Annotated in this window: 51 protein-coding genes and 1 pseudogene (1 of these 52 running past the window's edge); 36 read left to right on the top strand and 16 right to left on the bottom strand. The window is 49.4% G+C overall.

Going from position 1 to position 57,671, the window contains the following annotated elements:
* Both PIL01S_RS30035 and PIL01S_RS13835 read right to left on the bottom strand, forming a co-directional pair.
* Positions 1-949, bottom strand: a pseudogene (locus tag PIL01S_RS30035) (collagen-like triple helix repeat-containing protein); the annotation flags it as partial.
* Positions 950-994: 45 nt separating this feature from the next.
* The gene (locus tag PIL01S_RS13835; RefSeq protein ID WP_127537997.1) at positions 995-1,342 is read right to left on the bottom strand and encodes a hypothetical protein; all 348 of its coding nucleotides are present in this window, start codon (positions 1,340-1,342) and stop codon (positions 995-997) included.
* A 399-nt stretch (positions 1,343-1,741) separates the two neighbouring features.
* Here PIL01S_RS13835 and PIL01S_RS13840 point away from each other — a divergent pair, with 399 nt between their 5' ends.
* From PIL01S_RS13840 to PIL01S_RS13905, 14 genes are all read left to right on the top strand, one after another.
* Positions 1,742-2,206, top strand: coding sequence for an NUDIX hydrolase (locus PIL01S_RS13840; RefSeq protein ID WP_127537998.1), 465 nt, complete (start codon positions 1,742-1,744; stop codon positions 2,204-2,206).
* Positions 2,207-2,240: 34 nt separating this feature from the next.
* Entirely contained in the window at positions 2,241-3,203 is a 963-nt protein-coding gene (locus PIL01S_RS13845; protein ID WP_127537999.1) for a helix-turn-helix transcriptional regulator, read from the top strand.
* Between the two features lie 75 nt (positions 3,204-3,278).
* Positions 3,279-3,914, top strand: a complete 636-nt coding sequence (locus PIL01S_RS13850) for a type 1 glutamine amidotransferase family protein (RefSeq protein ID WP_127538000.1) — start codon at positions 3,279-3,281, stop codon at positions 3,912-3,914.
* Positions 3,915-4,335: 421 nt separating this feature from the next.
* Positions 4,336-5,349, top strand: coding sequence for an LLM class flavin-dependent oxidoreductase (locus PIL01S_RS13855; protein WP_127538001.1), 1,014 nt, complete (start codon positions 4,336-4,338; stop codon positions 5,347-5,349).
* A 94-nt stretch (positions 5,350-5,443) separates the two neighbouring features.
* On the top strand, positions 5,444-5,893 hold the full coding sequence (locus PIL01S_RS13860; RefSeq protein ID WP_127538002.1) for a nuclear transport factor 2 family protein: 450 nt from the start codon (positions 5,444-5,446) through the stop codon (positions 5,891-5,893).
* A 144-nt stretch (positions 5,894-6,037) separates the two neighbouring features.
* A complete protein-coding gene (locus PIL01S_RS13865) occupies positions 6,038-6,499 on the top strand; it encodes a nuclear transport factor 2 family protein (protein WP_127538003.1) in 462 nt (153 codons plus the stop codon).
* Positions 6,500-6,606: 107 nt separating this feature from the next.
* On the top strand, positions 6,607-7,194 hold the full coding sequence (locus tag PIL01S_RS13870) for a TetR/AcrR family transcriptional regulator (RefSeq protein ID WP_127538004.1): 588 nt from the start codon (positions 6,607-6,609) through the stop codon (positions 7,192-7,194).
* A gap of 103 nt (positions 7,195-7,297) precedes the next feature.
* Positions 7,298-8,722, top strand: a complete 1,425-nt coding sequence (locus PIL01S_RS13875) for an MFS transporter (protein WP_127538005.1) — start codon at positions 7,298-7,300, stop codon at positions 8,720-8,722.
* 174 nt (positions 8,723-8,896) lie between these two features.
* Positions 8,897-9,127 carry a hypothetical protein gene (locus tag PIL01S_RS13880; RefSeq protein WP_127538006.1) on the top strand — a complete coding sequence of 77 codons (231 nt, stop codon included), beginning with the start codon at positions 8,897-8,899 and terminating at the stop codon, positions 9,125-9,127.
* 289 nt (positions 9,128-9,416) lie between these two features.
* Entirely contained in the window at positions 9,417-11,060 is a 1,644-nt protein-coding gene (locus tag PIL01S_RS13885; protein ID WP_127538007.1) for an ABC transporter substrate-binding protein, read from the top strand.
* A 42-nt stretch (positions 11,061-11,102) separates the two neighbouring features.
* Positions 11,103-12,098 (top strand): ABC transporter permease, encoded by a 996-nt coding sequence (locus PIL01S_RS13890; protein WP_127538008.1) that lies wholly within the window; start codon positions 11,103-11,105, stop codon positions 12,096-12,098.
* A complete protein-coding gene (locus tag PIL01S_RS13895) occupies positions 12,095-13,075 on the top strand; it encodes an ABC transporter permease (RefSeq protein ID WP_246058265.1) in 981 nt (326 codons plus the stop codon). Before PIL01S_RS13890 ends, PIL01S_RS13895 begins: the two co-directional genes overlap by 4 nt.
* A 2-nt stretch (positions 13,076-13,077) precedes the next feature.
* Positions 13,078-14,031: an ABC transporter ATP-binding protein gene (locus PIL01S_RS13900; protein WP_127538009.1), complete on the top strand. Its 954-nt coding sequence runs from the start codon at positions 13,078-13,080 to the stop codon at positions 14,029-14,031.
* Positions 14,021-14,629, top strand: coding sequence for an ABC transporter ATP-binding protein (locus tag PIL01S_RS13905; RefSeq protein ID WP_127538010.1), 609 nt, complete (start codon positions 14,021-14,023; stop codon positions 14,627-14,629). Before PIL01S_RS13900 ends, PIL01S_RS13905 begins: the two co-directional genes overlap by 11 nt.
* A gap of 59 nt (positions 14,630-14,688) precedes the next feature.
* On the opposite strand, the gene PIL01S_RS13910 is transcribed toward PIL01S_RS13905, so the two are convergent.
* Positions 14,689-15,882 carry a MalY/PatB family protein gene (locus PIL01S_RS13910; RefSeq protein WP_127538011.1) on the bottom strand — a complete coding sequence of 398 codons (1,194 nt, stop codon included), beginning with the start codon at positions 15,880-15,882 and terminating at the stop codon, positions 14,689-14,691.
* 325 nt (positions 15,883-16,207) lie between these two features.
* Positions 16,208-18,205: an alpha/beta hydrolase family protein gene (locus PIL01S_RS13915; RefSeq protein WP_127538012.1), complete on the bottom strand. Its 1,998-nt coding sequence runs from the start codon at positions 18,203-18,205 to the stop codon at positions 16,208-16,210.
* Between the two features lie 327 nt (positions 18,206-18,532).
* Here PIL01S_RS13915 and PIL01S_RS13920 point away from each other — a divergent pair, with 327 nt between their 5' ends.
* From PIL01S_RS13920 to PIL01S_RS13945, 6 genes are all read left to right on the top strand, one after another.
* Entirely contained in the window at positions 18,533-19,093 is a 561-nt protein-coding gene (locus PIL01S_RS13920) for an STM3941 family protein (protein ID WP_127538013.1), read from the top strand.
* A 35-nt stretch (positions 19,094-19,128) separates the two neighbouring features.
* Positions 19,129-19,998, top strand: coding sequence for an aldo/keto reductase (locus PIL01S_RS13925; protein ID WP_127538014.1), 870 nt, complete (start codon positions 19,129-19,131; stop codon positions 19,996-19,998).
* Positions 19,999-20,212: 214 nt separating this feature from the next.
* On the top strand, positions 20,213-20,629 hold the full coding sequence (locus PIL01S_RS13930; protein WP_127538015.1) for a GntR family transcriptional regulator: 417 nt from the start codon (positions 20,213-20,215) through the stop codon (positions 20,627-20,629).
* Positions 20,622-21,320, top strand: a complete 699-nt coding sequence (locus PIL01S_RS13935; protein WP_127538016.1) for an ABC transporter ATP-binding protein — start codon at positions 20,622-20,624, stop codon at positions 21,318-21,320. Before PIL01S_RS13930 ends, PIL01S_RS13935 begins: the two co-directional genes overlap by 8 nt.
* Positions 21,317-22,057 carry a hypothetical protein gene (locus PIL01S_RS13940; protein ID WP_127538017.1) on the top strand — a complete coding sequence of 247 codons (741 nt, stop codon included), beginning with the start codon at positions 21,317-21,319 and terminating at the stop codon, positions 22,055-22,057. The genes PIL01S_RS13935 and PIL01S_RS13940 overlap by 4 nt, the downstream gene beginning before the upstream one ends.
* A gap of 182 nt (positions 22,058-22,239) precedes the next feature.
* Positions 22,240-22,728, top strand: coding sequence for an LURP-one-related/scramblase family protein (locus PIL01S_RS13945; protein WP_127538018.1), 489 nt, complete (start codon positions 22,240-22,242; stop codon positions 22,726-22,728).
* Between the two features lie 45 nt (positions 22,729-22,773).
* On the opposite strand, the gene PIL01S_RS13950 is transcribed toward PIL01S_RS13945, so the two are convergent.
* Positions 22,774-23,622: a WYL domain-containing protein gene (locus PIL01S_RS13950; RefSeq protein WP_127538019.1), complete on the bottom strand. Its 849-nt coding sequence runs from the start codon at positions 23,620-23,622 to the stop codon at positions 22,774-22,776.
* Positions 23,570-24,925, bottom strand: a complete 1,356-nt coding sequence (locus PIL01S_RS13955; protein ID WP_127538020.1) for a helix-turn-helix transcriptional regulator — start codon at positions 24,923-24,925, stop codon at positions 23,570-23,572. The genes PIL01S_RS13950 and PIL01S_RS13955 overlap by 53 nt, the downstream gene beginning before the upstream one ends.
* 227 nt (positions 24,926-25,152) lie before the next feature.
* Here PIL01S_RS13955 and PIL01S_RS13960 point away from each other — a divergent pair, with 227 nt between their 5' ends.
* The 4 genes from PIL01S_RS13960 to PIL01S_RS13975 all read left to right on the top strand — a co-directional run bounded on the left by PIL01S_RS13960 (position 25,153) and on the right by PIL01S_RS13975 (position 30,596).
* Positions 25,153-25,956, top strand: coding sequence for a nucleotidyltransferase domain-containing protein (locus PIL01S_RS13960; protein ID WP_127538021.1), 804 nt, complete (start codon positions 25,153-25,155; stop codon positions 25,954-25,956).
* A gap of 27 nt (positions 25,957-25,983) precedes the next feature.
* Positions 25,984-27,429, top strand: a complete 1,446-nt coding sequence (locus PIL01S_RS13965) for a 3' terminal RNA ribose 2'-O-methyltransferase Hen1 (protein WP_127538022.1) — start codon at positions 25,984-25,986, stop codon at positions 27,427-27,429.
* Between the two features lie 49 nt (positions 27,430-27,478).
* Positions 27,479-30,100, top strand: coding sequence for a polynucleotide kinase-phosphatase (locus PIL01S_RS13970; RefSeq protein WP_127538284.1), 2,622 nt, complete (start codon positions 27,479-27,481; stop codon positions 30,098-30,100).
* A gap of 244 nt (positions 30,101-30,344) precedes the next feature.
* Positions 30,345-30,596, top strand: coding sequence for an RNA-binding protein (locus PIL01S_RS13975; RefSeq protein WP_095360818.1), 252 nt, complete (start codon positions 30,345-30,347; stop codon positions 30,594-30,596).
* A gap of 114 nt (positions 30,597-30,710) precedes the next feature.
* Here PIL01S_RS13975 and PIL01S_RS13980 read toward each other — a convergent pair whose 3' ends face one another.
* Positions 30,711-31,631: an AEC family transporter gene (locus PIL01S_RS13980; RefSeq protein WP_095288865.1), complete on the bottom strand. Its 921-nt coding sequence runs from the start codon at positions 31,629-31,631 to the stop codon at positions 30,711-30,713.
* A gap of 93 nt (positions 31,632-31,724) precedes the next feature.
* Between PIL01S_RS13980 and PIL01S_RS13985 the strand changes: the two genes are divergently transcribed.
* The 3 genes from PIL01S_RS13985 (at position 31,725) to PIL01S_RS13995 (ending at position 34,554) form a co-directional block, all read left to right on the top strand.
* Positions 31,725-32,231 (top strand): mismatch-specific DNA-glycosylase, encoded by a 507-nt coding sequence (locus PIL01S_RS13985; protein WP_127538023.1) that lies wholly within the window; start codon positions 31,725-31,727, stop codon positions 32,229-32,231.
* A gap of 144 nt (positions 32,232-32,375) precedes the next feature.
* Positions 32,376-32,948, top strand: coding sequence for an RNA polymerase sigma factor (locus PIL01S_RS13990; RefSeq protein WP_095288867.1), 573 nt, complete (start codon positions 32,376-32,378; stop codon positions 32,946-32,948).
* Positions 32,929-34,554: a DUF4179 domain-containing protein gene (locus PIL01S_RS13995; RefSeq protein WP_127538024.1), complete on the top strand. Its 1,626-nt coding sequence runs from the start codon at positions 32,929-32,931 to the stop codon at positions 34,552-34,554. The genes PIL01S_RS13990 and PIL01S_RS13995 overlap by 20 nt, the downstream gene beginning before the upstream one ends.
* A 129-nt stretch (positions 34,555-34,683) precedes the next feature.
* Here PIL01S_RS13995 and PIL01S_RS14000 read toward each other — a convergent pair whose 3' ends face one another.
* Positions 34,684-35,736, bottom strand: a complete 1,053-nt coding sequence (locus PIL01S_RS14000; RefSeq protein ID WP_164764230.1) for a LacI family DNA-binding transcriptional regulator — start codon at positions 35,734-35,736, stop codon at positions 34,684-34,686.
* 248 nt (positions 35,737-35,984) lie between these two features.
* Between PIL01S_RS14000 and PIL01S_RS14005 the strand changes: the two genes are divergently transcribed.
* A complete protein-coding gene (locus PIL01S_RS14005; RefSeq protein ID WP_127538026.1) occupies positions 35,985-37,304 on the top strand; it encodes a glycoside hydrolase family 125 protein in 1,320 nt (439 codons plus the stop codon).
* A 187-nt stretch (positions 37,305-37,491) separates the two neighbouring features.
* Here PIL01S_RS14005 and PIL01S_RS14010 read toward each other — a convergent pair whose 3' ends face one another.
* Positions 37,492-38,547 (bottom strand): Gfo/Idh/MocA family protein, encoded by a 1,056-nt coding sequence (locus PIL01S_RS14010; protein ID WP_127538027.1) that lies wholly within the window; start codon positions 38,545-38,547, stop codon positions 37,492-37,494.
* Positions 38,548-38,559: 12 nt separating this feature from the next.
* Positions 38,560-39,447, bottom strand: a complete 888-nt coding sequence (locus PIL01S_RS14015) for a sugar phosphate isomerase/epimerase family protein (RefSeq protein ID WP_127538028.1) — start codon at positions 39,445-39,447, stop codon at positions 38,560-38,562.
* 129 nt (positions 39,448-39,576) lie between these two features.
* On the opposite strand from PIL01S_RS14015, the gene PIL01S_RS14020 reads away from it, so the two are divergent.
* The 3 genes from PIL01S_RS14020 to PIL01S_RS14030 all read left to right on the top strand — a co-directional run bounded on the left by PIL01S_RS14020 (position 39,577) and on the right by PIL01S_RS14030 (position 42,767).
* Positions 39,577-40,473, top strand: coding sequence for an AraC family transcriptional regulator (locus PIL01S_RS14020; protein ID WP_127538029.1), 897 nt, complete (start codon positions 39,577-39,579; stop codon positions 40,471-40,473).
* Positions 40,474-40,546: 73 nt separating this feature from the next.
* A complete protein-coding gene (locus tag PIL01S_RS14025) occupies positions 40,547-41,839 on the top strand; it encodes a phytoene desaturase family protein (protein WP_127538030.1) in 1,293 nt (430 codons plus the stop codon).
* A 16-nt stretch (positions 41,840-41,855) separates the two neighbouring features.
* Positions 41,856-42,767 carry an RNA polymerase sigma-70 factor gene (locus PIL01S_RS14030; protein WP_127538031.1) on the top strand — a complete coding sequence of 304 codons (912 nt, stop codon included), beginning with the start codon at positions 41,856-41,858 and terminating at the stop codon, positions 42,765-42,767.
* A 131-nt stretch (positions 42,768-42,898) separates the two neighbouring features.
* Here PIL01S_RS14030 and PIL01S_RS14035 read toward each other — a convergent pair whose 3' ends face one another.
* Positions 42,899-43,582 carry a serine/threonine-protein kinase gene (locus tag PIL01S_RS14035; RefSeq protein WP_127538032.1) on the bottom strand — a complete coding sequence of 228 codons (684 nt, stop codon included), beginning with the start codon at positions 43,580-43,582 and terminating at the stop codon, positions 42,899-42,901.
* A gap of 258 nt (positions 43,583-43,840) precedes the next feature.
* On the opposite strand from PIL01S_RS14035, the gene PIL01S_RS14040 reads away from it, so the two are divergent.
* Complete coding sequence (locus PIL01S_RS14040) at positions 43,841-44,758, top strand: PD-(D/E)XK nuclease family protein (protein WP_127538033.1); 918 nt, start codon at positions 43,841-43,843, stop codon at positions 44,756-44,758.
* A gap of 164 nt (positions 44,759-44,922) precedes the next feature.
* Here PIL01S_RS14040 and ald read toward each other — a convergent pair whose 3' ends face one another.
* Positions 44,923-46,056 carry an alanine dehydrogenase gene (ald, locus tag PIL01S_RS14045; RefSeq protein WP_127538034.1) on the bottom strand — a complete coding sequence of 378 codons (1,134 nt, stop codon included), beginning with the start codon at positions 46,054-46,056 and terminating at the stop codon, positions 44,923-44,925.
* A 189-nt stretch (positions 46,057-46,245) separates the two neighbouring features.
* Here ald and PIL01S_RS14050 point away from each other — a divergent pair, with 189 nt between their 5' ends.
* Positions 46,246-47,916: a PucR family transcriptional regulator gene (locus tag PIL01S_RS14050; RefSeq protein WP_127538035.1), complete on the top strand. Its 1,671-nt coding sequence runs from the start codon at positions 46,246-46,248 to the stop codon at positions 47,914-47,916.
* Between the two features lie 24 nt (positions 47,917-47,940).
* On the opposite strand, the gene PIL01S_RS14055 is transcribed toward PIL01S_RS14050, so the two are convergent.
* The gene (locus PIL01S_RS14055; RefSeq protein ID WP_127538036.1) at positions 47,941-48,222 is read right to left on the bottom strand and encodes a hypothetical protein; all 282 of its coding nucleotides are present in this window, start codon (positions 48,220-48,222) and stop codon (positions 47,941-47,943) included.
* A 369-nt stretch (positions 48,223-48,591) separates the two neighbouring features.
* Between PIL01S_RS14055 and PIL01S_RS14060 the strand changes: the two genes are divergently transcribed.
* Positions 48,592-50,667: an nSTAND1 domain-containing NTPase gene (locus PIL01S_RS14060; RefSeq protein WP_127538037.1), complete on the top strand. Its 2,076-nt coding sequence runs from the start codon at positions 48,592-48,594 to the stop codon at positions 50,665-50,667.
* 33 nt (positions 50,668-50,700) lie between these two features.
* On the opposite strand, the gene PIL01S_RS14065 is transcribed toward PIL01S_RS14060, so the two are convergent.
* Both PIL01S_RS14065 and PIL01S_RS14070 read right to left on the bottom strand, forming a co-directional pair.
* Entirely contained in the window at positions 50,701-52,383 is a 1,683-nt protein-coding gene (locus tag PIL01S_RS14065) for a sigma-54 interaction domain-containing protein (protein WP_127538038.1), read from the bottom strand.
* A 490-nt stretch (positions 52,384-52,873) separates the two neighbouring features.
* A complete protein-coding gene (locus PIL01S_RS14070; protein WP_246058268.1) occupies positions 52,874-53,797 on the bottom strand; it encodes a proline dehydrogenase family protein in 924 nt (307 codons plus the stop codon).
* A 200-nt stretch (positions 53,798-53,997) separates the two neighbouring features.
* On the opposite strand from PIL01S_RS14070, the gene pruA reads away from it, so the two are divergent.
* The gene (gene pruA, locus PIL01S_RS14075; RefSeq protein ID WP_127538040.1) at positions 53,998-55,545 is read left to right on the top strand and encodes an L-glutamate gamma-semialdehyde dehydrogenase; all 1,548 of its coding nucleotides are present in this window, start codon (positions 53,998-54,000) and stop codon (positions 55,543-55,545) included.
* A 100-nt stretch (positions 55,546-55,645) separates the two neighbouring features.
* On the top strand, positions 55,646-56,950 hold the full coding sequence (gene rpoN, locus PIL01S_RS14080) for an RNA polymerase factor sigma-54 (RefSeq protein WP_127538041.1): 1,305 nt from the start codon (positions 55,646-55,648) through the stop codon (positions 56,948-56,950).
* A 143-nt stretch (positions 56,951-57,093) separates the two neighbouring features.
* Here rpoN and PIL01S_RS14085 read toward each other — a convergent pair whose 3' ends face one another.
* Positions 57,094-57,671: the end of an aspartate ammonia-lyase gene (locus PIL01S_RS14085; RefSeq protein WP_095288886.1), read on the bottom strand. 847 nt of this gene lie beyond the right edge of the window; the window shows 578 of its 1,425 coding nt (coding positions 848-1,425); its start codon lies off the right edge, out of view; its stop codon occupies positions 57,094-57,096.

Genomic DNA, 57,671 nt, shown 5'->3' on the forward strand with positions numbered 1-57,671 from the left:
AGCCTGGAGAGCCTGTTGCACCTGTTACACCGGTGGACCCCGGAGAGCCTGTTGCACCTGTTACACCGGTGGACCCCGGAGAGCCCGTCGCGCCTGTCACACCCGTAGCCCCCGGAGAGCCTGTTGCACCTGTTACACCGGTGGACCCAGTAGCCCCCGTCGCACCCGTCTCACCGGTAGCCCCCGGAGAGCCCGTCGCACCTGTGACACCGGTAGAACCTGGAGAGCCTGTCGCGCCTGTCACACCAGTAGCCCCCGGAGAACCTGTTGCACCTGTTACGCCAGTAGCCCCCGGAGAACCTGTTGCACCTGTTACGCCAGTAGCCCCCGGAGAGCCTGTTGCACCCGTTACTCCGGTAGAGCCCGGAGCCCCCGTTGCACCTGTGACACCGGTAGAGCCCGGAGTCCCCGTTGCACCTGTGACACCAGTAGAGCCCGGAGTCCCCGTTGCACCTGTTACACCAGTAGCCCCCGGAGCCCCTGTCGCGCCAGTTACTCCGGTAGCCCCCGGAGCCCCCGTTGCGCCTGTCACACCAGTAGCCCCCGGAGCTCCGGTCGCGCCGGTTGCGCCTGTGACTCCGGTGATGTCTGGAACATCACCCAGCAATTCGGAAGAGACCAAGCGATGGGCAGTTACTAAAGAGCCTGTGCTGCTCTTGCCCCAGAAGGATACCTGTATAGGATCATTAACCGTCGTGGTTGTTGTAAAGGTAAACTCGAACGCATCAAAGTTGGCAAAATAATTGTTGGTTACTACTTGATTGGGGGCGATGTTTAAAGACTCACTGACATACAAAACCCTCAATCCACCATTCATGTAGTACCCCTGTATTTGTACGGATGATGCTGTCACATCGCTGCGGTTATCGATTCTGATGGTAACTGTTTGAGTCGGTCTTACACCGTTCACAGCGTTATTTTCTATTGGCCCTGTCGATAAAAAGCTCATCGCCACATCTCCTTCTTTTGAGCAGATTTATCTGCCAGACTTTTCTTAACTGTTTTTTTCGTGATCTACTACACGATGTGCATCAACCAATTGTCCGGAGGCTTGTTTGCCCCACACTGAGATCCCTACTTGCTCTGCACCTTCCGTGCTTGTTTCAAAAACAAACTCATAAGCATCTAAATCCGCAAAATAATTCCTGGTCACTGCTTCGTTAGGGGCGATACTGATTACTTCACTCACATACAGTGTTCTTGTTGTGCTAAGCACATACCCTTGGACAGATACAGTTAGAGAGTCCGCAGCACGACTTACCAATCTAATCGTAACCTGTTGTGTCGGTCTAACCCCGGAAACGGGATTGTTTTCTATCGGCCCAGTTGATAAAATAGCCATTTTTCCCATCCCACCTTCTATGACCTCATACTCTAGCGGTAATTTTCATTAAGCTAAATACAGTAATATTCAGGCACTAAACAAGCGGTGTGGATTAAACACAGGGTCAGTTCATCCATTATCAATCTTCCTTAAGCTAATAAGCAGAATAGCTGCATTATGTGTTAGTCTAAATATTGGTAAAATTGATTTAACGGAGGTCATCAGAATTGTCCATGATCTTTCCTGACATCGTTACAGATCGGTTGAAGCTGGTTGTTCTTACCCTAGATGATGCTGATTCCGTATTTAGGCATTTTTCAAGTGAGGATGTTACCAGATTTAGCGAGGGAATATTGGGGATCGGTAGGTAAGTTCGATGATGGTAGATTGATTTTCTAATTATGGAGGTTTTTCAGCGTGACTCAAAACGGGATTGTCTTGGTTGTAAGTGTTTCGATAATACATGAAGATAAGCTGCTTATGATTAAGGAAAACAAAGCAACGGTTAGGAATACGTGGAACTTCCCGTCAGGGAGAATCGAATATCATGAAGATATTCTAGAGGCGGCACGTCGAGAAGCAAAGGAAGAAACCGGGTACGATGTTAGACTTACAGCCACTACAGGCATTTACAATTTCATGAGTAGTACCAATCATCAGGTTATTTTATTTCATTTTATTGGTGAAATCATCGGTGGTTCTCTTCAGTTAGATAAAGCGGAGATCATTGATTCGAAATGGATAGCACCTGCGGATTTGTTGATCCCAGATTTTCTGGAGCTTCGCGATCAAGAGGTCATACAACGGATCACCCAAAATTTGATCTCTCAAAAGGAATACTCGTTAACCTTATTCAACAGCTCTCTGGAGAACATGGTTTAAACTAACAAGAGAATTTATATAGAGGTGGAATTAAGTGCCTAAAATAGACAACATGCTAGCCATTCTATGGATGCTTCGATCAGGTGAAAAGATTACAGCAAAACAAATCTCAGAAAAGTTAGAGATGAACATAAGGACTGTGTATCGTTATATCGATACAATTTCAACAAGTGGCGTACCTATCATTTCAGAACCAGGACATAACGGTGGATACACTTTAATGAACAATTTTATTGAGGCACCTCTTTTTTTTGATTTTGAGGAGCAAACTTCACTATTACATGCAGCAGTTTTTGCAGAAGAAGCCGGATATTATGGAGGTGAAGCATTAAATAGGGCCATTTCAAAACTAAGTAAATACTCAAATCAAGAGCAGGAAACCAAGATAAACCAACATTTAACTAGTCTTGAAGTTATAAGTCGATTAAGTTCACTCTCTATGCAGCCTTTTTTGAAGGAGTTGGAGCAGGCCGTAGCTGGCGGGTATTCAGTAAAAATTCTCCACTATAAAAGTGGCGGAAAGCAAATAAAGGATAGATTGGTTGATCCGTACAGACTTATCTATTGGAATAATAAATGGTATGTGATTGGATTTTGTCATCTTAGGAGTGATATCCGTAGTTTTAGAGTAGATCGAATTGAAGATCTAATGCTAACCGAAAATAAGTTTGACCAGCCAGAACATTTTTCAGCACGTGCCTTTTTTATGAAAAATTTTCTTCCAACTATAGAAGATAAGGAAGAGATTATTTCTTTGGTTATTCATGGGGATAAGAGTGTATTAGCTGATATTTGCCAACATTGGTTTTTAGGACATTATTTACAAGAGCGGACTTCAAATCAAGCCGTATTTCATTTTGAGAAAGAGTTGATACATACATATGTACCTTATTTCCTTTTATCGTACGGTAAATCTATTCGAATTGTTGAGCCAATCAGCCTTAAGAAAAGAATGATTGAAGTTTTGTCTGAATTAATACATTTTCATCAAAACTGATGACTTCCCTGACGCTAGTTGTCAGTGAAGTCATGTTACAGTGGGCTATATCAATTGGGATTGGAGTGTTATTGGATGCAAACCAAAAAAGTTTTTCTATATGTATTTAATACGATGTCGGACTGGGAATATGGATATTTAGTTGCTGAACTAAACACGGGAAGATATTTCAAAAAAGATGTAGTACCTTTAAAAGTAATTACAGTAGGAGCTAATAAAGAAATGATTACTACAATGGGAGGACTGAGCATAAAACCAGAGATATCCCTTGAAGAATGTACTCTTGAGAGTGGAGATCTTTTAATTTTGCCAGGAGGGACTATCTGGAATGAAGAAATTCATCAACCTATCTTGGAAAGAATTGGCCAAGCTTTAGAGCTTGGCACTATTGTTGCTGCAATTTGTGGTGCAACTGAGGCCCTTGCGAATAGGGGATACTTAGACACTAGAAAGCATACAAGTAATAATTTGGAATACACTAAAATGGTATGTCCTAATTATAAAGGAGAAAAGTTCTATGAGATGGGATCTGCGGCGGTATCTGATACGAATCTAGTTACTGCATCAGGAATAGCTCCTCTGGAATTTGCGATGGAAGTACTGAAAAAATTAGATGTATTTGCACCAGATACATTACATTCATGGTATAACCTAAATAAGACTCATAAACCTGAATACTTCTTCCAGTTAATGAACTCAATAAATAGCTGAGCTAAAAAATCAACTTAGCAGTTTTATATTCGTTCAAATAAAAACAATGAAGTTCTACCGTAGATTACTCACACTGCATCGTTACTCCTTTATTACCACTGTGGAAAGAGAGAGTTAAGATCAGGGAAAACGTTAGTTCAATGTTATACAAAAGCAGCTGATCAATGTGAATCGGCTGCTTTTATTCAGCTAATGGGCAGGGAAGTAAAAAACATTTCTACGAATTTGATTCTTTGAGAATATCGAGAACAAGTTAAAAATAATTATTGACCGTTTGTTCTGGAATTGGTATACTCAATTCACAAAGAGGGCATCAATACATGATTAATGAGAGCATCATAACACCAAAGATACGTGTAATCATTTATTTTTTTGTTCTTTTCAGACTGAATGGTCAAATTATAATGGAGGTTGAATTGAAATGTCTAAATTTATACCTAAACTTTCTGTGCTAGATCTGGCTCCGATATTGGCTGGAGGATCAGCCCAGGATGCTTACGGACGAACGTTGGATCTCGCTCGTCACGCTGAGAAGCTGGGCTACCATCGGTTCTGGCTCGCTGAGCACCATAACATGCCGGGAATTGCGAGTTCGGCTACTTCGCTCCTTATTGGGCATGTCGCAAACGGTACCGAGAAGATCCGAGTGGGGTCCGGCGGGGTAATGCTGCCCAATCACGCGCCGCTTGTCGTAGCGGAACAGTTCGGAACATTGGAATCTTTGTTCCCGGGACGCATTGATTTGGGCTTAGGTAGAGCCTCTGGCACGGATATGCGGACAACTCAAGCGCTGCGGAGAACATTAGGAGCTAACGGAGCGGAATTTCCGGAGCTGCTGGACGAGTTGCGTACTTATCTGGATGCCGCATACCATCCGAATCATTCAGGTGTACGTGCAGTTCCTGGTGAAGGGCTGAACATTCCGATATGGCTGCTGGGTTCAAGCGATGTCAGCGCACAGTTGGCAGGACGCCTCGGCTTGCCGTTCGCATTCGCAAGCCATTTTGCCCCAGATGGATTGCATAAAGCGCTGAATGCGTATCGTAATTCCTTCATTCCATCAAAAACATTGGCAGATCCCTATGTCATGATAGGATTGACCGTCATGGCAGCTGACAACGTAGATGAAGCACGCTACCTTGCTACTTCAGAAGCGCAGCAGGTCTTAAGCCTACTGCGCGGTCGACCGGATAAACTCCAGCCACCGGTAGAAAATATGGATGCATTATGGCAACCCCATGAGAAGGCGCTTATTTCCAAACAACTGGACTTCGGTATTATTGGTAATCAGACGACCATTCGAGAGAAGCTGCCTGCTATTTATGAAGCAACAGAAGCGGACGAATTCATTATCACGAGCCACATTTACGATCATCAGGCTCGTATGCGATCATTTGAGATAGTGGCTGAAACAGTGAAGGAAATCTGGTCATAAAAAAGAACGAAAATAATTATTGACCAATCGTTCCGGTAATGATATGATAATTCTAGATCAAATGGTCAACAATGAAAGGAGGTCGTAATCGAAGATGATTCGAGAAGCAAGTTTGACGCAGGAAGGTATTCGGGAAAGAGCGCAAGACACATTTCGCAACTATCTGAAGCATATCGCTAGCGGCAATATAAAGGCTTGGGTAGAGTTGTGGCAGGAAGATGGCATTTTCGAATTTCCTTACGGTCCAGAAAGATCTCAGGAAAAGAAGATCGGCAAATCTGAGTTGTATGACTACATGAAGGATTTCCCGAAGCGATTTGACGTGAATTTTACTGAGCTGGTTTTTCATCCGATGACTGATCCGGAGCTTGTGATTGCGGAGTTCAAGGCAGTTGGATGGCATAGGGAGACAGGCAGTCCACATAACCAGACGTACATTAGCGTCGTGGAGACCAAAGACGGCTTCATTAAGCACTATCGGGATTTTTGGTTCAACTTTAGTTCACCGCTCCTAAAGCCTGCGATTCGCCTTAGAGAAGTTTAAGAAAATGAATAGGTAACCAATCGTTTTAAATGATTTTATCTAGAGTCGGATGTGCTGAAGCTTTAGAGTAGTAGAGACTATTTTTTTAAAGATTTTGGACTGAACGATCTATTTTTAAAACCAATTAACTGGAGGAATATAACCATGACAAACCAAATGATGACGCAAGAAGTAGAAATTGTACGTGAAAGAGCACAGCAAGCCTTCCGCAACCACCTGAAGCACCTGTCCGGTGGAGACATTAAGGCATGGGTTGATCTGTGGGAAGAGAACGGCGTGCTGGAGTTCCCGTATGGACCTGCCGGATTCCCGGATCGCAAGGAAGGCAAAGCGGAGCTGTACGACTACATGCAGAACTTCCCGAAACATTTTGAGGTCGAATTTACGGATCTTCAGTTCCATTTGACGATTGATCCCGAGCTGGTCGTCGCAGAATTTAAGTCGTCCGGCAAGCACCGGGAAACAGGCAACCCGTACAACCAGACCTATATCAGCGTCGTAGAGACCAAAAATGGGCTGATTACGCGCTACCGGGATTTCTGGAATCCGCTTGTGGCCATTGAGTCGGTCGGCAGCGTGAATGATGCCGTACGTTTTTCGGAGTAACCTAAGGCAGGGCGGCAGGAGGTCTTTCCTGGAAACCACCATTTGCCTCATCTTGACTGAACGATCTAATATCGTTAGCATAGAGGAGGAGAAAGGAGGCTTTCCATTTGGCTAGAAGCAAAGAATTTGATACGAATCTCGTGCTGCATAAGGCAATGGAGGTGTTTGGACATTATGGTTATGAAGGCACCTCCATGCACCTTCTGCTTGATGGGCTAGGTATTGCACGTCAAAGCTTGTACGATACGTATGGTACGAAGCGGGATCTGTTTTTGAAGGCAACGAAACATTACGTGGACGAGAAGTCCTCTGCAGTTGTCGCATATTTGGCAGAGACGACACCAGTGAAGCAAGCGATCACGGATATATTCAACGTCATTGGAGACACATTAAGAGATGAGCAGCGCCGCAAGGAGTGCTTTATTCTCTATAGTGCGATTGACCAAGTGCCGCATGATCCAGAGATTGCTGAACTTTTCGAACAGGACAAAATTCGACTGGAAGAGGCTTTGTACGACGCGTTGATACGCGGCCAGCAGCAGGGAGAGTTCAGTCCGAATCAGGATATGCGTGCCATGGCACGGTACTTGTACCATTCACGATATGGGCTAACGCAAGTCGCAAAATTAACTGACGATCCGCTCGTCATTGAGCAGATCACAACCATTACACTTTCGGTATTGGAACAAGGATGAAGCGTCATACGGTGCTTCATTCCTTTTTCCTCAAAATAGATCAAATGGTCAAAAATTATTATAGGTTGCAGACCGTTGTCTGCAAGTGAAAGGAATTAAGAAGATGAATTCAACGCGATTTAAAGGTTTAGCCTTATTCATTCTAGCCATTTCACAGTTGGTTTTGGCACTGGATTACACGATTATATTTGTAGCCATGCCGTCCTTAGGTAATGAGCTTGGCTTCTCTGCCAATCACCTCCAGTGGGTGGTTAGTGCATATTCACTCGCATTCGGTGGTTTTTTACTCATCGGAGGAAGACTGTCGGACCTGATGGGCAGAAGACGCATGTTTATGATTGCTATCGGACTTTTCGGAGTAGGATCGCTGCTTGGCGGACTGGCAGAGTCCCAACTGATGTTGATCGTAGCCAGAGCCCTGCAAGGTTTGGGTGGAGCATTACTTTCGCCGGCAACGTTATCGCTAATCATGTCTAATTTCGAGGAAGGACCTGAACGAAACCGTGCCATGGGAATCTGGGCCGCGATGGGCGGAGTGGGGATGTCGCTCGGTTTGCTGCTAGGAGGGGTTCTGACAAGTTATATCGGATGGGAAGCGACCTTCCTGGTGAATGTGCCGATCGCACTTCTCGTCGTTATTCTTGCACCTTTTGTTTTGAAAGAAAGCAAGGTGTCCACTACCACTAAACACTATGATGCAGCCGGAACGATATCCGTTACTGCAGGTCTGCTACTTGTTGTCTATTATTTAATCCAAGCACCCGTTGAAGGCTGGGTAAGTGCTTCCACATTTCCAGTTGCCTTGATTGGGGTGCTGATGTTACTAGCTTTTGTCTTGATCGAGAAACGTACAAAAGAACCGCTGATCTCCTTCCGGATGTTTAGAAATCGTAATCTGACGGGAGCTGCACTTATCGCATTTCTCTTCTCGGCTTCATTTGGTTCATTATATTATTTCATGACTTTGTATACCCAAGGTGTGCTTGAATTTTCAGCCATTCAATCCGGATTTAGCTTCTTGCCTTTGACGCTTAGTGCATTTGTTGGGGCTAAGCTGATTAATGGGATGTTAAGCAAGGTGGGTGTAGCCGGTACCATTGCAACGGGGATGGGACTAGGTATGATCGGATTCCTAATGCTGACGGGGCTATCGGAAACCGGCTCGGCATGGGGAATCATCCCAGGTACAGTCGTTATTGGTATTGGTCAGGCTTTGGTGTTTACGACGATGTTTATCGCAGGCAGTGCAGGAATTGAGCCGAAAGAGCAGGGCGTTGCTTCGGCATTAATCTCAACGGGTCAGCAAATTGGTGGAGCGATCGGACTTGCGGTGATTATGGCTATTATTTCAGCGAGTCTAGGAACAGGTGCGACATTGGAACACATGCTTCCAACTGATTTAAATCATGCCATCCACACGGCGTTCTTTATCGCCGCTACCACAACTTTACTAGGCATCGTAGTTGCCTTCCTAGCTTTGAAACAAGCTAAACCGTCGGCCGACAACCAAGTGAAAGTAGCTCACTGATGAACAACACCTCAAGCTATATGGATTTGGAAAAAGTAAAAGACAGAGAATCGTTTCTCGGGGTCTTTTGCTTTTTTATTTGTAAGTAAGTACTGACATGATTTACCATTCATTAACTTCATGATATGGTAATGGAGGTTTTCCTATAAAAAGGATGTAAGGGAGTGCAGGCACATGGCTGAAGAACCGTTTATCTTTCTAGCGGGTATAATATGTTTTTTCGCTCCAATCTACTTCAGAAGATCAATGATGTCTATTCAAATGATTGCAGGAGTTATTCTATTCTTCTGTATCCTAATTTTTCACGAAGATACCCAAGTTAAACTGATTTATCTACTAGCCTTTGTTTGGGTATTTGGTTCAATTAGTGCATTAAGTGTATCCGCAGAGAAAATAACAAAGTAGTTATTCAGTTAGACTGCTGGTTCATCACCAACAGTCTTTTTTTGTTGTCACTTATTCTTACTTGATGATTTGAGAAACTCAATAATTCCAGACGGATTCTTCTGAACAACTTTATTAATGAAAAAATATGGATTATGAAGTTAACTTTATTGACACGCAATTTTACTATTGTGCTACAATTGCTAAAAATAGTAACACGAATATGAACTGGAACGAATCTGGTTGGGAGAATTGCTGCACCTTCTAGAGGAGAGCAAGGGGTCAATTTCAAAAGGGGGAAAAGGGAAACATGCACGGGATTTCATGGAAAAAACGTTCAAGTCAGGCAGGGCTTAGTCTTTTACTATTGTGTGCAGTTGGACTCGCAGGATGTACGCAAGGTGCTTCATCGGTTCAAGAGAGCCAGGCACTTGCTGCTTCTCACCCAAGGGATGAGCTGGTGCTTGCGGTAGGGACAGAGCCGGAAGGCGGGTTTGATCCGACAACAGGCTGGGGGCAGTACGGTTCGCCGCTTTTCCAGAGTACTCTGCTGAAAAGAGATGCCAAGCTGCATCTGGTCAATGACCTGGCAACAGACCATTCCGTAAGTGAAGATGGCCTCACTTGGACCGTTTCGCTGCGGGATGACGTGAAGTTCTCGGATGGTGAACCGCTGACGGCGGAAGATGTTAAGTTCACATTTGAAACAGCGGCCAGCAGCGGATCGGTTATCGATTTGACGAATATGGCCGAAGTGCAGGCTCCTGATTCAACAACGGTCGTGTTTACATTGAAGTCTCCGCAGTCCACGTTTATCAGTATCCTGACTACACTTGGAATTGTGCCTGAACATGCCTATGGCTCCGATTATGCTGAACATCCTGTCGGCTCCGGTCCGTACAAGCTGGTGCAGTGGGATAAGGGACAACAGGCCATTGTGGAAGCAAACGAGCAATACTACGGTCAAAAGTCTGCATTCCGCAAACTGACATTTCTCTATCTGGACGAGGATGCAGCCTTCGCGGCAGCCCAAGCGGGTTCAGTCGACATTGCAGCCATTCCCGCCGCATTCAGCAAGCAGGAGGTGAGCGGCATGACGCTGGAATCGGTCAAAACCGTGGATAACCGGGGAATCATGTTCCCGATGCAGCCTGCGGGGGGGACTTCCGCTGATGGTTTCCCTGCTGGGAACGATGTGACGTCTGACCTGGCCATCCGCCAAGCGGTAAACGTAGCCATTGACCGTAATGCATTGGTTGAAGGTGTGCTGGAGGGCCATGGTCGTCCTGCCTATTCGGTCAGTGATGACCTTCCATGGGGCAATCCGGACGCTGTATTCGCAGATTCGGATGTTCAAGAAGCCAAGCGGATACTGACGGCTGGCGGATGGACAGATACAGACGGTGATGGCGTGGTGGAGAAAAACGGCATGGATGCCGAGTTCAACCTGCTCTATTTTGCAGGAGATCTGACCAGACAATCCATTGCCCTTGCTGCTGCGGATATGGCGGCCCAGGCTGGCATCAAAATCAATGTGGAAGGCAAGAGCCGTGAAGAGACGAAAAAGCAGGCTTACGCCAATGCCGTGTTATTCGGATGGGGAAGTCATGACCCGCTGGAAACCTACAATCTGTACAGCAGCACGCACAAGGGGGAGGGATATTACAATGTGGGGCTGTATTCCAACCCGGCGGTGGATAGCTGGATGCAGCAGGCCCTCCAAGCTACGAGTGAAGAGGAAGCCCTTCCGTTCTGGCAGAAGGCAGAGTGGGACGGGACGACAGGATTCAGTTATCAGGGCGACGCACCTTGGGCATGGCTGGTCAATATTGATCACCTGTATCTGGTCAAGGATGGCTTGAACATTGGTGAACAACAGATTCACCCACATGGTCATGGCTGGCCGGTGACATCCAATCTGGAAGAATGGTCCTGGGATGACAACTCGAAGTAGGCAATATAGTGCGAGTTCTGACCGAAATTGAGGAGAGATGGTATGACAGGCATTCTTGGATGGGGAAGGTTTATTGGGGTTAAGCTGCTGCGACTCCTATCGCTGCTGGCAGGAGTCAGCGTGGTAGCTTTTATATTGATGCAGTTCTCGCCTGTGGACCCGATCGAGGCCTACATCGGGGGAGACATGATCCGAGTGAGTGCCGAGCAGCGAAGTCTTATTGAAGAACGGTGGGGATTGAATGACCCGCCTGCCCAGCGTCTGTTCACCTGGGGACAGGCACTGCTCCAGGGTGATCTGGGAACGTCGATGATCTACAGACAGCCGGTTGCGGATATCATTCAGGAACGATTCCTGAATTCTGTTGCGCTTATGGCGGTGGCATGGATTTTATCCGGTCTGATTGGTTTCAGCTTGGGTGTAGTCGCAGCGATGAAACGGGAATCCATGCTGGATCGCTTGATCTGTTGGTATTGCTATACGCTGGCTTCCACTCCGGTATTTTGGATGGCCTTGCTGCTGCTTATGGTGTTCGGCGTGTGGCTGGGCTGGCTTCCGGTTGGCCTGGGAGTTCCCGCAGGGATGGCAGCCGATCAGGTCACATGGACAGATCGTGCCGTTCATATGGTTCTTCCTGCATTAACCCTGAGTCTGACCGGTGTGGCAGCCATTGCTCTGCATACCCGCCAGAAGCTGCTGGACGTGCTGGACTCGGACTATATACTCTTCGCCAGAGCAAGGGGTGAACGGGGCATGCAGCTGTTTCGCAGGCATGGATTCAGACATGTTGTGCTGCCCGCATTAACGCTGCAGTTTGCCTCGTTCAGTGAGTTGTTTGGAGGAGCTGTTCTTGCAGAACAGGTATTTTCTTATCCGGGCCTGGGGCAGGCCACCGTTCAGGCTGGACTGCGAGGGGATGTGCCGCTGCTGCTCGGACTTGTACTGTGCAGCACGATCTTTGTTTTTACCGGCAATCTGCTGGCAGACATACTCTATCGATTTATTGATCCGCGGATGAAGGAGGAACTGTTAACATGAAGCAGGAAATGGAGCAGTCCTCCAGACCCATTCGTGCTGTGCCGCGGCTGCGGTCAGGCGGATCTGAGGAAACCGCGAAGCGGAATCACGGTAAACGGTGGAGGCATCAAGCTGGATTGTCTCCATGGGTGTCTGGCTTCGAGAAGCAGCGGCGCTATGCCAACCCGCGCAAACGAGCCTTGATCTGGGGGAGTTTGGCACTCGGCTGGATTGTTATCGTATGGCTGGCTGGGTTCGTGCTTCCCGCAGAATCCACGTTAACTTCGTTGAAAGACCGGAATTTGGCCCCGGTATGGGCACATCCCTTCGGCACGGACTGGTTGGGACGGGACATGTTCATGCGTACGCTGAAGGGATTGACGACCAGCATTCAGGTTGGTTTGTTTGCCGCGTGCGGAGGAGGGATCGTGGCGCTAGTGCTGGGATTGATCGCTGCTTCAGGCAAGCTTGCCGACAGGGTGGTTTCATGGCTAATCGATCTGTTCCTGAGTGTGCCTCATCTGGTGTCGCTCGTGATGCTGGCCTTTGTCTTCGGTGGAGGCCTGCCTGGTGTGGCGGCTGCCATCGCCCTGACTCACTGGCCGAATCTGGCCCGGATTGTTCGTGCGGAGATGATTCAGCTGAAATCGGCAGATTATATTCATATTTCCCGCAGGTTAGGCCAATCCCGGTTCCGGATTGCCGTACAGCATATGCTTCCTCACTTGGTTCCACAGTTGTTCGTGGGTACATTGCTGATCTTCCCTCATGCCATTCTGCATGAGGCCGCAATTACGTTTCTGGGGCTCGGGCTGTCGCCGCAGCAGCCGGCCATTGGGATTATCTTGTCAGAATCGATGAGATATCTGTCCGCAGGCATGTGGTGGCTTGCCTTTTTCCCGGGGCTGGCACTGTTATTGGTCGTTCGTGCCTTTGATGTGCTCGGAGGCAGCTTGAAGGTGTTAACAGGTACAGGTAGTTCAAGGGAGGGAGGATAACCATGGCTCTTCTTGAAGTAAAAGGGGTCTCCGTTTCATTCAGACGAGCTCGTGGCTGGTTTGCACATGAGGAGAGCGAGGTCATTCAGGATCTGGATCTGACCGTGAACGAAGGCGAGATTGTAGCTGTTGTAGGTGCAAGCGGATCGGGCAAAAGCGTACTGGCACAAGCGATCATGGGCATTCTTCCTGCCAGTGCTAGGCTTGAGGGACAGATCTGTTATGCTGGGGAGCCGCTGACGAGAGAGCGGCAGCTTCGTCTGCGCGGAGATGAACTGGTGTACATCCCCCAATCCGTTACTCACCTGGACCCGCTGCTCAAGGTAGGTAAGCAGGTTCAGCCAGTTCACCGGAAGCCGGGTGAGCGCCGGGTATCCTCCAGGTTGCAGATGCATAAGGCAGAGAGGGAACTTACGGATCGCTATCAATTGCCCAAGGGAACCAGCAAGAAGTATCCATATGAGCTCTCCGGAGGCATGGCTCGGCGGGTACTCATGGCAACGGCGACTTCCGGTGAGCCCAAGCTGATTATTGCCGATGAGCCAACACCGGGAATCCATCCCGAAGTGCTGGCAGACACAATGAAGCAATTTCGGGAAATGGCTGACCGGGGGGCAGGCATCCTGTGGATCACCCACGACATTGCCTCGGCGCTGACCGCAGCAGATCGTATCGCTGTATTCTATGCTGGTTCCTGTGTGGAGATCGCGCAGGTCATTGATTTTACGGGCACAGGAGATGGATTGAGACATCCTTATACACGTGCACTGTGGAATGCTTTGCCGCAAAATGGTTTCCAGCCCATCCCGGGCTCTCAGCCACTGGCGAATCAGCGGAAGGGACGTGGTTGCTCGTTTGCACCCCGCTGTACTGCTGCGACCCCTGCGTGTACAGATCAACATCCTGAATTGCGGAAGCTGCGAAACGGAGAAGTGAGGTGTATTCATGCCACTTGAAGCACGGAATGTCGACTATGGATACGACAAAAACCATTGGATATTTCGGGAGTTGAACCTGAAGCTGGAGCAGGGAGAAGTTGTGGGATTGTGGGGACCCAGTGGATCTGGCAAAACGAGCCTGGGACGCATCCTGGCAGGATATGCAGAATCTATGGCAGGAGAAGTGCTGATGGACGGGCAGCCGCTTCCCCGAGCTGGAGTCTGTCCGGTTCAACTTGTCTTTCAGCACCCGGAAAAAGCAGTCAACCCACGCTGGCGAATGCGACGTGTGTTACATGAAGCCGAGATGGCGGAGCATCCCATTCTGAATGCTCTCGGCATTCAGCCTGAGTGGCTGGATCGCAGACCGGATGAATTGTCTGGTGGAGAGCTGCAGCGCTTCTGCGTAGCCCGCGCACTGGGCAAGGAAACGCGTTACCTGATTGCGGATGAGATGACAACGATGCTGGATGCCATCACGCAGGCCCAGATCTGGCATACCGTAATGGCAACGGCGCGAGAGCGTAATTTGGGGCTGCTTGTGATCAGTCATGACCTGGACCTGCTGAACAGACTCTGTGACCGAATCATTCCCATGCCTGCATCCGAGCTGTAATGATAAGAAAAGCCATCTTCCTTCGACTTTATCGAGGAAGAGGGCTTATTTTATAGGCATTAGTTTGGTTTGTTCAATTGATTCACCATCAGGGATAATCTGCGCATGGCTTCTTCAACCGTGGACCGTGGACAGGCGACATTCATCCGCATGTATCCCGTGCCTTCCGGTCCGAAGACGGTACCGTCGTTAAAGGCGAGACCTGCTTCGTTCAGGAGCAGCCGTACAAGTTCTTCCTGGGGAACACCCAGCTTGCTGAAGTCCATCCAGAGCAGATAAGTCGCTTCCGGCAAGTCAATGCCTACATCAGGCATGTGCTTCGCCGCATACTCCTGAACGTATTCCATGTTTCCCCGAATATAGGCAAGGCAGTCGTCCAGCCATTGTTCAGCTCCGTTGTAAGCAGCCTCGGCTGCAATGGCGCCCAGTGTGCTGATGCTGGCGAGGCCCATCGTTCTGACGCCCTGGGCAAAGGATGCACGCAAGGAGGCGTTCGGAATGATGATATTGGAGGTGCATAGGCCGGGAATATTGAATGTTTTGCTTGGTGCCGTGCAGATGATGCTCAGGTCAGCGATGGCCTCCGAGATCTGGGACAGTGGAGTATGCGTGCCGCGTTGGTGCACAAGATCGGCATGGATTTCATCCGACACCACAAGTACATTATATTGCACGCACAGGGCAGCAAGGCCTTCAAGTTCCTCGCGAGACCATACACGTCCAACAGGATTATGAGGGCTGCAGAGGATCAGCATCTTCACCCGGCCTGTCTGCAGGCAGGATTCCAGATGATCCAGATCCATGGTATAGCGTCCGTCTTCGAGACGGAGGGGATTGGTCATCAATTCTCTGCCTTGGCCACGTACCACCTCATAGAAGGGGGCGTAGACCGGAGTTTGAATCACAACAGCATCACCCGGTACCGTAAAACGTTGAACGGCAATGCTTAACGCAGGGACAATCCCTGGTGTAAATACAACCCAATCATCGTTGATTTTCCAGTTGTGGCGTCGTTCCATCCATCCTCTCAGTGCTTCGTGATATGCATCCGTACGCACGGTATAACCGAATATGCCATGTTCCATCCGTGCCTGCAATGCCTCAATAACAGATGGTGGTGCGGCAAAGTCCATATCAGCGACCCACATAGGCAGCGCATCGGCCACGCCAAAGATTTCCTCAAGTGCATCCCATTTTTCCGAACCGGTAGAGAGACGATTAATCGGCTCATCAAATGTGTTTTTTTTCATCATTAGGTTCCCCCTTCTAATCCGTTCATTCGACCACAATCGACAGATAATTATCTAATAAATTCATTATTTTCGCAACTTTTTGACCTGCTTCTAAACTCCCTACGGTATGGTCCAAATTTCTCGGGTTTATTCACCTGAGCATTTATTCAATGCTGACCTATGTAGTCTTTTGATCTCTTTCAACTCTAACGGTTGTACAGAAGCTGCTGTTCGGCTAAAAGGTTTGGTTCACACAAATAAAAAAACCATCGCAGCGCCATCTTCCCGATGACTATCTTCCTGCGATGGTTGTATCTCTACTCGGCTTGCACCATGGGAAAAATAATTATAAGTGCTCGTTGAACCATCCGGCAATGTGCTCAAGACGTCTCACTCTCAGATGCGGGTGACCGCCTCTGGAAAGTTCATGATTAGCTCCAGGGAAACGAACGAGGCGGGTCGTTTGTCTGCGGCGCTTCAGGGCAGTATACAATTGCTCTGCTTGTTCAATCGGACAACGAAGATCCTGTTCGCCATGCAGGATCAGCAGGGGCGTTTTTACATTCCCGACATAAGCCAGAGGGGAGTGTTTCCATAACAGTTCCGTATCCTCCCACGCATTGCCGCCAATCTGATCTTCGGTGAAAAAATATCCGATGTCGCTAACACCATAAAAAGAGAGCCAGTTGGAGATGGACCGCTGCGTGACGGCTGCCTTGAACCGGTCTGTATGTCCAACAATCCAGTTGGTCATGAAGCCTCCATAGCTGCCTCCGGTGACGCCCAAGCGGGTTTCATCAATAAACTCATAGGTGGATAAGGCATAATCAACGGTCTCCATAAGGTCGCGGTAATCGCCACCGCCGTAGTCACCACGACAGGCATTCACAAATTGTTGTCCATAACCCAAACCACCACGCGGATTGGTATATACGACGGCGTAGCCCTGGGCAGCAAGCATCTGGAATTCATGCATAAAGGTAAAGCCATACATCATGTGTGGACCGCCATGAATCTCAAGAATGGTTGGGATTTTGACGCCTTCTACCATGCCGATTGGTTTCATGATCCATCCCTGCAGCTGAAGCCCATCCGTGGTATCAAACCAGAATGTTTCCGGTACGCTGAGCCGGATCTCTCCTTCCAGCTGGGGATTGCTGCGAGTCAGCTGAATGGACTCGGCTCCGTGATCATCCGGATGGGGATACCAGAAGAGATCTCCTGGGCTTTGCGTGTCGGCAGCGGCGGCTACAATGTCACCATTCTCCAGTTCTGCAAACTGATAAAACTCTTTCTCCGCAGGTAATACATACTCCGCTTGACTGCCATCCAGTGCAACACGTGCGATTCGAACGCTGCCATGAACGGTAGCCAGACAGAGAATGGAAGAGCCATCACGAGTGAATAATGGCCCCGTTGTTGTCAGGTGGGCACGCATATCTCCAACGATACTATGATTCATCTGTACGTCCCAGTCTCTGGTCAGGCACAGAGGTTGACCGCCCGAGATTGGGAGTGTATAGAGCTTCACCAGAGTGGCATTTCCGTAAGAGCGGTCACTGGCAAGCAGGGCGAGGGATTGTCCATCCGGTGCATAAGCCAATCGGCTAAAGGTGAACCCTTCCGGAGTCAGTTGCTGTATGTCAGACCCATCTGGTTTGGCGCGGTACACATGATTGGTCAGTGCATAATCGTTATGCTCCTCGCCTGCTTCCGGCAGCTGGGCAATCCAGGCAATGGACGCTCCGTCAGGTGACCATGCATAATCACCGACGTCGAAATGACCCGAGGTAACTGGAGTGGCTTCACCGCCGTCAACCGAGATGCGGAAGAGGTGAGAGCGTCTGCCATTCCACAATCCTCCGCCGTCCGATTTCATGCGAATTCGGTCAACAACAATTTCTTGTGGCAGTTTGTTGTCTGAATTGGATTCGTCTTCTGCTTCACTGTGCATATCCACAGGGGACTTCACAAGTAACGCCTGGCCATCCGGAGACCAGATGAGGGAACTTGCTCCGTGCTTCAACTGGCTGACTTGTCGTGCTTCTCCGCCATCTGCGGCAATGATCCAGACTTGTGTTTTTCCCTCATGCTCCCGTAAAAAGGCAAGCTGTGACCCGTGCGGCGACCAGGAGGGCGAGTGATCCTTGTCACCGGAGGTAAATCCTCTGTCCTTCTGACTCTTCAGATGCAGGAGTCTCAGGTGAGAAGAGTAACCGTCCCGGTTGTCATTCGTCTTCCGACTTACATATACCAGCTGTTCGCCTCCAGGAGACGGGGTTGGATCATTCACCCATGTAATCTGATAAAGATCTTCCGATGTGATGCCACGCAGACTGTTCATTGATTATCCTCCCACCTTGTTTTCCAAATCTAATTTCCTAACCTTTCCATTTATATTAAAGGAAAGCAGGGGGGAGGACAACATGCTTCTGCACGAATGGAGATTGCTGCTCTGCTGATATCGTACCCAGGAGGAATTGCAGAACGTATGGCGAATCCTATTGGTTGAATTGTCATGAACGCGATGGATCAGGGCCAAGATTGTCCTGTTTGAAGTTGGTTTGTTTTGGTTAATAACCTATGTGTTTTTTGTCTGTTAACGTTTCTAATCTGATATAGAAGATATAAGCATCGCCTATTTCGGTCAAATTAAAGGAGGAGCACGAGATTGTCGACATCCTATGAACAACAGCATGTGGAATATCCGAGCCGTAAACGGATGGGATGGCTTGCGGCCGGAGCTGCACTTTTTGTGGCAGCCGGATTTTTTTTGATGTTCAGTGATTCTTCCGATACAGGGGATACTGTAATTTCAGCGGTTGTAGGCCTGGTTTCCGTCCTGTTTTTTGGACTCTGTCTTGGATACAGCTTGGTGAAGATCATCAAGAAGGAGCCTTCCTTTGTCGTCAATGAGCAAGGATTCGTGGACTCCTCCTCGTATACGTCGGGAGGCTTCATCCCTTGGAAAGATGTAGAGAACATTTTCATGTATGAGTTGATGGGGCAGTCCATGATCGGAGTTAAACTCAAGGATGAGCAAGCCTTCCTGGATCGTCAGACCGGAGTGAAGCGTAAGCTGATGACCGTGAATACACAGATGGTGGATGCTACGGTGAGTATAGCCCAGAGCAGTCTGTCGTTGCCGCTGGAACAGCTGTATATCATGATGGTGGGACGATGGAAGCGTGCGAGTGAAGTATACAAGCCGGGCCAGCAAGACAAGCTATGATTTCGAAATATTCATAGGAATAGGAGGAATGCAAAATGGCAACTCATGGAGAGAAGAAGCGTACAGTTCTGCTTCCTGACGGTACATCCCTGCCTGCCATAGGACAAGGTACATGGTACATGGGAGAAGACCGTTCAGCCCGTGCACAGGAGGTAAGAGCATTGCGTAACGGGATTGAACTTGGCATGACAGTGATTGATACGGCAGAGATGTATGCTGAGGGCGGGGCGGAAGAAGTCACCGGAGAAGCGATAGCGGGCTGCCGGGATGATGTTTTTCTGGTCTCCAAGGTTTATCCGCATCATGCAGATCGCAAACAGATGGTTATAGCCTGTGAGAACAGTCTCCGGCGTCTGGGTACAGACCGGTTGGATCTATACTTGCTGCATTGGCGGGGAAGCGTCCCGCTGGAAGAGACGGTTCAAGCATTGGAAGAGCTGAAACAAGACGGGAAAATCTTGCGATGGGGCGTGTCCAATCTGGACACGGAGGACATGCAGGAGCTATGGGATATTCCGGCTGGCCAGCATTGTGCCGTGAATCAGGTATTGTATCATGCGGCATCGCGCGGCATTGAAAGGGATCTCCTGCCCTGGCTCCGGGAAAGGCACGTTCCCGTAATGGCGTACTGCCCGCTCGCTCAGGGAGGCAGGCTGCGCACCGAGCTGCTGGAGCATCCGGTCATGCGCAGCATTGCTGCTGAACGTGGAGTGACCACATCACAGATTGCATTGTCCTGGGTTATCCGGGATGGGGATGTGCTTGCGATTCCCAAAGCAGTACAGCTGTCCCATGTGGCAGAGAATGCCGCAGCCATGGATATTGTTTTAACAAACGAAGAAGTGGGACGGTTAAATGAAGCCTTCCCGGCACCAACAGGTAAAGTTCCTCTGGACATTGTATAAATGGGCGTAGTGGTGTACCAGGCTAATTCACTGATTAGCTTGGTTGAAGAGAGAGCAGATCGTATATGATCTGCTCTTTTTTTATTTTGGCCCATAGTCATTGGACATCCTTGTGGGATTTCCGCATAAGGTTAGAAATAAATAGGCTTTACAACAACATAGCACTAGTGTACTATTTAACTAACACACCGGTACAGAGAGGAGCGAGTGCTTTGTGGCTATGGAATTCGATAACAACTTACCTATATACCTGCAGATTATGCAGTACATCAAGAAGCAGATTGTGACAGGAACACTGAAGGCAGGCGATAAGATTCCTTCGGTCCGGGAATTGGCGGCTGAGCTGCAGATTAATCCCAACACGGTACAGCGGACATTTCAGGAATTGGAACGGGAAGAAGTGGTCGAAACGAGACGGGGGCTGGGCAGATATGTTACAAGTGAGGAGTCGAAAATAATGACGATCAAAAAAGAAATGGCGGGAGAACTGCTGGAGCGTTTTTTGACAGGCATGCAGGAACTCGGGATTGAAGAGCAGGATATTGTTACCATTGTTGCGGACGCGGTCGCTGGAGGTCAGTCATCACAGCACAATCATGAACAGGGGAAGGGAGGGGCAGGGCATGAGTAACGTCCTTGAATTGAATCACATTAGTAAAATGTACGGCGGCAAGCGGGCACTAAGCGATGTCACGCTTACGGTTGCGCCAGGCAGGATTGTCGGGCTGCTTGGCAGCAATGGCAGCGGCAAGAGTACCCTGATGAAGCTTGCTGCCGGATTGCTTCATCCTTCAAGTGGGACCATTCAGATCACGGGTAAACCGGTTGGGCTTGAGACCAAGTCGCTCGTTTCCTTCATGCCGGATCGCCCCTTGACCGAGAAATGGATGAAGGTTCGTGATGCCATTGCATACTACCGGGACTTCTATGCTGATTTTGATGAGGAAAAGGCCAGGGAAATGCTTGATTTCATGAAGCTCGCCGAGGGTGACAAGGTTAGGCATTTATCCAAAGGCATGAATGAAAGACTTCAACTAACACTGGCTCTTTCCCGCAAGGCTCGTCTCTATTTGCTGGATGAACCGATCGGCGGTGTTGACCCCGTTGCCCGCGGCAAAATTCTGGATGCCATCGTAAAATTCTATGACGAAGACAGCAGTCTAATGATCTCGACACATCTGGTGACCGATATTGAACGGATTTTTGATGAAGTCATTTTCATTCGTGAGGGCGAGAAAGTGATGCAGGAAGAGGTTGAGACGCTTCGTCTGAAGTACGGTAAGAGCGTGGATGAGATGTTCAAGGAGGTCTATGCGGAATGATGACATTGTTGAAATTTGATTTTAGAAGAAACTGGAATACCTTGTTGGCAGGGCTGGTTGTTTTGATCATCGTTCAGATCGGGCTGGCATTGTTCATGTCTGAGGTGACAGGGCTAATTATTGGTATTATTGCTTATGCGGGGGCAGGTGTAGCCATCTATGTGAGAATGATTAAGACGTACTGGTCCAACATCCGTGCGTACAATCGTCGTCTCGTACCCGTAACAGGACTGTCTCACCTATTGTCTCCGCTAATATTTGGTACACTGTGTGGGCTGGGGCTAACAGGTGTTTCCATCATTCATTACTTCCTCTATGTTGCCACGAATGCAAGAATGCACTTTCTCAGCTACATCCATATTTCGAGAATCCCTCTTTCGGATTGGCTTACTCTGCTGTTGTTTATTTGGTGGGTCGCCATCTTTATGACCATCATCATTTTTCTATCCATATCGATTGGAGGCAGCTTCAGGTGGAAAACAGGCCCGTGGATTAGTATCGTCTCATTCTTCGTGCTGACCAATCTAATCAGTTGGTTGGAGAATGTCATTCTTGCTGGTCGTTTCAACCCGAACGAGTTGTTCCAGTTTACTGAGGAGAGTACAGGGATCACACTTACAGCGAATGGAGTTTTGTGGTCAGATGGAAGGTGGGGGAGTCTCATATTTGAGATTATTGTGGCTGTAATTATGGTTGGAGCTGCTGTATATCTGAATAATAAAAAGGTAGAAGTTTAGCAGCATACTTCGGGGCGTATGAATCACACGGGCGATCATAATCGTCCGTTTTTTTTATAGCTGGAATACTAAGAATTCAACAAGTTATGAAGCCATTTCCAATTCGCATACGTAAATACATATATAGTATGGACTTTACCGGTCAGGTTTAATTTCAGCTAAAGGGGAGGATGTTATGGAATATGGAACTATACTTCAGAGATAACTTTTTCAACGCAGGATACACCGAAATTATGGACGAGAATCAGGAGCAGGCAGGACATTTGGATCTGAAAAGTCTATTTGGTTCATCACTAGATGTGTTCGGTCCAGCAGGGCTGATCTGCAGTGGTCGATTCGGGATGTTAAGCAATCGCTGGGAGGTCACTTCAGTGGATGGAAGGCAACTTGGGGTCTTCCGAGCCAGAATGAGCTTTTTTAGTAAGCGATACGAATACGATGCTGGACCACGAGGAATCTATGAAGTATCTGCACCGGCATTTTCTCAGGAATATGATGTCACGGGAATGGGCGGCAGAATTGTAGCTAGCTTCAGGCGCACGAGCGGCTGGTTCAGTTCAGGAGCTTTTGTATTGAGTAACCAGTCCGAGCAGCTGGATACCTATGAGTTGATTGCTGTCGTTATGGGTGTGCATGCCATCAACAAAAGACGGAACTCCGCTGCCACATAGCGCACAGATAGACAACCCAAACCACATGGTTCGGGTTGTTGTTTGTTATGTGGACACCTTGGTCTCGGAAGGCAGACCCGCCTCCCTTTGAGGTTCCGGATCTGCGTAGCGTGCAAGCACCTTGGCTGCTGTCTCGGACATGCGATTGCGCAGCACAACGTTGTCTACAATCCGCACCCGTTTGCCAAGAAAACGCATTTTGGACAACACATAATCCATCTCACTCCGGGGAATTGTCAGCTCAATCCGGTAGGTATGCTGAGCTTCCACATACTTTACCTGTTTCTCGAAGCAGGAGAAGGCATATAGAATTCGTGACAATTCCTGATTGAACTCCGGCAGTACTTCAATCGTGATGGTTGTCTTACGTTTCTCGGTCAAATAGCGGATTTGCTCCGTATAACGCGAGACGTTTTCCGGTTCAAGCTGCTCCGACTCCGCAGTGATAATACTGCGCAGCTTGGTTGACATCAATTTCCCGAAACGAGGGGCGTACCAGAGCACATACCACTCTTTTTTGACCATGGAATATTCGAGCTTGTACGGAAATCCGAATTGATCCTGAATGATCCTCCCATTGCGGACATACCCCGTTAGTCGAAAAGCTTGTTGGTTCATTATGATTTTGCGCAGTGGATTGAGCAGGGGGTGGGAGACGCTGTGTTCTTCGCTTTTGGCTTTTTCGGTCAAGTACTCCTGCAGGTTCATGTCCGGCTCCGCATCCAGCATATCTTGCAGTTTATGGTACGTGGAAGGAGTTAATGCTTCCTGGGCGGCAGTGTGATTCAGCATCATCCGGAGCCAGGCCCGTTCCTGGGAAGTCCAGGTGAACAGTCCAGTCTCATTCAATCTCGTCATGATCTGATAGTTGAACATCTTCTCGAACAGATTCATAATAATGCGAAATCTCCTTCCATTCCTTAATCATCTCCTGGCGAAGCCTGTGAGGTGCAATGACCTCGCAGCTGGAGCCAAAGCTCCGAAGCCATGGTTTAATCTCCGTCGTACCGTTAACCCGGATCTCATACAGAAAGGTATGCTCGGTTTCGGGCGTAATCGTGCCCCACTGGCCCTGCAGACGTACCCGATCCAGAATGAAGTTGCGCTGACCACTCTCGGGATGGAAAAAACGGGCTTGAACCGTAATCGTCTTCGCCGTATCCACCAGCCAGCTGAACCGGCTGACTTCTGCCCATTGCTGTTTGAGATCGTGCATATATTCTGCGCTTACCGCATCCAGTTCCTCCATCTGGGTGATGCCCTCCATTCGAAACTTCACGAACCCTCGGCGTCCCTGATATCCAATGACATACCACCGGCCATACTGGTGATCGTAAACGACTTCGAGCGGCAGGATCTGATTGGAGTGTCCGCCGGCTTCGCGTTCGAATCGCGGATTCGTATTCTGCGAACTGTAGCTGGATGGTTTTTTGGGTGAAAAATAGACAAACTGGACTCGCTTGCACTGGCGAATGGCACTAAGCAGGGTGTACAGATGCGCCTCATCCAGAATGCGGGAATAATAATGGTACTTGTATATAAAAGGTTCGGTTACTTCCTGCTCGGGATAGCTTGCGGCTATTGCCTTCTTCAGGCTGTCTCTTAGCAGATACCCCTGTACCGAGGGAACTTGGGTATTGGCCATGATGTCCACAAAATCATATAACTCCAGCTGTTCCTGAGCCGTTAGTTTGGTGAGGACGTCCTGCTGCAGAATATAGCGATAAGGCCTGCCGCTCGGTTCCTTCCGGATTACACCGACTTCTTCCAGATACTTCAGATCGGTGCGGATCGTTTTTTCGTCAGGCAATGCGAGTTCCTCTGGCAGATCGGCACAGCAGGCGTCCAGCAGTTCCATTGCGGTCAGCGCGCTGCCCTGCAGTGTATGTAAAATGACGGAAAGCCGCTGAACCTCTGTTTCTTTCATCGATTTGGCCCGAAAAAGGAAAAGCAGCAGGGGTTCCGCAGATTCCCCATATTGGAAACGGACGAGGTCCGTCATCTCTTTGCTCTGCTCTGAACCGTGGCGCTGGTCCGCCACAGATTGCATAATTTCTTTTAACCTGCGCGTCGTTTTATCAAAGGTATGTACGGAGATGCCGAGTCGTTCGGCATATTGTTTGCGATTGTATGCACCGCTTGTCAGAGACAGCATGCGAAGAAACTGAATTTCTTTGTCAAAGCTTTCTTTGGCCATGAATCATCACTCCTTGGTGGCCTGGAGTCAGGCAAATATGGATTAAGCCATATGCAGCTCCCCACTTCTCGTATCCCTTCATTGTAACAGGAAGCGTGCATGGTTTCATTTTAAACTTACAAAGGTCGCCATACTTTCGCCATGTTCTAGTATGGATGAGTTAGGCATAATGAGGGTACGAAGAGGTACGTGGCAAGCAGCAGAAGAGATAAAGGAGGCAGGTAGACATGACTCACGTTGATGAAGAAATGAGAGAATCGATCCGGCAGCAGCTTGCACAGATTGAACAGGAGGAAGAGATTCGTATTATCTATGCGTGCGAGTCGGGCAGCCGGGCTTGGGGATTTCCTTCACAGGATAGTGATTATGATGTGCGTTTTCTGTACGTGAGACCGCTGGATTGGTACTTGTCGATTGAAGATAAACGGGATGTGATTGAACGCCCGATCAGTGATCAGCTGGACATCAATGGCTGGGATCTGCAAAAGGCGCTGAAGTTATTTCGAAAATCAAATCCACCGCTGCTGGAGTGGCTGCAATCGCCCATTCGCTACGATGAGAGATACAGTGTGGCAGAGCGCATTCGTGCATGGTCTCCGCTTACGTTCTCGCCCAAGTCCTGCATGTACCATTATCTGAATATGGCCAAAGGGAACTTCCGGGATTATCTGCAAGGCGAGCAGGTGAAAATCAAAAAATATTTCTATGTGCTCCGTCCGCTGCTCGCCTGCGGTTGGATTGAACGATATGAGACCATGCCGCCCATGGAGTTTGATGAGTTAGTCAAGGACATTATACCTGCGGGGACGCCGCTGTATGTGGAAATTCAAGATCTTTTGAGAAGGAAGAGAGCTGGAGAAGAACTGGATCTGGAGCCGAAGCTGCCAGCTATTCATTCCTATTTGGCAGAGAACATCGAGCATTTTGGACACATAGCTGTGGATATGACGAATGAGCAGGTTGTAGGGTACGAAGAATTGAATCGAATTTTCCGATCTGCGCTGGATGAAGCATGGGCGGATGAAGAGTAGGAGCATAGAAAGAAGGAGGAGTAATCCATGCATTTGGTATTGAAAGCAACTGGAGAGGGAGCAGGCAATGTATCGCATTTGCTCTCGAAGAATCCGAATAATGTGTATGACCGAATGGATAAGGGTGTGCGAGTAAGAATGGTATATACGACAGCTACAGAACGTGAAACCGAAGTACTGATGCACGCCGAGCCTGATCCCGTTGATCTGGTTAGAGGCACACCGGATGGTTATGATATTACGCAGTATATTAATGACCGTGAATTTGTGACCAGCAGCTTGTTCTGCTCTTACATACGCTCAGCGCTGGGGACTGCGCTTAATGGCAAACCGAAGGAAGCCTATGTAGAGTGGGTAGGTCATCCGTTCGATATGGAGCTCACGTTTGGACCGGTGGCATCGGATCTGCCCGATCGAGCCATTGAGGAGTTGTTCTCGCCGCTTGGTTACGCTGTGACGCTGGAGAGAGACGAGCTAGTCTATACGTTTGATCTGAAAAAGAAGAGCACTGTCCGCCGCATCATTCTTCACGGTCAAGTCACCGTGCAAAATTCACTGCGCCAGTTATTTTTGCTCATTCCCGTGCTTGATAACTATAAACATTATTTCATCAGTGAGGATGAAATCGATAAAATCAAGCGTTACGGCGAAGGTTGGCTGGACAGCCATCCCCTGAAGGAAATGATCATCAAGCGTACGCTGCGGTTCGCCGAATTGATTCGGCAGTATGAGCGTCAGGAGGGTGTTCTATCTGCGCCTGTGGAGGCAGTGGATGCTGGGGGCGATAACGTTAGTGCCTATGAAAAAGGCGATGGACCTGACATTCCGTCTCTGCAGGAGGAACCACCGATCCGGTTAAACGAACTTCGTTATCGTGCAATTACAGATGTGGTCGCAGGTCTTCCGCTTAAGCGCCGCATTGTGGATATGGGTGCCGGAGAGGGCAAGTTATCTGCGAAACTGGCTTATATCCCAGGTGTGGAGTCCATATTGGCTGTGGAGCCTTCGGGACAGTCCCGGCTGCGGGCCATGGAACGCTTCGCCAAGCTGGAAGGACGAAGCGGGCTCGCGGCTATGCCAGAGTCAGTCATTGGCTCACTGTTTTATTTTGATGAGCAGTTACTGCATCAGGACGTCATGATCCTGTGCGAGGTCATCGAGCACATCGAAGCTTATCGGCTGAACGGCATCATGGATACGATCATGAACGAATACCAGCCGGAAGTCCTGCTCGTGACCACTCCTAATAAGGAATACAACCAAGTATATGAAATGGAACAAGAGAGCCTCCGCCATCACGACCATCGCTTCGAATGGACCAGGGCGGAACTGGTAGCCCAGTGCGAGACGTGGACGAAGCAGGGGGAGTACAGCTTTGAGATCAGCGGGATAGGCGAGCATGCAGAAGGCTTCGGTCAGCCAACCCAGCTGGTGATTTTCAGGAAGGAAAGGAGAGATCAACATGAGGGATAACCGGGGAGCAGCAGAAGGAACGGACACAGGCAGAACGACTCATGATCCGATGGAAGGAAGGGATCACAAAAGACGCCGCAAAATACACCTGCCTCATGCAGGGATCGTCGTGCTTGTTGGTCCGTCGGGTAGCGGCAAAAGCACATTGCTGGAACGACTCGTGGACGAAGGAGTCATTAAGCGAACAGAAGCCGTCTCGTCGGATCAGTTCCGCATGCTGGTTGGAGATGACGAATATGTGGACTGGAAAAATCGCCCGCGAAGCGAAGCGGATGTGATCTATGCCGAATACCAGCAGGTATCGGCCAAGGCTTTTGAAGCCATGGAAGCGATGCTGGCCACACGCTGCAGGTTGAACAAGCTGACTTGGGTCGATGCGACCCATCTGTACACGGAAGATCGCCAGCGTCTTATTCATCTCGCCAGAAAAGCCCATGTACCTGTCATTGCGATCGTACTTGATGTTCCGGAGAAGGAGCTGCTGGAGCGGGACGCTCATCGTGATTATCCACGCGGCCGTCAGCGGGTGAAGCAGCAGGTGCAGCAGTTCAAACGCACGCTGCGTGCCATCCGTGAAGATGGCTTCGATGCCAATTACGTGCTGAAGCAGCCGGATGAACTTGAATTTGTGCGCACGGCCAATCCACTAATGGTCGACATGGGTGTAGGGATTGATATCATTGGCGATATTCACGGCTGTTATGATGAAATGATCGAGTTAATCATTCGTTTGGGATATGTGGTAGAGGAAGAGAGTGGGTTGTACCGTCACCCTGAGGGAAGAAAGCTGGTCTCGGTTGGGGACGTATCCAGCCGCGGACCTGCATCGCTTTCAAGTCTGCTGTTCTGGCAGCAGCATTGTGCCGCAGGGTTAGCCTACATGGTTGACAGCAACCATGGATGGAAAATTGCCCGTTATCTGGACGGTCGCGACGTTACCCTTAGTCATGGAGATGAGTTTGTTGAGCAGGAGCTGAGCGAACTGGAACAGGAACATGGCATAGAGACAGCGCAGCGAGTACGCACAGATCTACGAGAGTTTCTGCTGAACGCTCCTTCCCATCTGGTATTCTCCCGGAACGGGGTACGTCAGGTGGTGGTGGCACACGCGGGTATTCGGGATCATTTTATCGGAAAACAATCCAAACGCATTCAGGATTACTGCCGCTATGGAGATGTGGATGGAACAGATGAGCATGGACGCCCAGTTCGGAAGGACTGGTACGTGGATCATACTTCAGGCGAATGTATCGTCTGGGGACATGACCCTCGTCCATATCCTACGATCGTTAATGATACGGTAAATATCGATCAGGGTGTTGTATTTGGAGGTATGCTGACGGCCTGGCGAATGCCGGAAAGGGAGTCCGTCAGCGTTGCGGCACTGCAGGATTATGCAGGAGATCCGGATAGCCCGCTCAAACGCTGGGAACAGCGCCGGTTTGCACCGCCCAACCTTCGGAAATTCAAGGAAGGATTTACGGTGCAGACCGGATCCAGACTGGACGTATCCATCCAGGGTGAGGTAGCCCGGACGGCCATTGATACATTTTCCCACTTTACGGTACCGCTCGAAGAATTGGTCTATATCCCGCCTACGATGAGCCCGCCGCCAGCAACTTCTTCGGTTGAAGGCTATCTGGAGCATCCGCGGGATGCATTCCACTATTACCGGTCACAGGGGGTTACGCGCATGGTGGCTGAGAAGAAACATATGGGCAGTAGAGCCATTTTGCTCCTCTTCCGCGATCAAGAAGCTGCGAAGCAGCGAGTGGGAAGACCGATGCTGGGGAACATCGTGACCCGGACAGGACGATCTTTTTTTGACCCCACAACAGAACAGATTGTACTGACCAGGTTGCATGCGGACCTGACTGCAGACGGATATTTTGAACGCCATCAGACGGAGTTTGTATTGCTGGATGCCGAGATTGTCCCCTGGAACCTGAAGGCCCGGGAGCTAATTGCTTCACAATATGCACATGTGGCCGAGGCTTCCCTCATGGATCGCGGAACGGTGCTGGACAAATTGCGGGAAGCGGAAGCCGCCGGACGAGATGTGGGGGAGTGGCTGCGGGAGACCGAATTCAAACTGGCGAATGCGACTACATTCCGTGACGTATTTCAGAACTACTGCTGGGATGTGAAGGAACTCGGGGATATCCGTATAGCACCGTTCCACACCCTGGCTCACAGCACGGGAACGTTCTGGGATCAGACACATGAATGGCATATGGAGCAGAACCGCGAGTTTGCCCGGATGTCCAGCTTCATGATGGAGACGGAATATCGGGTGATTACGAGTGAGGCGGATGAAGTGGAAGTTATTCGCTGGTGGGAGGAGATGACGGCAGCAGGACATGAGGGCATTGTTATCAAGCCAGAAACCTTCCGCACGTGGAATGGGAACAAAATGATCCAACCTGCGATTAAAGTACGAGGGCGTGCATATTTGCACATCATCTATGGGATGGATTACCTGGCACCCGAGAATTTGTCCCGGCTCAACAAACGCAAAACATCCAAGAAGGAACGCCATGCTCTGATGGAAAGCGCTCTGGGCATGGAGGGAGTTGAGCGTTTTGTACGCAGGGAGCCTGTGGAGCGGGTTCATGAATGTGTGCTGGCAACGTTAGCCCTGGAGTCTGAGAAGGTCGATCCACGATTGTGATGGTCCATAAAATAGAGGAAAACACCTTGCATTAGACTGAGATGAAGGCAGGCTTGGACGAGATCCAGGCCTTTTTTTCATTTTATTGTAAAAACTTTACATTTAAGAACATTTGAATTAGGAGTCTTAACTTCAATATAAACGAACCAAAGCCCTATATCCTTCCATGGTTATCTGGGTAATAATGTTATATATAGCAAGTAGTCATTGGAATCTCATAACGTAACGATAGGGGGTAACCTGCATGGCATCCATGATTCTGCTGGTAAAACAGACGGAGGACGATGAAAAGGTTATTTATCGATTCGGACCCAATGAGCGGAAGATGGGACTGATTGAAATGAACAAGATCAAGGAAAGTGTGAAGGAACTGGAACCTGTTCAGGTCGAAGGGGTCAATCCCAGCTTTTACTTCAATCGGGCGGCGCAGCGGCTGGTCCGATGTTTATTCAGGGAAGGCGGCAAGTTTCCGGAACGGACGACGTTTGAATCCTAGTTTTTCTTTTTGGCTGTGCAAAAGTAGGGGTTACTCGCACAGATCGCATATGTCTTAATCAAAAAAAGTCCAAGCTCATCCGACTTGCGGAGCGCATGGACTTTTTTAGTTGCATCAAAACGTTTTGGCAAAAGAAATGAGTGCAGTAATCGTAATAATGTTCAAGAGTGTTGAGATAAGCACCGTTTGGGCGGCAAAGTCAGGTTCGTTATCATATTCTTCGGCCAGAATGGACGCATTCACCCCGGTAGGCATTCCTGAAGCGATGATCAGTGCCTGTGCGGCAATCCCTTCCAGACCCAGAAGCAGTACAATGGAGATCCCAATGGCCGGGCCAATCAGGAGACGCAGAAATGTGCTAATATACACATCAAGACGGTACAGCCGGATCGGATATTTGACAATTTGCGCGCCGAGGGTCAGCAGCGCCACAGCAACCATACTTTGCTGCGCATACGTCAGCGGCATGGACAGAAACGTTGGCAGCGGCACCTTCCACATATGGAACAGAATCCCCAGTAAGAGCGCATAAGGTACCGGCATTTTGAGAAATCCGATGATGACTGCACGGTAGTTTCCTTTCAGCTTCGCACCCTGGATGGATAATACGCCGTACGTGAAGGTCAGCAACGACTGTAGGGACATCACGAGAGCCTGAATGGAAGATGCGAGCGGGTCTCCTCGAAATACGAGCGCATTGATCGGCAGGCCATAGTTGCCTGCGTTGTCCAGCATGACACTGTTGTTAAAGGCGGCCTTCATGCCTTTGTTCAATCGAAGTGTTCGTGCGAACACGGATCCTACGATATACAGAATAATGACATATATGGCGTAGAAGAGAGTGACCGTCCCGAGTAGTTCACCCGACATATCGGAATGGTACATGCTCATAAAGACGGCTGCGGGGGTAATACAATAGAAATTGATTTTGGCGAGGGTGTACAAGTCCAGCTTGAACACCTTTTGCATCCAGGACCCGACTCCGATTAGGAGAAAGACGGGCAGGACGACTTCAAGCATGATGTCTGCTATCATTGGTTCAGCTTCCTTTTTCATGAAAATTTCAGTCCGATTTCGTAAACACTTCAACCATTATATCATTATATACACTAGGGAGGTCATGTGAATATGATTCCAGATCATCTGGATGTTGGGTTATCGATTCTGTTTATCGGATTCAATCCCAGCATCACATCAGGCGAGACCGGCCATCATTATGCCTACAAAGGCAATCGCTTCTGGCGCATTCTTGAACGTTCCGGCTTAACTCCTCGTTTATATCATCCGGAAGAAGATCAGGATCTGCTCAAATTGGGGTATGGATTTACCAACATAGTAGCCCGGCCTACGAGAGGCGTGGAAGATATAACGCGTGAAGAGTATGCGGAGGGACGTCAGATTCTTCGGCAAAAGCTGGAACAGTACCGACCGGACGTCGCCTGTTTTGTCGGGAAAGGGGTATACACCCAGTACAGCAAGCGTACCAAAGTGGAATGGGGATTTCAGGACGATCCGGTTGTCCCGGAAATTCAGGAATTCGTTGCACCTTCTTCGAGCGGACTGGTGCGCATGTCGATGGATGAGATTGTTGCTATTTACTCACAGCTTAGCGATTTTATTGCGCAGAAACGTTGAGGCAGACTACAGTGGATTCGCCCAACCGGCTTTGAACCGGACTTGAGCGAATTCTTTTTTTTGAAGAAAGTGAGAAGTTTTGGAAAGTACTTCCGTCTATATAGTACAGAACCATGCATGGAAGCTGTAGAGAAGGGGGATTACATGACTCAACATATGCAGGAGGAGGAGCTCATCGAGCGTATTATTGCAGGGGATAAACAACTGTTCGCCTTGCTCGTGGATCGATATAAAAATAAAGTCTACGGCATTCTGCGCGGAATGGGCGCGAGTCATCCGGATGCGCAGGATCTTGCACAGGACACGTTTATTCGGATCTATCGCTATCTCCCGTCCCGAAGGGTAGGAAGCAGTTTTTCTTCATGGGTATATACCATCGCTGTGAATCGGATGCGGGATTTTATAAGGCAAAAGAAACCGGTTATGACGGCAGATGAACCGGTCATGGAGCGAGCCAGTGAAGAATCGCCGGAAAGGCATGTGCTGCACAAGGAGATGCAGCGGGAAATATACCGCCAGATGGAACAGCTGCCGGAATCATACCGGCTTGTGCTGCTGTTGAAATATACCAATGAGCTAAGCTATGAAGAAATTTCAGATATTACCGGCATGAGTGCAGCGCAGGTCCGAAACGCGATGTACCGCGGGAAAAAGATGCTCAAGAAACAGATGGAGCGCAAAGGAGGGTTAGCCACATATGAAGCCTATTCCAAATGATGAGGACCGGTTATGGGAACAGCATTTATTCCGCGAGGAGCCAGAACCCGATTTTACGCTTCAGGTGATGAAGAAACTGGATGGTGTCTCCATGGAACGTGAAGCAGAAGTGGATTTTTCCGTGAGAAAGTCTTCCAATACCCATTGGATTCGCCGTATGGGGGTTACAGCAGTGGCTGTTGTAATTCTTGCAGGGGGAGCCTGGTTTGCATGGGATTATAAAGTAGGACCCGAGCAACCTGCCGTCAACGCGGTGAATAATCCTCCGCTTCCCAATATTCCCGTACCAGAGGAACTGAAGTACTCTTATCTGGCTGATGATTACAAACGTCTCAAGCCGCTTGGTCTTGTGGTTAATCCTAATATTCATATCGAGGATCAGGGTTACACGCTTAAGATCGAAGATGTACTTGTGGACCGTTCGCAGATTGTACTTACTGTACAGCAAAATGCACCTGATGGGAGTACGATATACTCGGTTTATCCCGCGATGGGAAGGATTCATATCACAGATGGGCAAGGAAACTCGATTGCATCTTTAGCTTCAATGGGGGATCCAATTCAGAATGGTTCAAAATATCAGAGATTTGTATACCAGCTGCAGGATGAAATCCCCGATGAGGTGGTTGTACGCGGGGAGCTGGGGTATTTGAATATAGGAAGCTATTATAATTTCGAGACACAATCGTACGAAGATAAAGATGTCACGGTGGATTGGAGTTTTCAGTTCAATATCGATATGACCAAAGCCAAATCACTGGCTGTCGAAGCTCCTATGAATAACACATATACGACGCCAGAAGGTTTGAAGTTGGATATGACACAGTTGGTGCGAACACCAAACGGAACCCGGCTTGACATGAATGTGAGTCTGAGTGATCAGTTGCGTGCCAAAGTCGGAGAGGATTGGGAGAAACAAATGGAATTGCTGTACCATCTGGAGATACCTGAAACTAATGAGTACCGTGTATTTAACGGAAACAAGACGAATGCCCGTCAAGCCAAATTCAGGTTAAGAGATACGAGTCAGTTAAGCCTGGATGGGGGACAGATGAGATTGTCTGAGACGTGGGACCCTGCTATTGTGACAGTGAATGCGAAGAAGATTCGCTTTGTCCTGGATGGGTACACCATCCCGGTAAGGGATGAGAAGTCCTTGGAAGTGGACCTGGAGAAGATGCGTGAGGATGCTGAATTTTACACCTACGTACTACAATTTGAACAATTTGGAGATGAGATTTTATTTTCTGATTTCAACTACAAGCCTTTGTTGGATTCTTATAACGATTCGAACGGAGATAGGGAAGACTACTCCCTTGTATTGGAGGGGTATGGGTCTTTCCGAAATGCTTTTAATGGAGATCATTGGGTGGCAGTCGATCAGGAAGGGAAAGAGTATCCCGTTGAAGTAATTGGTTTTCCAGATCAGCCCAATACTGACGGAGAATATGTTGCGGATAATCTGAAATTGATCGTCCGCGGCTATTACAAAGGAAGCGGAACGAAATTTACCTTAAAAAGAACAGCGCTAGTTAAAGGAGAATATCGCGATGTGAATTGGAAAGTAGATCTGCCATCGTTTACAAGCCTACCTTGGCAGAAATAACAATCATGAGCTATTACTCAGCAGGAAACATGAAAATTAAAATGGTTGAAAGGCCCCGCATAATAACATGCGGAGCCTTTTTGTTGTCCAACAAATAGTACTGATGTTAAGGGGTGGGCGCATATCAAGCTAAGCCGAGTCCCGCGGAATAAGGGAAGTGGCGAGCATGACAGTCTCTTTCGGTGTCCCGGGGCGTTCAATCCGTCTCTGCAAAGCTTCAATGGCCCGCTGTCCTAGCTCTTCCTTGCACAGGTTGACTGTTGTCAAAGGTGGGGAAGACGTTGCAGCGGAGTGAACATTATCAATGCCGATCACGAGACAGTCTTGGGGTGTGGAGATTCCGATCTCCTGCAGCTTGTTCATCCATTGCAGAGCAATATCATCATTAACACCAATCCAGGCATCAGGTCGTTCATGCTCCGGCATGTTTTTGATTTCGGCTGCGAGCTGGTTCACCCATTCCCCTTGCTCATAAGGAACTTTCCATTCCCGGAATGTGGCAGCGTGACCCTGGCCGGTATGAAAATGATTCAATGCCAGTTCCATGCCGATCTTGCGCTGTGCGAAGCTGGCCGCACGGCCATCGTCCGTAATTAACCCGATCCTGCGGGCTTGGAGGGACAGTAAATACCGCACGACGGTGATGCCTGCCTCCAGATTATCATGGCTGATCGTATCACAATTCAGGAGCGGTTCCTGATGATCCACCAGCACGATGGGACGACCTGTCTGAGCCAGCCGCTGCAGAACGGCATGAGGAAAGGCGCCCATGACAATGACACCCGCACATCGTTCCCAATCCAGATGGGGAGCAATGGCCCGTTCCGGTGGCGTATGTGCGTCCCCGGTACCAAGCGAAGGAGATACAATCGCGTGATGCCAACCCCGTTCATAACAGCCTGAGATCATGCCGGACAGCACCCGCTGCCAGTAGTGAGGCTCCCCGCGGTTTAGCTGATTCATGCAGATGAGCGCGAATGGCGGTTCGGATTGGTCTGCAGCAGCGGAGACACCGGTGCTTCCGGGTGTATTTTGGCGATAGCCCAGAGCTCTGGCGAGTTCAAGCACGCGGGCGCGGGTAGACTCGCTGACTCCTGTCTTGCCACTGAGTGCACGGGAAACGGCATATTTTGATAATCCAAGCTGGTCAGCCAGCGTCTGAATGGATACTTTGCGGGACATGTTCATGACTCCTTCATATGTAAACAAAATATAAATTTAGAATTGAATTCGTGGAGAATTATAGCAAATACGAATTGACGACATTTACCAACTCACAGTACACTACATTTAATAACGTTATTATATATTATGATAACAAAAATAACAATATTCAAATATGCCTAAAAGCATATGCCGGATTTGGAGAGGAACAGATCAGCCACATCCAAACACCACAACCACAATTCATGTCAGAGGAGACTACATCCATGGAACAGTTCAGATTACCGAAGATTCCCATGCCTCATCTGGAGTTGCCGCAGGCTGTGCAAGATATTCTGGCGGAAGCGGATAAGAAGCTGCAGCACAGACCGAGATTGCTCGCGCAGTTCCGTAACTGCTTCCCGAGTACGCTGGAGACGACGACCAAACTGCTTGATGACGGCACAACGTTTGTCATTACAGGTGATATCCCAGCCATGTGGCTGCGTGATTCCGTGGAGCAAGTCATGCATTATGTGCCACTTGCGAAGGACGATGCAGCATTACAACGAATTATCGGCGGGTTGATCAAGCGGCATATGTTCTATGCTGACATTGATGTGTATGCCAATGCATTCAACGAAACAGCCAACGGCTGGCACTGGGATGCCGATGATGAGACGGAGATGTTACCATGGGTATGGGAACGTAAATTCGAACTGGATTCCCTCTGCTTCTCGATGAAGCTGGCCTATGCGTACTGGCGTGAGACGGAATTGACGGATATTTTTGATGAACGCTTCAAAAGGGTGATGGAGAGTGTAGTCCACCTCTGGCAAACGGAGCAGCACCATGCCGAGCAATCGCCATATCGGTTTATGCGCCGCAATTGTCCAGCTCATGATACGATGCGTAATGCGGGAATGGGAATGCCTGTGAACTACACCGGGATGATCTGGTCGGGTTTCCGTCCGAGCGATGATGCCTGTGAATTCCACTATAACATCCCCGCGAATATGTTTGCTGCGGTGACCTTGCGTCAGATGGGGGAGATCGCCAAATGGGTATTCCGGGATGAACAATTGGTTAGCAAAATGGCTCGGCTTGAGGAAGAGATTCGTCATGGAATCTCTCTCTACGGTATATACAATCACCCGGTCTATGGACGAATCTATGCCTACGAAACAGACGGATACGGCAATCATTGCCTGATGGATGATGCGGGTACGCCTGGACTAATGTCCATTCCTTATTTGGAATATGCACCCGTGGAGGATACCGTGTACCAGAATACACGCAGGTTTATTCTGAGTAAGGAGAATCCGTTTTATTATGAAGGCCAAGCAGCCAAAGGGATCGGAAGCCCGCATACCCCGCCGGGATACATCTGGCATATGGCACTGTCCATGCAGGGACTGACCGCGGATAATGACGAGGGAATGCTGGAGATGATTGAACTTTTGGAAAAGACAGACGCAGGAACCGGGTTCATGCATGAAGGCTTTCATGCAGATGATCCTGATACATTTACAAGACCTTGGTTTGCCTGGTCCAACAGCCTGTTCTCGCAGCTTGTGTACAGAGCCATGCAAAAAGGAATTTTATAGAGGGGTATAAAAGGTTATACAGTTACACTCAAAAGCTCCGATTGCATTACCATTTTTAGATTGGTGCTATCCCCGGATTTTCTCATCTCCTTTTTCATTCTTAAAGATGCAGCAAAATACTAACCAAGCCAGCCTAACTCGCTCAGATTTGCGGGTTGGGCTGGCTTGGCTGTTTATGAAGCGCTCTCTACGTGGCTTGCATCAGATCAGCAATGAGCACTTTCTGTCCGGTGCGGGCACTCTCGAGGGAAGCGAGCACCATCGCCATGCTAAACTGGTTGTCGCTGCAATCCGTTTCGGGCAATCTCCCGGATTCCAGCGCAGCGAACATGTCTTCGAGGCAGCCGTGATGTCCGCTTTTCTCCATGACAGGCAGCTGACCTTCAATTCGCTCTGAAGGCTGGAAGAAGGAAGGCTTACCGCTTGCATCCAGGTGCTCTGCCCCAACGACATCTGCATAAATGTCATCATGTCCATCCCAGATGGCTGTGCCTTTTTCCCCGGTTACACGCCAAGATGCTTCCCATGAGGTTGGGGCGCCTTCTGCGCACCAGGACCCGCGGTAATTGAATACGGAGCCATCCGACATTTCGAAGATACATAGCGCCATCGCATTGCCTGTGTACCAGGAGCCTGGGGGATTGAATTCGTGACAATAGACTGACACCGGATTGGCTCCAAGAATAAGTCTGGCCTGATCAAATGTATGAATCGCCATGTCCAGCAGCAGCGGACTGTCCATCATATCCCGGAATCCGCCAAAGTGGGGTCCGAGAAAGAAGTCTGCCCCAGCATATCCGACTTTACCAATGGTGCCTCCGGCAATGAGCTCCCGAAAGGCACGGATTCGAGGATCGAAGCGGCGATTCTGCATCACGGCCTGGATGCGGCCGGTTTTGCGCGCAGTTTGGACGATATCACCGCACTCTGCGAAGGTTTCTGCCAGCGGCTTTTCGCCAAACACATGGCAGCCTTGCTGTAAGGCTGCCATGGCAATGCCATAATGACTTGCAGGAATCGTGACATCGAATACGATGTTGGCTTCTGTAGCTTGGATGGCCTCAGCGATATCCGTATATGTAGGACAGGAGAGACCATGGCGTGCAGCCAGGGCCATAGCATTTTGTTCTTGCAGATCGACAAGCCCTACGATCTCCGTGTCCGGTCTTTGCATGGCGTAATCGACCCAGGTGTTGGCCATGGCACCGCAGCCTGCGACAAGCACTCGATGTTGCTGACTCACTCGATCATCTCCTTATTCCGGATTGGGCACAAAATCCCCGCCGCGGCATTGTTTCAAATAGCGCAGAGCATGTACCTGCCCTGTCATTTCCAATTCATCTTTGTATACCGGATCATGCCAGCCTTCGATGTCGATCGTTCCCTGGTAACCGTTTTGCCGCAGAATGGTGATGATGTCGGACCAATTGGTATCTCCGAAGCCGGGCGTACGATGCCAGACATATTCATGCGGACCATGAACCCCATATTCCTTGACGATATCCCAGGCAATGGTTGCGTCTTTGCCATGCACGTGGAACACTTTATGCGCCCATTTGCGAAGCTGAGGAATCGGATCGATGAGGCTGGACATCTGATGGCAAGGCTCCCATTCCAGGCCGATGTTTTCTTCCGGAACAGCATTGAACATCATTTCCCAAGCCGTCGGATTATGTGCAATATTCCAGTCGCCCGTTTGCCAGGTTCCACCCATATCACAGTTTTCAAAAGCAATCCGTACTCCCCGGTCCGCCGCCCGGCGTGCCAGTTCCCCAAAGACCTCCTTGAACCGCGGGATGGACTCGTCAATGGGCTGATTCGTTAGTCGTCCCGTGAAACCCGAGACAATGTCTGCGCCGAACAGCTGGGCATGATCAATAACCCGTTCCCAGCTTGCCAGTGTGTCTGCATTGTTTCCAGCCCCGGTGAGCGGGTTGCCGAATACACTGAGTGCAGAAATTTTAATGTCATGTTCGTCGACCAGCTCGCGTACGCGCTTGGCTGTTTCGGCAAGATCCAGTTCACCCGTGGTTTGCCAGAAGGTCAGATTGAATGACTCGAAACCGTGTTTCATGATCTGAGGGATCACGCGGACAGCATCCGCTCCACCCACGAGGGTACCGATGCGTAATTGATTTTTCATGGTTGTATTTCACTCCAATATTGGCTTATAGTACTTCGTGACACACTCATTATAGCCGCGCATCTGCTGCATGGCTCTATACAATCTTGTGCAATATTAGTCCGATTTTGTGAGGAGGGGGAAGAGGTCGTGCTGGATCTGAAAGCGCTTCACGAAAATACCCGAATTGACCATAAATCACATCCATTTCAGCTGTTTCAGAATCGCTGCTCAGATATGAAAGCGGAGGAGTGTATCATGTATTTGCACTGGCATGAGCACTTTGAACTGATTGCCATGCGCAAGGGTCACGCCGTATTTCATATCGACAGCAGACCATACACGGCCGGGCCGGGCGAGGTGCTTGTTATTCCGGGAGGTACGCTTCATGTGGGTTATGCCCTGGAAGAGGGGGATGTGGAGTATGATTCGGTTGTTGTTAATGCGGCGTTATTCCATGATTTCACACATGATCCGCTGCATCTGCAGTACGTGGCTCCTTATCTGGAGGGACGGATTCGCTTTCCGGTGAAGCCGGCGGAGCAGGACAAAATCTGCCTGGACTACTACTCACTAATCCATGATGCGATTGAGGAGATGGTGATGCAGCCACCTGCCTACCAGCTCGTGGCCAAGTCCAAGCTGCACGCCCTGTTTACCATGCTGGCCCGTACCTTTATGCCCCAGCAGCTGCCTGGAAAAGCAACGGGGTCATATTTCCCGAACCGCGAGCGGTTCAAACAACTGATCGAGCAGATTGAAGCCAATGCGGCGGAGAAGATATCCGTGACCGAAGCGGCCAGTCAGGTGGGGCTGAATACATATCATTTTTGCAAAATGTTCAAGAAATTGACGGGCCGCACCTTCGTCGAATACGTGAACGGATGTCGGATGACCGAAGCCGAACACCTGCTGCGAAGCAGCAATCTGACCATTACCGAGATTGCCGCCAGGGTGGGGTGCGACAATGCCAATTATTTTACGAAACTGTATAAACAGTATAAGGGAATGACCCCTTCCGAAGGACGGTTGAACCGGAAAGGATGAAGGGAATGATTTTGGTCACAAAATAACGGCTCTAATCGTCATATGTGTATCCAATAGAAGGGATTGATATGACGTGAGACACAATGCCAATGATTTCGTTTGGGACACTGTTATTATTGGAGCAGGTATCGCTGGATTAACTGCTTCTATATATTTAGCCCGGGCCGGACAAAAAGTGCTATTGCTGGAAAAAGGGGAAAATCCGGGAGGCCGTGCTGCTTCTACTGAACTGGCAGATGCCCAAGTTAACTTGGGGGCTCATGCGCTGAATAGAAGCGCACTCCTCATTTTGCGTGACATAGGTGTAATTCCTGATGGAATGGCACCCAAACCGCCGGGTAGCTTGGTTTTTGACGGAGAAAATAGTCGGAGTATGAACGTTTCATTGTTGCGTTTGTTGTTCGGGTCACTCCTGAATAGTAGAGAAAAATATCAGCTGCTTGGCTTCTATTGGTCTCTGAACAGAGCAGATGTATCTTCTCTGAACAAGATCAGTTTGCAGGAGTATTTGGATAAAATAGTGCCTAGCCTGTGTGCGCAGCGTATTGTGCTTGCGCTTGTTCGGTTAAGCACGTATTGCGATGCCCCTGATCTGATAAGTGCTGGAGCTGTAATTAATCAGCTTAAACAGAGTCGGGTGTTGTATGTAAACGGAGGATGGCAGTCTCTTGTCAATCAATTGACTACGCGGGCTCAGCAAGCTGGCGTATCCGTCCGTAGCGGTGTCTCCGTACAAGAAGTCCATGGCACTAAGCCTCGGATTGAGATTAAACTTAAGGATGAATCCCGTCTAATTTCTCGCAATATCATCTCCACTACTGGGCCAAGGAGTACATTGGCTTTTTTGAATCCTACACTTACTACCACCGAAGAAGCAATTTACAGGCAGCTAGTTCCAGTTTACGCAGCGTGTCTGGATCTGGTTGTGACAGGGATGCCGAATCCCAAAACGACCTTTGTTCTGGGTGCCGACGCCCCTTGGTATTATTCTAATCATTCTGCTACGGCTTCATTATCCATTCACTCCGAACGTAACGTTGTACACGTCATGAAGTATTTACCAGCAACAGGGCATTCCGATCCCAAAAGGGATGAATACGAGCTGACTAGATTTCTGGATTGCATTCAATCAGGCTGGCGCAAGCATGTTGTCCGGAAGCGGCTTCTGCCACGAATGCTGGTTACCCATGCCATTCCGGCCGCTGTAACGGGCGGTCTCCCGGGGAGGCCAGGCCCGAGGGTTAAGGGTCGCCCGGGAATCTATGTTGCTGGTGATTGGGTTGGGAGTGAGGGGATGCTGGTTCATGCTTCGCTGGCCAGTGCACGTGAAGCTGCTCGGATGATATTGGCAGATACAGACATCTAAACAGAGGAGGCACAGGATGGAACTTGATGAAGTATACAGTAGATACAGAGCTCTTCTGTTTTCTATCGCTTATCGTATGCTGGGATCGGTCACCCATGCCGAGGATTTCGTGCAGGACACTTTTGTGACTTTGCAGCAGAAGGCCATACATCAGGATGAAGGACACATTCGCGATCTGAAGGCTTACTTATGCAAAATCGTTACGAACCGCTGTCTTGATTATATGAAGTCAGCCAAGGCACAGAGAGAAGTGTACATCGGTCCCTGGTTGCCGGAGCCCTTGTTGCAAGAATATACGATCATCCCAGCATCAACCCGAGCAGAGGGAATGGATCCATTCCAGACGATTGAGCTGGAAGATACGATCTCTTACGCCTTTCTTGTTATGCTTGAACGGTTGACCCCTGTCGAGCGAGCGGTATTTATTTTGCGAGAGGCATTCGTATTTGAATACGATGTTATTGCAGACTTTCTTGGTAAAACCGAGACGGGATGTCGTAAAATTTTCAGTCGTCTCAAACAAAAAATGGAGAACGAATTCGAAATTGAATGGGTTCCCAATGCGAAAACCGAGCAGTTGACACGGCGTTTTCTTCAGGCTGCGTCGACTGGCGATATGGCTGAACTTTTCCAGCTTCTCTCGGATGATGTTACGCTGTATAGTGATGGTGGTGGCAAAATCACGGCAGCTGTGAAGCCGATTGTATCCAGTCAACGCGTCATTGCATTCATTGGAGGTCTGGTAGCCAAGGGAGACAGCCTGGGATCGGTACGGGTGGTTAGAATCAACGGACAACATGGTCTTCTGATACAGGTCCCCCATGAGGCTTCCCCAACGGTAGTCAGCCTGGCTATAAAAAACGGCCTCGTTCAAGAAATTTATATGATCCGTAATCCGGATAAGCTGCGGCATATAAGACTCAGATGATCATTCCCATTACAATGTTGTATATTACAACTAAAACCCGGTTCTCACCCTTCAAGGGGAAGACCGGGTTTTTAAAATTGATACCGAAGGATATGTTCCTTGAAAGTACATTGTTGTGAGAGTAACCTTTTTTATTTCATAAACCTGGCGAATAGACGATTTGCTTTCTTGGAAAGGTCGTCCATCTTGAGGTTGGCCTGATCCAGCTGATTGTAGCCCCATTTGATCGTTTGCAGCATACGCGGGGAAATGGGCGTGCCTTTGATTCTTGGATAAATGTTGTGATACGCCCAGACGAGATGTTCCCACCGGTTGTCATTGCCTTCCTTAATGTACTCCGAGACATCCAGAACCTTCGCGCGTCCGTTCTGAAGAAGTACATTTTTGAGGTGAATATCCCGCGGGTTGAGGCCACGGCTGCGTACAACTGACCGTGCTTCATCTACATCGATCATCACCTGTTCGGGAACCGGAATTCCTTTTTCCAGACACTCCAGCAGTGTATCTCCCGGTTCATAACTGATGACCAGAATATTTCGGCCACAGCCGTAATAGGTGGGGAAGTAGGGTAATCCACGCAGCTGTTCATAGACCCGCTTCTCGTTCTCCAGTTTCTCCAGGGCGTGATCCGAATACACTTTGAAGGCATATTGGGGCAAGCCATCGTACGTAAAAACAGCCGCATCCGTACCTGTTCCGATGCAATGGATTCCTTCTGCATGGCCGATGATATTTACCAGCTCATTTCGGTCGCTGCCAATGACCTGGATCTGTTGCAAAGCCATTTCCGCCTGGAACCAATCCGGTCGATTCATGGGTGGTGCCTCCTTTTAGGATATGCCTGTACATGATTTGATCTGCAACATCCTGTCCTCTATTTAGTATATTATGCGTTTTGCTTCGCCATTTCATCTTTTGGTGATGATACTATATAAACGTTACGCTCCGAATCGGAAACGGTTGCGTTCAGTACGAAATCACAGGACAGCTTGCAGCATTTTCACCCCATCCTATATACTGTGAGCATCAAGGGATCTCATACAGATCCGGTATACAGAAAGGCAGAACAGCTTATGGCACAATACCCGCAGTGGTCGTATTCGCAGTCGCGGGCAAGCATGTTCGATGAGTGCCTGCGCAAATATTATTATCATTATTACGGAGCCCATAACGGCTGGAAGACAGAATCGGCTGATGAGATGCAGGTCCGTCTGTACCGATTGAAACAGCTCAGCAATCTATACCTTGTCTTTGGTGACCTCGCACATCGGATGTGTGAGTCAGCAGTCCGCAGCAGGGAGGAAGGAAAAGACAAGCCGCGTGAATCTTTTCTGGAACAAACAATGCGGAAGCTGCTTAATCAGGCCTATGTGGAGTCGATGGATCAGGATCAGTGGCGTATGGACCCGAAGAATCGGGTGATGCTATCCGAGATCTACTACGGAGATGACACGCTGAATGATCGAATTGCAACGATTAAGGAGCGAGCTTCGGCGTGTGTAAACCATATGTATCAGACACTTACCTGGGAGGACCTGTCCCGGGCGAGTACGGATATTTTGGAGATTGAGAAATGGGACACCATGATTCTGCATGATACGCGAGTATATGTGAAGATGGACTTGTTGTATCGCCGCAGCAACGGCAACATTGTGATTGTGGACTGGAAGACAGGCAAGGAGGATGATTTTACGGACCAGCTCATGCTGTACGCAGCGTATGTCAGGGACCATTACCGGGTGCCGCTGGAGCAGATTGAGCTGCGAGTGGAATACCTTTTGACCGGGACACATCGCGAGTTTACGCCGACCGAAGAGGAACTGCAGAAGGTTGAAGACAATGTGGGGAGATACATTGAGGAGATGCGCTCCTGCGTGGCAGATGAGTATCATAATCTTCCGAAGGACATGTCGTACTTTACTCCGATGCCTTCACGTCGTGCGTGCAGGGATTGCAATTTTCGCGAGGTGTGCAGCGAGCGGGCCGTTTGAACGTTGGAATATCTCAGAAGCCAGAACTTATAACCCTAGTAGAACTTATTTCATGCAAAATAAACCGAGAAGCGCCAGTCCGGACTACATATGCCCGGGCTGGCGCTTCTGTTCGTTCCACAGGCGAGAAAGGCAAGGCGCCCGGTGGAACGATCATCTACAGATTACTGGACAGCGGCGGGATGCTCCAGCGCCTGTCCTGCAGGAACATAGGCATGCCCGAGATCCCGGGCCACCGCCTCATACGTAATATGTCCATTCAACACGTTGACCGCGCTGCGAATGGATGCACTGCCGCGAATCGCGGAGGCTGCACCATGGTTGGCCAGCTGCAGCGCATAAGGCATGGTGGCGTTAGTCAGCGCCACCGTGGATGTGCGCGGCACCGCGCCAGGCATGTTCGCTACCGCGTAATGCACGACACCATGCTTCACGTAAGTCGGTTCATCGTGGGTCGTAATATGATCTATGGTCTCTACGATTCCACCCTGATCAATAGCGACATCCACAATGACCGAACCGGGTGCCATGGTCTTGACCATCTGCTCGCTGACAAGTTTTGGCGCCTTGGCGCCGGGAATCAGCACCGCACAGATCAGCAGATCCGCTTCAGCGACCGCAGCCGCGATGTTGGATGCACTGGATACCAGCGTATGGATCTGGTTGCCAAATATGTCATCCAGCTGGCGCAGGCGATTCAGATTCAGGTCGAGGATGGTTACGTCCGCTCCGAGACCAATCGCAATTTTGGCCGCATTGGTACCGACCGTACCACCGCCGATAATGGCTACCTTGCCGCGGCTGACGCCAGGCACGCCGGATAACAGAATGCCTTTGCCACCTTCGGTTTTCTCCAGCAGCTGTGCCCCGATCTGAGCCGACATCCGTCCGGCAACTTCGCTCATTGGCGTCAGCAAGGGAAGGGTACCATTAACCTCCAGGGTCTCATACGCAATGGCAGTCACCCGGCTTTCGATGAGGGCTTGGGCCAATGCAGGTTCTGCAGCCAGGTGCAGATACGTGAAGAGAATCAGCCCGGGACGAAAAAAGCTATATTCACTTGCCAGAGGTTCTTTGACCTTGATAATCATGTCAGCTTCCGACCAAACGGATTGGGCCTGAGCCTGAATGATTGCCCCGGCGGCCTCATACTCGCTGTCTGTGAATCCGCTGCCTAATCCTGCGCCCTGCTCAATCATGACTTGATGCCCTGCTCTGACAAAATCAGCCGTTCCGGCAGGAGTTATGGCTACACGGTTTTCATTATTTTTGATTTCTTTTGGGATACCGATTCTCATGCCCATGCACCTCGTCCATTTAATGGTTGTCAACTTATACTACAAGTTTATGACCTGAGTAACTGTTTTGCACCTTACTTAATGTCTATGTTTCAAGGGATTCAATCAACATTATGTCGAAAAGGGCTGTTCAGGACATTTGTCCATGAATTATAATGTAAGAAAAAATAACATTACGAGGGATCGATATTGAGAAATGACCGAGTGTTTACGATAAAGGATCTGTTGGCACGCCCTGTCTTTGCCAGAGCCCGTCTGGTTGCAGGAAGCGGGGGAACATCCCGTCAGGTTGGATGGGTTCATGTATTGGAGATTACCAATGTCTCTCCGTATGTCAGCCCCCATGATCTTATATTATCCACAGGGCTGTGGCTTCAATCGGAAGAGGGGCGTGAAGAATATCTGCTCCAGCTGATTCATAGTGACGCGGCAGGATTGTGTGTGGAGTTTGGCACCAGCATTCATGGCATTCCCGAACAATTAATTGAACTGGCGGATCAACATCAGTTTCCACTGATTGTATTCGAACAGCCAGTAAGGTTCGTGGAGATTACGCAGGATATTCATGCTCTGCTCATTAATCATCAGCATCAGCTGCTGAAGAGTCTGGAGGCATACTCCCGTCAGCTGCAGCAGCGGACATTGCAGAGCACCGACATGTCTGCCGTACTCCATCTGCTTCATGAATACGCAGCCAAACCGGTTGTCTATATTTCGTCCATGGAGCCAGGCAGCTTTGTCCCGGGTCTTCCCCCGGAGATGGAGCAGGCCATCTATACCTGGTATGAACAGGAAGTAGAGCATTTGGATCTGAACGATTCGGATACGGAACTATGGTTTCGCATCGATGAGCAGCACATGCTGCTGTGTCATCCGGTGGTCTGCTTTGGTCAGGTGTTCTCAGCTGTAGGCATGGTGGTGCATCCCTCTGCGCCAGTGGAATATCTCAAATTGCTGCTTGATTACACGGCGAAGGCGGCAGCCGCACTGACGCTTCGTTCCCAGTTTCTCGAAGAGAAGATGGTACGCAATCAGAATGAATTAATTCAGGACTTGATGAATGGTCATATCCATCAGGAAGAACAGGCACAGACCCGGATGGGACTCCGATTGATGGTGAAGGGACAGTACTGGTTTGCAGGAGGAGTGATTGAGATTGAGCATCAGCTGAGGGGGACCGGACGTGAACGGATGGAGGCGAATCATCAGGATATTCTGGTTTTGCTAAGATCCTTGTTGAAGAAGAACAATCTGCCGAGCTTGATCATGTTGAAAAATAACCAGGTCTACCTGTGCTGTGCCAAGGAAGAGAGTGCTGCATCCACCTCCCATAAGCTGGTTAGGTCCCTCGAAAGCATTATTGGAGATGTAAAACGCTTTGCGAGCCGTAACCTGAAGCAGGTTGCGATATATGCCGGGTTTGGCAAAATTCGCAACCGCTTGACCGGTATGCCGGACAGTCTTCAAGAAGCGTATCAGGTTATCGAAGTTTCACGTTCAGTGAGTCGGATGGAACATATTTACTTTTACGAACGTATGGGTATATATCAAATGTTGAAGGCACTTCCTCAATCCTTCCTTCAGCCCTTCGTAGAAGACCATCTCGGTGTGCTGATCGAATACGACCGTGCACATCATCTCCAGCTTGTGGAGACGCTTGAAGCCTACTTGCGGAATTTTGGTTCCAAGCGTGACGCTGCTGCCCAATTGTTTATACATCGACAGACGTTGTACAACAGATTGGAGAAGTTGGAAGAGCTGATGGGACCTGGTTATATGGACCAGGGGAGAAGAATATGTCTGGAGATGGCGCTGCTTGCTTACGCGATGATGGAGGATAAACAGACTTATCAATCTTGATGGTGGGAAGCATCGGAGTGTGGTTTAGTAGTTTTTGCCGATACGGCGGGATGGACGCAGCTGTGGCAGTATCGAACGACCAGACATAGAACGCCTGCCGCGAAAGAGTTTGGGTTGACCTGTTGAGGGAGCGAGTGATAATGATGTGGGGGTTGCCAATCGGTACGGAGGTGACGTTCGATCAGAACGACCCTCTGCCTCAGTCTCATGGGATAGAAATCCGTGTTCCTTCAACCAATCAGCCAGCTTTTCATGTTGGATTCCGAGTTGTCCGCTCAGATTACAGATATCGAGTTCTTTTCTCACACAAATCCGCCTTTCCTGGAATCATTATGGTTTTGGAAGGGAAGCAAGGAGTTTGAGATCGGTAAGTGCTTATGTACTTCAGCATCAGGTATAGGCAAATGCGAATAGATTGGTGTGCTCGATTGGCGGAACAGTTAATTAAGTTTATGCAATGGTAAGAGATTATAGAAAATAAAGCGCATGTATACCGTGTTAAACGTTTGCATGATGCTGTTTGGAACCTATCAATAATTTAGCCTTCTTCAAGATTTTATCATTTCATAGGTTAGTGCGCGTCTCAATATAGTCTCATTTTGCAAGGGAATGGCGATATTGAGCATTTGGATAATGCTAGAGTAAAACTATCAGTATCTAGTACGGAGGGCGCAAATGGGAAACAGTAGTGAGGTACAAAGCGATAGACACTATGACCGTGGCAAACGTTTTGTAGGACGAGTCAAGGAATTAATGATTCTAGATCGCTGGTTTAACCATCCGGAAGCACCTTTGACCATTTTTTCGGTAACGGGAATGGGAGGGATCGGGAAATCCTCCCTGCTCTCGGAGATGTTGTCGGTATCACGTAATCGGGGGGCTACGTCCATATGGATGGATGGCAGATCCTGTGGTTCAACCCCCGCGGTCTTTCTGGAGTATCTGTCCTCGACCTTGGGATTGGAAACGCTGGGGAGTGAAGGGCTTCTCCGCCCGCTTAGCCGATTGAGTGAGACGTCGGTTCACAAGAGACTGGTCATTGCGGTGGATAACTATGAAGAACTTGCTTTGCTGGAAAGTTGGTTTATGGAGGTTTTCGTCAATAAACTCTCCTCCAGTGGAGTGCTGATCATACTGGCCTCACGATCCGAACCGGCTACGGCATGGCGAATGCATCCCCGCTTGAGGCAGCACTTGGTGCAGATGCCGCTTCAGCATTTTTCGAATGAAGAAGTATCGGAGTTCATAGCTGGTGCAGGACTGGTGAATGTCAGCATCGCAGGCACGATTGCACGAATGACGGATGGGCATCCGTTTGGACTTGCCCTTGCGGTGGAAGCTGCCGATCATCGGCGAAACGTACCTCTTGCGGAATGGGCCGAGCTGTCCTATATGATCAGTGCGCGCTTATTGCTCGAATTGACGCTTCCAAGCCTGCATCCCATGATTGAGGTGCTCACGCTGCTCGAAACCGCCAATCAGGAATTGTTATCCTCTGTTCTGCAAACGGAAGTGACGCTCGGCGAATATCTGGCGCTGAAACGAATGTCATTCATCCGCTCCGTTCCGGATGGCCTGGCGCTGCATGACCTGGCCAGAGTACATCTGCTTCGGGACTTTCGTCAGCGTGAACCGCAGCGGCTGCAAGCCATGCGGGTACGTATCGCGAGCTTGTTGCTGCCCCTGCATGCACAGGCCGGACCACATGAGCAGCGGCAGATTGCCCGGAGAATGCTCCTGCTCTGTCAGGAATCCATGCTTCAGCATCGGAAATATGCAGATGTATCCACGGAGGCCTTCTTTTCACCCCTGGAGGTCATGCGAGAAGGAGACCTGCCCTTGCTGCACAGCTTATTGGAGGAATGGTGCGAATACAGTGTGGAGCCGTGGCAGGCTGACCCTTATCGCCCATTTCTGGATGAGCTGGCACAGCGTTACCCTGAAGGAATTGTGCTGATGCGTGATCAGAACGGGGAGCCTATTGCCATGTTTATTACGGTACTTGTCCACCGGGAGAGCAGTGAGATGCTGTTAAGATATTTTCCGGCGGAAATGGAGGAATGCTTTAGCCCGCAGGAACTCGCGTGTGACCCGGATCAGACGGATACTCATTTTGCCGTACTGGTTGCTGCCCGTGATAACGTACCCGGATACAGACGTGAAGAGCTCGTGGGCTACATGTCGCTGGACAGGCTATCCCTTCTGGGTGATGGAGCAAGAGTCATGCTGGTGGCGACCAATCCGAATCTGAAGCTGTTTTTACAGAGCATCGGTTTTCGGATGAGAAGAACGCGTACACGTATCTGTGACCGATATGAGGATCAGGCTGATGTCATGGACCTGGATTTGCGAAATGGATTATTTGGAGAATGGGTTATGTCCTTGCTGGATCCCGAGAAACAAGGGAGCAGGTTGCCATATGAAGCAACGAGTGAGGGGGCGGATGGGGTCCTGTGGTCTGAGTCGGATCTGCGAAAAATGCTGGCGCATTTGCACTCCCCGGGTGAACTGCAAACGTATGCTGCGCGTGTGAGTGGTGTGAGAGACGGGATACAGCTGCAGATGCACGTGCTGGATCTTCTGGAGGGGCGCGCACACGGAATTTCCCAGCAGGATCAGATGCTCCTCTATGCAGCTTACTGGACTCATGCGGGTAACCCAACGGCCGCAGCCCAGGCCTGCTCCATGAGCCGGGCCACGTTTTACCGCCATTTGCGAACCGCACTGATTCGTCTTGCACGAGTGTTATAAACGGAATGGATCATGAAATACAGAAGAGGCTGGTCATAGACCAAGCCTCTTCATTCGGTTATAGAGCGTGGCTCTGGAGATGCCTAGCTGCCTAGCGAGTGTACGCTTATTGCCACCTGCCGAGATCAGACACTGACGCAGGAGATTCGCTTCATATGAATCCAGCCTTTCCTGATAAGACAGGGGGGAGACTTCGAAGGACTCGCTCTCGTTTCCTTTGGCAATGGTATCCGGAGATTCGCTTGTTGATGAGAGCGTAGGTTGTACCGGTATGACATGCAGCAATGCAGTCTCATCCGCCGTGGAGGAGTGAGGCTGTACCAATGAGGTAAGGGATTCCGGCAAATATTCCGCCTTGACCTCACCATCCGTTGTAAGAATGGTAATGCGTTCTATCACATTGCGAAGCTCTCGTACATTACCTGGCCATTCGTAGCTGAACAGCAGCTTGAATACTTCGGGAGGAACGAGTTCAATGTGACGGTTATAGAGCAGGGAGAACTCCTGAAGGAACGTCTGGGTCAGTTCATATATATCTTCCTTGCGCATGCGCAGAGGAGGGATGATGAGATTGATGACATTCAGGCGATAGTATAGATCTTCCCGAAACTGGTTTTTGGCAATCATGCCCATCAAATTCTGGTTGGTTGCAGCGATAATTCGGCAATTCGCCTGTTTCATGCGTGTTCCGCCAACAGGGAAGTAGCTTTTTTCCTGAAGGACCCGCAGCAGCTTCACCTGCAATTCCAGCGGCATTTCGCCGATCTCATCCAGGAAGAGCGTACCGCCTTCGGCCAGTTCAATTTTCCCCTTTTTCCCTTTGGGATCAGCACCGGAAAATGCCCCTTTTTCATAACCAAACAACTCACTTTCGAACAATGAAGCGGGAATGGCACCGCAGTTGATGGCGATAAAAGGGGCGGATGGCGACTCGCGCAGGTCATGAATGGCTTTGGCAAACAACTCCTTGCCTGTTCCGCTTTCACCCAGTATGAGCACGGTGGCTGAAGTACTACTAATCTTGCGTATGGTCTCGAGACACTGTTTAATGACCGGACTACTCCCTTTGATTCCCGCGAACGGGTCGGAATCCGGACGAAGCCGCGCCACGGCCTTCTCCAGGTGCTGGACTTTCGATGTCATATGTAACAGTTCCTGATGCAGGCGGATTTCAGTTGTTATGTCCACTTCGGCAGCTACCGCACCCACGATACGTCCATCAAGAACCACTGGACGTGCATTGATGAGAGCGAACAGATCCGGACGGGGCTGGTGCTGTTTACGGTAGACCGTGTCGCCCGTGTACAACGTTTTGAGCGATTGAAGCCGATCAGGCGGGAAGAAGTCTGCTGCCGGCTGTCCGATAATGTCTTCTTTGTTAATCGAGAAAACACGCTCTGCATCCGTAGTCCAGTAAGCCACCTTGGCTTCTTCATTAATCAGGGTAAGGGCTGTACCTGCCGTTTCAATGGTGGTTTCAAAATAAGCCTCCATGAGGCGATAGGCATGCAGCATGTGCTGCAAAACATCAGTTACTTCAATATATCCAACAGGGGAGCCTTCATCCTGGATCAACAGGTGGGGGCTTTCGCTAAAATAGGGAATGGCTTCGGGCAGTGCAGTAGACGAAGAAATAACAGGCATGTTCGTACTATCTGTTAGAATACTCAGGTCTGTCCGCAGAAGGGACATTACATCTGGAAGCAAATGTTTCATCCGTTTCACCTCGGGTTCGAGCATGATAATCAGAGACGACACTTGTGTGCCATGACTTGCAATGCGAATCGTTGAGCAGCAATAAAGTGATCTTAACGATAAAGAATGGTTAGCCCTATTATAGCGGCACAAATAAGTTGTGTATATATTTTTTGACATGAGGTGTAGGTGTTATAAGGAGGATTAAATAATATATAAAGTAATTAGATTAGTATACGCTTACATACGGATATGTTGCTTCTCTACGCAACTGTTCCTAAATAGTCTGAGCATTTGAAGTCATAGGGAGGTGAAGTTATATGACACCAAGCTGGTGGTCACTATTTGTTGAACATTCATTAGTGTCTTAAATATTGGACATTTCAATTTGGGGTTTCTTATTTTTTAGACATTGTGGTGTAGAAGGGGAACATAAGAGAGAGTGGGATAAAAAAACCATGCGACCTGAGAAAACAGGGATCACATGGTTCCATATGAGTAGGGAAGTCGATTATCTAAACATGTTTTTGACGACCATCCAGAGATTGGCCGGCTTCTCGGCAAGGCGGCGAGTGTAATACGGATACCACATCGTTCCATAGGGTACATAACAGCGAATGCGATAACCTTCCCGTGCAAGTCGTTCCTGTTCGCTCATGCGCAGCCCGTACAGCATCTGGAATTCAAACGCATCTGGGGATATACCACGGTCCTTGGCATACTGTTTAGTCCACGAGATAATGTGATCATCATGCGAAGCGACCGCTGTGTAAACACCCTGATCCAGATGCTGGCGGATCATGGATTTGAATTGATCAATGACTTCGGAAGCATTCTGATATGCTACGGCTGCGGGCTCTTTGTAAGCGCCTTTGACGAGGCGAAGCCGAATGCCTTCACGAATCATGTCCCGTGTATCCTGTTCGGTACGATACAGATAGGCTTGCAGTACAGTTCCTGTGTTATCAAGTCCTTCTGCATGCAAGCGGCGGACAATATCCAGCGTAGCCTGGGTGAATGGGCTGTCCTCCATATCAATTCGGACAAACAAATCATGCAGCTTCGCCTGTGCCGCTACGGATCGGATATTCCGGTAACCCTCCTCCGGGTCGAGCGTAAGGCCCATCTGGGTTGGCTTCAGGGATACGTTAGAGTCTGCTCCTTGGCGAGCTATGCCTTCCACGAGTCTTATATATTCATCACGATACTGGGCAGCCTCGCTCAACCTTGTGATGCCTTCCCCGAGATGATCCAGTGTTGCCATAATGCCTTTGTTGTTAAGGACCCGAATCTCCTCCAGTGCCTCCTCCAGTGTGCTGCCAGCGATAAACTTGCCTGCCAGCTTTTTGCCGTATTTGATGGACAGATTCTCCACAGCTTTATTGCCTGCAACGGTCAGCAGTGTTTTACGATACATTTCCGTTCCAATACTCACGCCAGTTTCCTCCTTAGGGATCATGCTTCTTATAGCCGTTTAATGAAGCAAGAATCGTGCCAGATCATTTATTTTATTAAAATATTCATTCTTCATCGGAGTTGGCACGGATCTTGCTACATATATTGGGTGAGAGTGAAATAGCATGGTAAATCAGGCGAGCAGCCAGCGATTCCAACATCCTGAAGGAGGAATTATTCATGAATATCCCTTTTGTTAACGAACCATTTACGCCCTTTGCTGTACCAGCGAACAAGGAAGCCTTTGAGAGCGCACTTCGCAAGGTGCAATCTGAGCTCGGACAGGAATATTCCATGATTATCGGTGGGCAGAAAATAACGAGCAGTCGCACGTTAACCTCCGTTAACCCGGCGGCTAAGGAACAGGTGATCGGGACGATTTTTCAGGCAGATCAGGAGCTGGCAGAGCAGGCGATTCAGGCAGCAGCAGAAACATTCCGTACCTGGAAACATACAGATCCGAACGAACGCGCGCGATATCTGTACAAAGCAGCTGCGCTTATGCGCCTGCGCAAGCATGAATTCTCTGCATGGATGGTGTATGAAGCAGGCAAAACTTGGCCGGAGGCAGATGCAGATACAGCGGAAGCCATTGATTTTATGGAGTTCTATGCAAGAGAAATGCAGCGTCTCAGTGAACCTCAGCCTCTGACCCGGATTGCAGGCGAGGATAATGAACTAACCTATATCCCGCTTGGCGTGGGGGTTGTCATTCCACCTTGGAACTTCCCGCTGGCCATTATGGCTGGCATGACTTCTGCAGCGCTCGTATCGGGTAATACAGTTGTCCTGAAGCCGGCCAGCACGACACCGGTGATCGCAGCCAAGTTCATGGAACTGCTCACTGAAGCAGGATTGCCGGATGGCGTAGTGAACTACTTGCCAGGCCCGGGCAGCGAAGTGGGCGATTATCTGGTGGATCATGCGCTGACTCGCTTTATCAGCTTCACCGGTTCGAGAGATGTGGGTCTGCGGATCAACGAACGGGCTGCTCGCACAGCTCCAGGGCAAAAGTGGATCAAACGGGTAATTGCAGAAATGGGCGGTAAAGATTCCATCGTTGTGGACGGTGAAAGTGATCTGGAACTGGCTGCGGACTCCATTACCGCTTCGGCATTCGGATTCTCTGGACAGAAATGTTCAGCGTGTTCCCGTGCCATTATTCATAAGGATGTATATGATGAGGTATTACAAAAGGTCATTGAGCGTACGAAGAAGCTCACGATGGGCAGTCCGCTCGAGGTAGGCAGTCATGTAGGACCAGTTATTGACGACAAGGCTTATGCCAAGATTAATGAATATATCGAAGTGGGCAAGGGCGAAGGCAGGCTTGTGTTGGGCGGTGGTACAGGGGATGCTCAAGGCTATTTTATCGAACCGACGATTATCGCGGATGTTGACCCGCTGGCCCGAATTGCGCAGGAAGAGATTTTTGGACCTGTACTCGCGTTTATCAAGGCAGATACGTTTGAGGAAGCTCTTCATATTGCAAACAACACGGATTATGGCTTAACAGGTGCAGTCATTTCACGAAATCGTGCGCATCTGGAACTGGCGAGACGAGAGTTTTTTGCTGGCAATTTGTATTTTAACCGGAAATGCACAGGTGCTTTGGTTGGCACGCATCCGTTTGGCGGATTCAACATGTCAGGTACGGACTCCAAAGCGGGAGGAAGAGATTATCTGCTGCTCTTTACACAAGCGAAGCTGGTCTCCGAAAAGTATTGAGGCGTACAGCGGCTGATGCTTGTAGTAAAGCATTTACTTTTGTACTCTTTTTCCGGAAAATATAAATCAAATTCCAATCCGCGCAGAAGGAGGGAGAATCATGCTGGAGATGCAGCTGGTTCAGGAACAGCGTGTTCGGCTGTCCATGACGCCAGAGATGAAACAGTCCATTCATTTGCTGACGTTGTCCGGTCAGGACTTGAACCGTTATCTGCAGGAAGCAGCCGATGAGAATCCGGTACTTGAAGTGGAGGAGCACGCTGCACCGCTGGTCCGCCTCCCGCGGAAAGGAAATCAGAGAACGTTCGCTTCCTATGACCCGTTGCTGCAGGTGAAAAGTGCTGAGCCAACGCTTGAGCAGCTGCTGTCTGCTCAGATTCGCTTGCTGGATCTCCCGCCTATGGTGAAGGTAACAGCTGAATATTTGGCAGGGTGTGTCAATGACGACGGTTATCTGAAGACAGATTTGGCTGAATTGTCATCCGTACTCGGCATCTCTGTGGATGGGCTGCAAGCAGGATTGGATATCCTTCATTCGCTGGATCCCGCAGGCGTTGGAGCACGCAGCTTACATGAGTGCTTGCTGCTACAGATCCGCCGGGATTCGTCAGCCGTTGTCCATGCCGAGCGAATGGTTCAGGCCGGACTGGGGGAACTCGTCCCCTTCCATCCGGGGAAAGCGGGAACCAGGCTAGGTATATCCTCACGGGAGGCACAGGCTGCGTATAATTACATTACGCAGCTCGATCCCAAACCCTGTCGTTCCATTGGATGCCAAGAGCGTCCTCATTACATTATTCCGGATGCCATGGTGGAACTGCGGCATAGCGAGATTTATATCGGGCTCCATTTGGCAGGGAACCTTCATGTATCCATGAATGAAGCATGTTCCCACTGGATCAGGCATGGAGCTCCAGACGAAGTCTGGTCGGCGCGGGCAGCGGAGGCAAGAGCCATTGTTCGCAGTGTGCAGCTGCGGCGCAGAACCTTGATGCGTGTTCTCACGGCAGTGATGAGCGAGCAGGTACATTTTTTGCATGAAGGGCCCGCTGGTCTGAAACCACTCAGTCTGGCTAACGTTGCCGAGAGGATTGACATGCATGAGTCCACGGTGAGCCGTGCCGTTAGCGGGAAATATATTCAGACCCCCCATGGGGTATTCGAATTAAAGTCCTTTTTTACGACAGGCATTGAGACAGCAGGTGGAGATCCCACTTCTGCATCAGCGGTTAAACTTCGATTGAAGGAACTCATCCGTACGGAGCAGGTTAGCCGGCCGTATTCGGACAGTCAATTGGCAGCGCTGCTCGCCGATGAGGGGATCAGGATCTCCCGCAGAACGGTGGCAAAGTACAGGGAGGAGCTGCAGATCCTGCCTTCGCTTGAGCGCAAGCGCTGGAGTTAAATAAACCTTCATGCCTTAATGTCTTCATCCTTATAGCATCAGCGTTATAACACCATAAAGCCCCTGCTCATCCGAATTAACGGTGTGCAGGGGCCTTCTGTTTTGATCCATAATCATGATGAATTCGAGTCAGTCAAGCCTCATTACATATTGTGCAGGAAACGCTCACCAGCAATGCCCGGTGTAGTCATCTGTTCCGGATGCATGATTTCTTCGAGCTCCTCTATGGTGAGCAGTCCGCGTTCCAGAATGATTTCTTGGAGCGAAGCACCCGTTTTCAGAGCTTCCTTCACAATGGATGCTGCCACGTCATAACCCAGATGCGGGTTGAGTGCCGTAATAACGCTGAAGCTTTGCTTCATGATCAGTGCACAGCGTTCACGGTTGGCTTCCATTTCCTCCACAGCATAACGGGTGAACACGTCAATTCCGTTATTCATGATTTTCAGGGATTGCAGCAGGTTGAACGCGATGACAGGACCCATTACATTCAATTCGAATTGTCCGGCTTCACACGCCATGCAGATGGTATGATCGTTCCCCATGACCTGGAAGGAGACCTGGTTGATCACTTCGGCCATAACGGGATTGACCTTACCTGGCATGATGGAAGAACCGGGCTGACGGGCCGGAAGACGAAGCTCATTGAATCCTGCGCGCGGTCCGGAAGCCATCATTCGAATATCGTTACAGATCTTGGACAGGTTGACCGCGCATACCT

Origin of the sequence: Paenibacillus illinoisensis NBRC 15959 (assembly GCF_004000925.1) — a bacterium.
GTDB classification, from domain to species: Bacteria; Bacillota; Bacilli; order Paenibacillales; family Paenibacillaceae; genus Paenibacillus; species Paenibacillus illinoisensis.

What these genes read in the sequence shown, in the direction of transcription:
- PIL01S_RS13835 (WP_127537997.1), bottom strand. Translation starts at nt 1,342, where the DNA reads ATGGCTATTTTATCAACTGGGCCGATAGAAAACAATCCCGTTTCCGGG.
- PIL01S_RS13850 (WP_127538000.1), top strand. Translation starts at nt 3,279, where the DNA reads ATGCAAACCAAAAAAGTTTTTCTATATGTATTTAATACGATGTCGGAC.
- PIL01S_RS13855 (WP_127538001.1), top strand. Translation starts at nt 4,336, where the DNA reads ATGTCTAAATTTATACCTAAACTTTCTGTGCTAGATCTGGCTCCGATA.
- PIL01S_RS13860 (WP_127538002.1), top strand. Translation starts at nt 5,444, where the DNA reads ATGATTCGAGAAGCAAGTTTGACGCAGGAAGGTATTCGGGAAAGAGCG.
- PIL01S_RS13865 (WP_127538003.1), top strand. Translation starts at nt 6,038, where the DNA reads ATGACAAACCAAATGATGACGCAAGAAGTAGAAATTGTACGTGAAAGA.
- PIL01S_RS13875 (WP_127538005.1), top strand. Translation starts at nt 7,298, where the DNA reads ATGAATTCAACGCGATTTAAAGGTTTAGCCTTATTCATTCTAGCCATT.
- PIL01S_RS13880 (WP_127538006.1), top strand. Translation starts at nt 8,897, where the DNA reads ATGGCTGAAGAACCGTTTATCTTTCTAGCGGGTATAATATGTTTTTTC.
- PIL01S_RS13885 (WP_127538007.1), top strand. Translation starts at nt 9,417, where the DNA reads ATGCACGGGATTTCATGGAAAAAACGTTCAAGTCAGGCAGGGCTTAGT.
- PIL01S_RS13890 (WP_127538008.1), top strand. Translation starts at nt 11,103, where the DNA reads ATGACAGGCATTCTTGGATGGGGAAGGTTTATTGGGGTTAAGCTGCTG.
- PIL01S_RS13895 (WP_246058265.1), top strand. Translation starts at nt 12,095, where the DNA reads ATGAAGCAGGAAATGGAGCAGTCCTCCAGACCCATTCGTGCTGTGCCG.
- PIL01S_RS13900 (WP_127538009.1), top strand. Translation starts at nt 13,078, where the DNA reads ATGGCTCTTCTTGAAGTAAAAGGGGTCTCCGTTTCATTCAGACGAGCT.
- PIL01S_RS13905 (WP_127538010.1), top strand. Translation starts at nt 14,021, where the DNA reads ATGCCACTTGAAGCACGGAATGTCGACTATGGATACGACAAAAACCAT.
- PIL01S_RS13910 (WP_127538011.1), bottom strand. Translation starts at nt 15,882, where the DNA reads ATGATGAAAAAAAACACATTTGATGAGCCGATTAATCGTCTCTCTACC.
- PIL01S_RS13915 (WP_127538012.1), bottom strand. Translation starts at nt 18,205, where the DNA reads ATGAACAGTCTGCGTGGCATCACATCGGAAGATCTTTATCAGATTACA.
- PIL01S_RS13925 (WP_127538014.1), top strand. Translation starts at nt 19,129, where the DNA reads ATGGCAACTCATGGAGAGAAGAAGCGTACAGTTCTGCTTCCTGACGGT.
- PIL01S_RS13935 (WP_127538016.1), top strand. Translation starts at nt 20,622, where the DNA reads ATGAGTAACGTCCTTGAATTGAATCACATTAGTAAAATGTACGGCGGC.
- PIL01S_RS13940 (WP_127538017.1), top strand. Translation starts at nt 21,317, where the DNA reads ATGATGACATTGTTGAAATTTGATTTTAGAAGAAACTGGAATACCTTG.
- PIL01S_RS13945 (WP_127538018.1), top strand. Translation starts at nt 22,240, where the DNA reads ATGGAACTATACTTCAGAGATAACTTTTTCAACGCAGGATACACCGAA.
- PIL01S_RS13950 (WP_127538019.1), bottom strand. Translation starts at nt 23,622, where the DNA reads ATGAATCTGTTCGAGAAGATGTTCAACTATCAGATCATGACGAGATTG.
- PIL01S_RS13955 (WP_127538020.1), bottom strand. Translation starts at nt 24,925, where the DNA reads ATGGCCAAAGAAAGCTTTGACAAAGAAATTCAGTTTCTTCGCATGCTG.
- PIL01S_RS13960 (WP_127538021.1), top strand. Translation starts at nt 25,153, where the DNA reads ATGACTCACGTTGATGAAGAAATGAGAGAATCGATCCGGCAGCAGCTT.
- PIL01S_RS13965 (WP_127538022.1), top strand. Translation starts at nt 25,984, where the DNA reads ATGCATTTGGTATTGAAAGCAACTGGAGAGGGAGCAGGCAATGTATCG.
- PIL01S_RS13970 (WP_127538284.1), top strand. Translation starts at nt 27,479, where the DNA reads ATGGAAGGAAGGGATCACAAAAGACGCCGCAAAATACACCTGCCTCAT.
- PIL01S_RS13975 (WP_095360818.1), top strand. Translation starts at nt 30,345, where the DNA reads ATGGCATCCATGATTCTGCTGGTAAAACAGACGGAGGACGATGAAAAG.
- PIL01S_RS13980 (WP_095288865.1), bottom strand. Translation starts at nt 31,631, where the DNA reads ATGATAGCAGACATCATGCTTGAAGTCGTCCTGCCCGTCTTTCTCCTA.
- PIL01S_RS13985 (WP_127538023.1), top strand. Translation starts at nt 31,725, where the DNA reads ATGATTCCAGATCATCTGGATGTTGGGTTATCGATTCTGTTTATCGGA.
- PIL01S_RS13990 (WP_095288867.1), top strand. Translation starts at nt 32,376, where the DNA reads ATGACTCAACATATGCAGGAGGAGGAGCTCATCGAGCGTATTATTGCA.
- PIL01S_RS13995 (WP_127538024.1), top strand. Translation starts at nt 32,929, where the DNA reads ATGAAGCCTATTCCAAATGATGAGGACCGGTTATGGGAACAGCATTTA.
- PIL01S_RS14000 (WP_164764230.1), bottom strand. Translation starts at nt 35,736, where the DNA reads ATGTCCCGCAAAGTATCCATTCAGACGCTGGCTGACCAGCTTGGATTA.
- PIL01S_RS14005 (WP_127538026.1), top strand. Translation starts at nt 35,985, where the DNA reads ATGGAACAGTTCAGATTACCGAAGATTCCCATGCCTCATCTGGAGTTG.
- PIL01S_RS14015 (WP_127538028.1), bottom strand. Translation starts at nt 39,447, where the DNA reads ATGAAAAATCAATTACGCATCGGTACCCTCGTGGGTGGAGCGGATGCT.
- PIL01S_RS14030 (WP_127538031.1), top strand. Translation starts at nt 41,856, where the DNA reads ATGGAACTTGATGAAGTATACAGTAGATACAGAGCTCTTCTGTTTTCT.
- PIL01S_RS14035 (WP_127538032.1), bottom strand. Translation starts at nt 43,582, where the DNA reads ATGAATCGACCGGATTGGTTCCAGGCGGAAATGGCTTTGCAACAGATC.
- PIL01S_RS14040 (WP_127538033.1), top strand. Translation starts at nt 43,841, where the DNA reads ATGGCACAATACCCGCAGTGGTCGTATTCGCAGTCGCGGGCAAGCATG.
- ald (WP_127538034.1), bottom strand. Translation starts at nt 46,056, where the DNA reads ATGAGAATCGGTATCCCAAAAGAAATCAAAAATAATGAAAACCGTGTA.
- PIL01S_RS14060 (WP_127538037.1), top strand. Translation starts at nt 48,592, where the DNA reads ATGGGAAACAGTAGTGAGGTACAAAGCGATAGACACTATGACCGTGGC.
- PIL01S_RS14065 (WP_127538038.1), bottom strand. Translation starts at nt 52,383, where the DNA reads ATGAAACATTTGCTTCCAGATGTAATGTCCCTTCTGCGGACAGACCTG.
- pruA (WP_127538040.1), top strand. Translation starts at nt 53,998, where the DNA reads ATGAATATCCCTTTTGTTAACGAACCATTTACGCCCTTTGCTGTACCA.
- rpoN (WP_127538041.1), top strand. Translation starts at nt 55,646, where the DNA reads ATGCTGGAGATGCAGCTGGTTCAGGAACAGCGTGTTCGGCTGTCCATG.